This window comes from Streptomyces sp. NPDC053426, from assembly GCF_055585405.1.
In genome coordinates, this window is sequence record NZ_JBVJKE010000014.1 from 170,548 (window position 1) to 228,218 (window position 57,671).

General features: G+C 73.8%; 34 protein-coding genes and 6 pseudogenes (2 of these 40 only partly in view). 23 read left to right on the forward strand and 17 right to left on the reverse strand.

Going from position 1 to position 57,671, the window contains the following annotated elements:
* Positions 1-7,439, forward strand: the 3' portion of a protein-coding gene (locus ACZ62B_RS27295; RefSeq protein WP_469692379.1) for an amino acid adenylation domain-containing protein. 6,703 nt of this gene lie to the left of the window's left edge; only the last 7,439 of its 14,142 coding nucleotides appear in the window; its start codon lies off the left edge, out of view; it ends in the stop codon at positions 7,437-7,439.
* Positions 7,436-7,645 (forward strand): MbtH family protein, encoded by a 210-nt coding sequence (locus ACZ62B_RS27300; RefSeq protein WP_344560203.1) that lies wholly within the window; start codon positions 7,436-7,438, stop codon positions 7,643-7,645. Before ACZ62B_RS27295 ends, ACZ62B_RS27300 begins: the two co-directional genes overlap by 4 nt.
* 216 nt (positions 7,646-7,861) lie before the next feature.
* Here the strand turns inward: ACZ62B_RS27300 and ACZ62B_RS27305 are convergent, their stop codons facing one another.
* Together ACZ62B_RS27305 and ACZ62B_RS27310 are read right to left on the reverse strand one after the other, a co-directional pair.
* Complete coding sequence (locus tag ACZ62B_RS27305; protein ID WP_469692381.1) at positions 7,862-9,727, reverse strand: ABC transporter ATP-binding protein; 1,866 nt, start codon at positions 9,725-9,727, stop codon at positions 7,862-7,864.
* Entirely contained in the window at positions 9,724-11,418 is a 1,695-nt protein-coding gene (locus ACZ62B_RS27310) for an ABC transporter ATP-binding protein (RefSeq protein WP_469692382.1), read from the reverse strand. Before ACZ62B_RS27310 ends, ACZ62B_RS27305 begins: the two co-directional genes overlap by 4 nt.
* A gap of 237 nt (positions 11,419-11,655) precedes the next feature.
* Between ACZ62B_RS27310 and ACZ62B_RS27315 the strand changes: the two genes are divergently transcribed.
* Genes ACZ62B_RS27315 through ACZ62B_RS27330 form a run of 4 tightly spaced genes read left to right on the forward strand, consistent with a single transcriptional unit; the run spans position 11,656 to position 15,684 of the window.
* On the forward strand, positions 11,656-12,723 hold the full coding sequence (locus ACZ62B_RS27315; protein ID WP_469692384.1) for a FecCD family ABC transporter permease: 1,068 nt from the start codon (positions 11,656-11,658) through the stop codon (positions 12,721-12,723).
* 41 nt (positions 12,724-12,764) lie between these two features.
* Positions 12,765-13,805 (forward strand): FecCD family ABC transporter permease, encoded by a 1,041-nt coding sequence (locus ACZ62B_RS27320; RefSeq protein ID WP_344560205.1) that lies wholly within the window; start codon positions 12,765-12,767, stop codon positions 13,803-13,805.
* Positions 13,802-14,662 (forward strand): ABC transporter ATP-binding protein, encoded by an 861-nt coding sequence (locus ACZ62B_RS27325; protein WP_344560206.1) that lies wholly within the window; start codon positions 13,802-13,804, stop codon positions 14,660-14,662. Before ACZ62B_RS27320 ends, ACZ62B_RS27325 begins: the two co-directional genes overlap by 4 nt.
* 50 nt (positions 14,663-14,712) lie before the next feature.
* Entirely contained in the window at positions 14,713-15,684 is a 972-nt protein-coding gene (locus ACZ62B_RS27330) for a pirin family protein (protein WP_469692386.1), read from the forward strand.
* A 513-nt stretch (positions 15,685-16,197) separates the two neighbouring features.
* On the opposite strand, the pseudogene ACZ62B_RS27335 reads toward ACZ62B_RS27330, so the two are convergent.
* A pseudogene (locus ACZ62B_RS27335) lies at positions 16,198-16,895 on the reverse strand (transposase).
* Between the two features lie 399 nt (positions 16,896-17,294).
* Complete coding sequence (locus tag ACZ62B_RS27340; RefSeq protein ID WP_469692388.1) at positions 17,295-19,286, reverse strand: SpoIIE family protein phosphatase; 1,992 nt, start codon at positions 19,284-19,286, stop codon at positions 17,295-17,297.
* A 573-nt stretch (positions 19,287-19,859) separates the two neighbouring features.
* On the opposite strand from ACZ62B_RS27340, the pseudogene ACZ62B_RS27345 reads away from it, so the two are divergent.
* Positions 19,860-20,488 (forward strand): annotated as a pseudogene (locus tag ACZ62B_RS27345) (IS6 family transposase); the annotation flags it as partial.
* On the opposite strand, the gene ACZ62B_RS27350 reads toward ACZ62B_RS27345, so the two are convergent.
* The 6 genes and pseudogenes from ACZ62B_RS27350 to ACZ62B_RS27375 all read right to left on the reverse strand — a co-directional run bounded on the left by ACZ62B_RS27350 (position 20,464) and on the right by ACZ62B_RS27375 (position 25,228).
* Complete coding sequence (locus ACZ62B_RS27350) at positions 20,464-20,838, reverse strand: ATP-binding protein (protein WP_469692391.1); 375 nt, start codon at positions 20,836-20,838, stop codon at positions 20,464-20,466. The pseudogene ACZ62B_RS27345 and the gene ACZ62B_RS27350 sit on opposite strands and share 25 nt — an antisense overlap.
* A 47-nt stretch (positions 20,839-20,885) precedes the next feature.
* Positions 20,886-21,224 carry an STAS domain-containing protein gene (locus ACZ62B_RS27355; protein ID WP_469692393.1) on the reverse strand — a complete coding sequence of 113 codons (339 nt, stop codon included), beginning with the start codon at positions 21,222-21,224 and terminating at the stop codon, positions 20,886-20,888.
* A complete protein-coding gene (locus ACZ62B_RS27360; RefSeq protein WP_469692395.1) occupies positions 21,221-22,513 on the reverse strand; it encodes a PP2C family protein-serine/threonine phosphatase in 1,293 nt (430 codons plus the stop codon). The genes ACZ62B_RS27355 and ACZ62B_RS27360 overlap by 4 nt, the downstream gene beginning before the upstream one ends.
* Positions 22,513-23,316 carry an alpha/beta fold hydrolase gene (locus ACZ62B_RS27365; protein ID WP_469692397.1) on the reverse strand — a complete coding sequence of 268 codons (804 nt, stop codon included), beginning with the start codon at positions 23,314-23,316 and terminating at the stop codon, positions 22,513-22,515. The genes ACZ62B_RS27360 and ACZ62B_RS27365 overlap by 1 nt, the downstream gene beginning before the upstream one ends.
* Before the next feature lie 319 nt (positions 23,317-23,635).
* A pseudogene (locus ACZ62B_RS27370) lies at positions 23,636-24,347 on the reverse strand (transposase family protein).
* 98 nt (positions 24,348-24,445) lie between these two features.
* Positions 24,446-25,228, reverse strand: coding sequence for a transposase (locus ACZ62B_RS27375; RefSeq protein ID WP_469692399.1), 783 nt, complete (start codon positions 25,226-25,228; stop codon positions 24,446-24,448).
* Positions 25,229-25,639: 411 nt separating this feature from the next.
* Between ACZ62B_RS27375 and ACZ62B_RS27380 the strand changes: the two genes are divergently transcribed.
* Positions 25,640-26,176: a hypothetical protein gene (locus ACZ62B_RS27380; protein WP_468888775.1), complete on the forward strand. Its 537-nt coding sequence runs from the start codon at positions 25,640-25,642 to the stop codon at positions 26,174-26,176.
* 123 nt (positions 26,177-26,299) lie between these two features.
* Here the strand turns inward: ACZ62B_RS27380 and ACZ62B_RS27385 are convergent.
* Positions 26,300-26,701, reverse strand: a pseudogene (locus ACZ62B_RS27385) (transposase family protein); the annotation flags it as partial.
* Here ACZ62B_RS27385 and ACZ62B_RS27390 point away from each other — a divergent pair.
* Both ACZ62B_RS27390 and ACZ62B_RS27395 read left to right on the forward strand, forming a co-directional pair.
* Positions 26,673-27,254 (forward strand): annotated as a pseudogene (locus ACZ62B_RS27390) (transposase); the annotation flags it as partial. The pseudogenes ACZ62B_RS27385 and ACZ62B_RS27390 overlap by 29 nt on opposite strands.
* A 33-nt stretch (positions 27,255-27,287) precedes the next feature.
* Positions 27,288-27,458 (forward strand): annotated as a pseudogene (locus ACZ62B_RS27395) (pirin family protein); the annotation flags it as partial.
* A 547-nt stretch (positions 27,459-28,005) separates the two neighbouring features.
* Here ACZ62B_RS27395 and ACZ62B_RS27400 read toward each other — a convergent pair.
* Complete coding sequence (locus tag ACZ62B_RS27400; RefSeq protein ID WP_425578061.1) at positions 28,006-29,700, reverse strand: BCCT family transporter; 1,695 nt, start codon at positions 29,698-29,700, stop codon at positions 28,006-28,008.
* Between the two features lie 388 nt (positions 29,701-30,088).
* Here ACZ62B_RS27400 and ACZ62B_RS27405 point away from each other — a divergent pair, with 388 nt between their 5' ends.
* From ACZ62B_RS27405 to ACZ62B_RS27450, 10 genes are all read left to right on the forward strand, one after another.
* Positions 30,089-30,832 (forward strand): class I SAM-dependent methyltransferase, encoded by a 744-nt coding sequence (locus ACZ62B_RS27405; protein ID WP_469692402.1) that lies wholly within the window; start codon positions 30,089-30,091, stop codon positions 30,830-30,832.
* Between the two features lie 107 nt (positions 30,833-30,939).
* Positions 30,940-34,968 (forward strand): non-ribosomal peptide synthetase, encoded by a 4,029-nt coding sequence (locus ACZ62B_RS27410; protein WP_469692404.1) that lies wholly within the window; start codon positions 30,940-30,942, stop codon positions 34,966-34,968.
* The gene (locus ACZ62B_RS27415; RefSeq protein ID WP_469692406.1) at positions 34,965-41,732 is read left to right on the forward strand and encodes an SDR family NAD(P)-dependent oxidoreductase; all 6,768 of its coding nucleotides are present in this window, start codon (positions 34,965-34,967) and stop codon (positions 41,730-41,732) included. Before ACZ62B_RS27410 ends, ACZ62B_RS27415 begins: the two co-directional genes overlap by 4 nt.
* Before the next feature lie 46 nt (positions 41,733-41,778).
* The gene (locus tag ACZ62B_RS27420; RefSeq protein ID WP_344560217.1) at positions 41,779-43,344 is read left to right on the forward strand and encodes an ABC transporter substrate-binding protein; all 1,566 of its coding nucleotides are present in this window, start codon (positions 41,779-41,781) and stop codon (positions 43,342-43,344) included.
* Positions 43,341-44,312 (forward strand): ABC transporter permease, encoded by a 972-nt coding sequence (locus ACZ62B_RS27425; RefSeq protein WP_344560218.1) that lies wholly within the window; start codon positions 43,341-43,343, stop codon positions 44,310-44,312. Before ACZ62B_RS27420 ends, ACZ62B_RS27425 begins: the two co-directional genes overlap by 4 nt.
* Complete coding sequence (locus tag ACZ62B_RS27430; protein ID WP_468726981.1) at positions 44,309-45,130, forward strand: ABC transporter permease; 822 nt, start codon at positions 44,309-44,311, stop codon at positions 45,128-45,130. The genes ACZ62B_RS27425 and ACZ62B_RS27430 overlap by 4 nt, the downstream gene beginning before the upstream one ends.
* Positions 45,127-46,743 (forward strand): ABC transporter ATP-binding protein, encoded by a 1,617-nt coding sequence (locus ACZ62B_RS27435; RefSeq protein WP_468888763.1) that lies wholly within the window; start codon positions 45,127-45,129, stop codon positions 46,741-46,743. The genes ACZ62B_RS27430 and ACZ62B_RS27435 overlap by 4 nt, the downstream gene beginning before the upstream one ends.
* Positions 46,721-48,103, forward strand: a complete 1,383-nt coding sequence (locus ACZ62B_RS27440; protein WP_469692410.1) for a class I SAM-dependent methyltransferase — start codon at positions 46,721-46,723, stop codon at positions 48,101-48,103. The genes ACZ62B_RS27435 and ACZ62B_RS27440 overlap by 23 nt, the downstream gene beginning before the upstream one ends.
* On the forward strand, positions 48,100-49,521 hold the full coding sequence (locus tag ACZ62B_RS27445; protein WP_469692412.1) for a class I SAM-dependent methyltransferase: 1,422 nt from the start codon (positions 48,100-48,102) through the stop codon (positions 49,519-49,521). The genes ACZ62B_RS27440 and ACZ62B_RS27445 overlap by 4 nt, the downstream gene beginning before the upstream one ends.
* Positions 49,518-51,533, forward strand: coding sequence for a condensation domain-containing protein (locus ACZ62B_RS27450; RefSeq protein ID WP_344560223.1), 2,016 nt, complete (start codon positions 49,518-49,520; stop codon positions 51,531-51,533). The genes ACZ62B_RS27445 and ACZ62B_RS27450 overlap by 4 nt, the downstream gene beginning before the upstream one ends.
* 44 nt (positions 51,534-51,577) lie before the next feature.
* On the opposite strand, the gene ACZ62B_RS27455 is transcribed toward ACZ62B_RS27450, so the two are convergent.
* A complete protein-coding gene (locus ACZ62B_RS27455) occupies positions 51,578-52,501 on the reverse strand; it encodes an NAD(P)/FAD-dependent oxidoreductase (RefSeq protein WP_469692414.1) in 924 nt (307 codons plus the stop codon).
* 93 nt (positions 52,502-52,594) lie between these two features.
* Between ACZ62B_RS27455 and ACZ62B_RS27460 the strand changes: the two genes are divergently transcribed.
* Positions 52,595-53,683 (forward strand): saccharopine dehydrogenase NADP-binding domain-containing protein, encoded by a 1,089-nt coding sequence (locus tag ACZ62B_RS27460; protein WP_469692416.1) that lies wholly within the window; start codon positions 52,595-52,597, stop codon positions 53,681-53,683.
* Positions 53,684-53,778: 95 nt separating this feature from the next.
* On the opposite strand, the gene ACZ62B_RS27465 is transcribed toward ACZ62B_RS27460, so the two are convergent.
* Complete coding sequence (locus ACZ62B_RS27465) at positions 53,779-54,210, reverse strand: Fur family transcriptional regulator (RefSeq protein WP_468728043.1); 432 nt, start codon at positions 54,208-54,210, stop codon at positions 53,779-53,781.
* 231 nt (positions 54,211-54,441) lie between these two features.
* A complete protein-coding gene (gene rpmF / locus ACZ62B_RS27470; protein WP_073935406.1) occupies positions 54,442-54,612 on the reverse strand; it encodes a 50S ribosomal protein L32 in 171 nt (56 codons plus the stop codon).
* A 430-nt stretch (positions 54,613-55,042) separates the two neighbouring features.
* On the opposite strand from rpmF, the gene ACZ62B_RS27475 reads away from it, so the two are divergent.
* Both ACZ62B_RS27475 and ACZ62B_RS27480 read left to right on the forward strand, forming a co-directional pair.
* Positions 55,043-55,579 (forward strand): Dps family protein, encoded by a 537-nt coding sequence (locus tag ACZ62B_RS27475; protein ID WP_425578062.1) that lies wholly within the window; start codon positions 55,043-55,045, stop codon positions 55,577-55,579.
* A gap of 58 nt (positions 55,580-55,637) precedes the next feature.
* On the forward strand, positions 55,638-56,636 hold the full coding sequence (locus tag ACZ62B_RS27480) for a MerR family transcriptional regulator (protein WP_469692419.1): 999 nt from the start codon (positions 55,638-55,640) through the stop codon (positions 56,634-56,636).
* Positions 56,637-56,776: 140 nt separating this feature from the next.
* Here the strand turns inward: ACZ62B_RS27480 and ACZ62B_RS27485 are convergent, their stop codons facing one another.
* Complete coding sequence (locus ACZ62B_RS27485) at positions 56,777-57,439, reverse strand: response regulator transcription factor (RefSeq protein ID WP_344560230.1); 663 nt, start codon at positions 57,437-57,439, stop codon at positions 56,777-56,779.
* Positions 57,436-57,671, reverse strand: the end of a protein-coding gene (locus tag ACZ62B_RS27490) for a sensor histidine kinase (RefSeq protein ID WP_469692421.1). 892 nt of this gene lie beyond the right edge of the window; the window shows 236 of its 1,128 coding nt (coding positions 893-1,128); the start codon falls outside the window, past its right edge; its stop codon occupies positions 57,436-57,438. Before ACZ62B_RS27490 ends, ACZ62B_RS27485 begins: the two co-directional genes overlap by 4 nt.

Below are 57,671 nucleotides of genomic sequence, written 5' to 3' on the forward strand. Positions count from 1 at the left end.
CACTGCCGGCCGGCGAGCAGCGGGCCCGCACGGACGAACTCCTCGCGGCCGACCGCCGCCGCCGCTTCGACCTGACCGCCCCGCCCCTCGCCCGCCTGCTGCTGCTCCACCTCGGCGACGGCCGGGACCGGCTGGTCGTCACCCACCACCTCATCCTCTGGGACGGCTGGTCCGCCTGGCTGTTCCTGGAGGAACTCCTCGCACTGTACGAACGTGCCGGCGACGCCACCGGACTGCCGGCCCCCGGCTCCTACCGGGACTACCTGGCCTGGCTGGACCGGCAGGACACCGACACCGCGCTGGCCGCGTGGCGCCGGGCGCTCGCCGGGTTCGACGAGCCGACCCTGGTCGCCCCGGCCGGCCGCGACGGCGGCCCGGTGATACCGGCGGACTTCGACGCGACGCTCACCCGAGAGACCAGCGACCGGCTGCGCGCCGCCGCCCGGCGCCACGGCCTCACCCCGAACACCCTGCTGAACACGGCCTGGGCCCTGGTGCTCTCGGCGCTGACCGGCCGCACGGACGTCGCCTTCGGCACGGCGGTGGCCGGACGGCCCGCCGACGTCCCCGACGCCGCCGGCATCATCGGCATGTTCCTCAACACGGTCCCCGCGCGCATCGCGCTCGACCCCGGCGAACCCCTGCTCGACCTGTTGCGCAGGACGCAGTCCGAGCGCGCGGCGGTCATGCCGTACGAGTACGTGGGGCTCGGGACGCTGCAGCGGGAGACCGGTCACCGACGGCTGTTCGACACCCTGTTCGTGCTGCGCTCGGCCGACGGCGAGGAGCGGGCCGCCACGCTCCGGCGGCGGCACGGCATCACCGCCATGTCCAACGTGGACGGCACCCACTTCCCGCTCACCCTGATCGTCACGCCGGAGACCCGGCTGCGGGTGACCCTCGCCGCCCGGCCCGACCTGTTCGACGCGGACACGGCCACGGTGATCCTCGCCCGGTTCACGACCGTACTGGAGCGACTGGCCGACGTCCTCACCGGACCGGAGGCGGGCAGCGCCCGGACCGCCGGCCTCGACCTGCTGCTGCCCGGGGAGCGGACCGCCCCGGCCGCGACCCGCGAACCGGTGCCCGACGACACCGTCGCCGACCTGCTCACCGCCCAGACCGCCCGCACGCCCGACGCGGTGGCCCTGGTCTTCGGCGAACAGTCCCTGACCTACGCCGAACTGGACGCCCGGATCAACCGCCTCGCCCGGCTGCTGCTGGTCCGGGGCGCGGGACCGGAGAAGGCCGTCGCGCTCGCCCTGCCCCGCTCCCTCGACATGGTCACGGCGCTGTTCGCCGTCCTGCGCACCGGGGCCGCCTATCTGCCGCTCGACCTCGACCACCCCGCCGACCGGCTGCGCCTGATGGTGGCGGACACCGGCCCGCTGTGCCTGGTCTCCACCACGGCCGTGGCCCCCGCCCTGCGGGGCGAAGGGGGACCGCTCGCGCCCGAACTGCTCCTGGACACCCCGTCCGTGGCCGCCGAACTCTCCGCCCTCCCGCCCGACGGCATCACCGACGCCGAACGGCCGGCGTTCGCCCGCGGTGTGCCGGACCGGCTGGAGCACCCGGCGTACATCATCTACACCTCCGGCTCCACCGGCCGCCCCAAGGGCGTCGTCACCCCCTACCGGGGGCTGACGAACATGCAGCTCAACCACCAGCGGGAGATCTTCGACCCGGCCATCGCCTCCGCCGGGGGGCGGCGGCTGCGGATCGCGCACACCGTATCCTTCGCCTTCGACATGTCCTGGGAGGAACTGCTGTGGCTCGTCGAGGGCCACGAGGTGCACGTCTGCGACGAGCGACTGCGCCGTGACGCCGAGGCGTTGGTGGCCTACTGCGACCGGCACGCCGTCGACGTCGTCAACGTCACCCCGACCTACGCCCAGTTGCTGATCGAGGAGGGCCTGCTCGAACAGGACCCGGCCGCGGGCCGGCACCGGCCCGCCCTGGTCCTGCTCGGCGGCGAGGCCGTCCCCGACACCGTGTGGACCCGGCTGCGCCGCACGGAGGGCACCTACGGCTACAACCTGTACGGGCCCACCGAGTACACGATCAACACCCTCGGCGGCTCCACCACGGACAGCGCCACCCCGACCGTCGGCCTGCCCATCCGGGGCACCCGCGTCCACGTCCTCGACACCATGCTCCGCCCGGTCCCGCCCGGCTGCCCCGGCGAGCTGTACATCGCCGGCACCGGACTCGCCCGCGGCTACCACGAACGGCCGGGCCTCACGGCGGAGCGCTTCGTCGCCGACCCGTTCGGGGAGCCGGGCGAGCGCATGTACCGCACCGGCGACCTGGTCCGGCAACGCCCGGACGGCCTGCTCGACTTCCTCGGCCGCACCGACGACCAGGTGAAGATCCGCGGCTACCGCATCGAGCCGGCGGAGATCGCCGCCGCCTTGACCGCGCACCCCGAGGTCGCCCGCGCGGCGGTCGTCGTGGTGCCGTCCGCCGGGACGAAGCGCCTGGTCGGCTACGTGGTGCCGGAGAAGGGCGGGCAGCCGGGGGAGGACCTGCCCAAACGGCTCCGCGACCACCTGCGGGCCGGCCTGCCGGACTACATGGTCCCGGCCGCCCTCGTCCCCGTGGACACCCTCCCGCTGACCGTCAACGGCAAGCTCGACGTCAAGGCACTGCCCGCCCTCGACCTCACCGGCACGGGCACCGGCCGGCCGCCCCGCACCCCGCACGAGGAGACGCTGTGCGCGCTCTTCGCCGATGTGCTCGGCCTGCCCGAGGACGGCGTCGGGGCCGACGGCGACTTCTTCGACCTGGGCGGACACTCCCTGCTCGCCACCCGGCTGGTCAGCCGCGCCCGCGCCGCCCTCGGCGTCGAACTCGCCATCCGCGACCTGTTCGAGGCACCCACCGTCGCCGAACTGGCACGGCGCACGGCCCGCTCCGACGCCGCCGCCCGGCCCGCGCTCACGGCCGGGGAGCGCCCCGCCGAGCTGCCGCTGTCCCACGCCCAGCAGCGGCTGTGGATCGTCCAGCAGATCGAGTGCGCCTCCGCCGCGTACAACTTCCCGCTGGTGCTGCGGGTGCGCGGACCGCTCGACCGTACGGCGTGGAGCGCGGCCCTCGCCGATGTGACGGCCCGCCACGAGGCGCTGCGCACCCTCTTCGCCGAACGGGACGGCCGGGTGTTCCAGCACGTGCTGCCCGCCGACGAGGCCCGCCCGGAGGTGGAGCACGTCCGGGCCGCCGAGGCCGAGGTGCCCGCCGTCGTGGCCGCCGCGGTGCGCCGGCCGTTCGACCTCGCCCGCGAACTTCCCCTGCGCGCCACCCTCGTGGAGATCGCCCCCGAGGACCACGTCGTCGTGCTGCTGCTGCACCACATCACCACCGACGAATGGTCGGACCGCCCCTTCCTGCGCGACCTGGCCACCGCCTACCGCGCCCGCCTCACGGGCACCGCCCCCGGGTGGCGGCCGCTGCCCGTCCAGTACGCCGACTACGCCCTCTGGCAGCAGCGGCTGCTCGGCGACCCGTCCGACCCCGACAGCCAGGCCGCCCGTCAACTGGCCTACTGGCGTACGGCGCTGGCGGGAGCCCCCGAGGAACTCGACCTGCCCGCCGACCGGCCCCGGCCCGCGCGTCCCGCCTTCTCGGGGGCCGCACTCGACATCGAGTTCGACACCGCCGTCCACGAAGGGCTCGGCCGGCTCGCCCGGTCCACCGGCACCAGCATGTTCATGGTCGTCCACGCGGCCGTCGCCACCCTGCTCCACCGCATGGGCGCCGGAACGGACATCCCGCTCGGCGCGCCCATCGCGGGCCGCGGCGACCAGGCGCTGGACGACCTCGTCGGCTTCTTCGTCAACACCCTCGTCCTGCGGGCCGACCTCGGCGGCGACCCCGGGTTCATCGAACTGCTCGCCCGGATCCGCGCGACCGACCTGGCCGCGTTCTCCCACGCGGACGTGCCGTTCGAGGCGGTGGTGGAGGCGGTCAACCCGGCCCGGTCGCTCGCCCGCAACCCGCTGTTCCAGGTGATGGTCGGCCACCACGTCCGTACCGGCGACGCACTCGAACTGCCCGGCCTGACCGCCGAGTACCTGCCCTTCCCGGTCGAATCGGCCAAGTTCGACCTCGTGTTCAGCTTCACCGAACGGCAACGGACCGACCGCGGACCGGGGTCGCTCCGCTGCCGTCTGGAGTACGCCACCGAACTGTTCGACCACGAGAGCGCCGAGCGGATCGGCGAACGGCTGCGCAGGCTCGTCACCGCCGTCGTCGCCGCGCCTGAACGGCCCGTGTCCCAGGCGGAGATCCTCTCCGACGGGGAACGCCACCAGGTCCTGGAACGCTTCAACGACACCGCACGCGACGTCGAGGAGGCGTCCCTGCCCGCCCTCTTCGCCCGGCGGCTCGCCGAACGGCCCGACGCGGTCGCCGTCGTCGAGCGCTCCCGCCCGGTGACCTACGCCCAGCTCGACGCACGGGCCGACCGCATCGCACGGCTCCTCGCCGCGCACGGCGTCGGCACCGAGAGCGTGGTCGGGGTGGCCGTGCCCCGCTCGGTCGACACGATCGCGACCGTGCTCGCCGCGCTGAGGCTGGGCGCCGCCTTCCTGCCGCTGGACCTGGCACACCCGGGCGACCGCCTCACCTACATGATCGAGGACTCGGGCGCCGCCCTCGTCGTCGGCAGCGAACCGGTGGCCGGCAAGATCCCCGAGGTGCCGGGCGTCCCCGTGGTGCTGCTCGACGCCCCCGCGACCGTCACCGCACTGGACCGCCTGCCGGACACCCCCCTGGACACCCGCCCGGTCGAGCTGGACCGGGCCGCGTACGTCATCTACACCTCCGGTTCGACGGGCCGGCCCAAGGGCGTCGTCGTCTCCCACGAGGGCGTCTCCAGCCTGGTCGCCACCGCCGTCGACCGCATGGACCTGCGCCCCGACAGCAGGGTCCTCCAGTTCGCCTCCATCGGCTTCGACGTGTTCGTCTTCGAACTGGCCATGGCCCTGTGCCACGGCGGCCGGCTGGTACTGATCCCCGACGAGGCACGGGTCGCCGGAGAGGCGCTCACCGACTTCCTCGCGGACCAGCGCGTCACCCACATGATCCTGCCGCCGTCCCTGGTCTCCGCCCTGCCGCCCGGCTGCGCCCTGCCCGAGGGGTCGACCGTCCTGGTCGGCACCGAGACGGTCCCGCCGGACCTGTTCGAACGCTTCGGCGCCACCGCCCACCTGATCTGCGCCTACGGGCTCACCGAGGCGACCGTCAACTCCACCCTGTGGCCCTCCCGCGCACACGGACCGCGCACGCCCGGCCGGGTCCCCATCGGCCGCCCCGACCCCAACACCCGCTGCTACGTCCTGGACGAACACCTCCGCCCGGTCCCGCCGGGCGTGGCGGGGGAGTTGTACGTCGCCGGACGCGGTCTCGCCCGCGGCTACCTCGGCAGGCCCGCGCTCACCTCCGAGCGGTTCGTCGCCGACCCGTTCGGACCGCCCGGCGGCCGCATGTACCGCACGGGCGACCGCGCCCGCTGGCGGGCGGACGGCAACCTCGACTTCCTCGGCCGGGTGGACACCCAGGTGAAGATCCGCGGGTTCCGCATCGAGCTCGGGGAGATCGAGGCGGCCCTCACCGGCCACCCCGCGGTCGGCCAGGCGGCCGTGACCGCCGACCGCGACGGCGACATCGTGCGCCTCGTCGGTTACGCCGTGCCCGACGGCGGCGTGGACCTCGACCCGCGGGCGCTGCGCGCCCATGCCGCCGGGCTGCTGCCCGAGTACATGGTCCCGGCCCTCGTCGTACCGCTGGACGGTCCGCTGCCGCTGACCCCCAACGGCAAGCTGGACCGCAGGGCGCTGCCCGCGCCGGACTGGTCCTCCATGACCGGCGACGCCCACCCCGCCACCCGGACGCAGGCCCGGCTGGCCGGGCTGTTCCGCGAGGTCCTCCGGCTGGACGGCGTCGGCGTCCACGACGACTTCTTCGCGCTGGGCGGCCACTCGATGGCCGCGATGCGGCTGCTGGGCCGGATCCGCACCGAGTTCGGCGTGGAACTGGGCGTCCGGGACGTCTTCGACGCGCTGACCGTCGCCGGCCTCGCCACCGTGCTCGACGGGGCGGCCACCGTCCGTCCCGCGCCGCTCCCGGCCGGGGACGGCGCGGCGGTGGACCCCGGCAGGCCGGTCGCGCCGGTCCAGCGTGCCCAGTGGCACGCCCACCGGCGCGACCCCCGGTTCGACCACGCCCTGGAACTGCGCTCACCGGGCGGGCTGGACGCCGGCGCGCTCACCGCCGCGCTGGCCGATGTGACGGCCCGCCACCAGCCGCTGCGCACGGCGTTCACCGAACGCGACGGCACGGTGTTCCCGCACCCGGTCGAGCCTCCCGCCCTGACCGTCGAGGAGTGCGCCGACCTCGACGGGCGCTTGGTCGAACTCGCGGCGCAGACAACGGACTTGACGGTGGAGGCGCCGCTGCGGGCGCGGCTGCTCACCGCCCCCGACGGCCGCCAGGCGGTCTCGCTGACCGCGCACTACCTCGCCGTGGACGAGTGGTCGGTGGTCCCCCTGCTCCGCGATCTCACCACCGCGTACGCCGCCCGGTCCGAGGGCCGGGAACCCGGCTGGCGGCCGCTGCCGGTGACGTACGCCGACCACACCCGCTGGTCCCAGGAGGCGCTCGGCGACCTCACCGACCCGGACAGCCGGGGCGGGCGCCGGCTCGCCCACTGGCGGCGGACGCTGAAGGACGTACCGTCCGCCCTCGCGCTGCCGGCGGACCGGTCGGGGTCCGCCGCGCCCGGCCGGGTCGTCTTCGTGCTGGACGAGCGGCTGCACGCCGACGTGGACCGGCTGGCCCGGACCACCGGCACCAGCATGTTCATGGTGCTGCACGCGGCCCTGGCGGCCCTGCTCACCGCGCACGGCGCGGGCACCGACCTGCCCATCGGCACCATGGCCGCGGGCCGTGCCGACGACCGGCTCGCCGACCTCGTCGGCTGCTTCCTCAACACGCTCGTCCTGCGCACCGACACGGCGGGCGACCCCGCCTTCGCGGAACTGCTGGCCCGGGTACGGGAGACGACGCTCGGCGCCCTGGACCGGCAGGACGTGCCGTACGACGAGGTGGCCCGCGCGACCGGGCTGCCCCCCGAGGGGCCCCAGGTCATGGTGATCCACCACGAACAGGCCGACCTGGCACGGCTGGAGGGGGGCCTGGGCTCGCTGCGGGCCGCCCCCACCGGCGCGGTGCGGGCCGGGCTGACCCTCGGCTTCCACGAACCGCGCGGCGCCGGCCCGGTGCACTGCGCGCTGACCCACGCGGCCGGCGTACTCGGCACCGCCGCGGCACGCCGGCTCGCCGACGACCTGACCGCCCTGCTGCGCGACGCGGCGGCCGACCCGCGACGACCTCTCTCCGAGCTGATCACCACCCCGTCCACAAGGAGCGACCACGCATGACGACCAACCCGTTCGAGGACCCGCAGGGCCGCTTCCTGGTCCTGGTCAACGACGAGAACCAGCACTCCCTGTGGCCGTCCTTCGCCCAGGTGCCGGCCGGCTGGCGGACCGCCTTCGGCGAGGACACCCGCGAAGCCTGCCTGGCCTACGTGGAGACCCACTGGACCGACCTGCGCCCCGCGAGCCTGACCGCCCACGACCGCTGACCCCGCCTCACACACCCGGCGGCCGCGCCGGCCGCACCGACGAGGCGTCACCGCCGTGCGCGCGGCCCGGTTCCCCGCGCTCACCCGCGGCCGCCACGGCCCCGCGCCGCCGCCCGCCGTCGCCGGGAACCACCCGCCGCGGTGGCGGTTCCCGGCGGCGCGCCGGGTCTTCTCGAAGGGGCGAGGTGAGGCCCGCCCTTCGGCGGGGCGGTGCCGTCAGGCCCCGTCGTCCTCCGCCGGCCGGGTCGTCCCCGGACGGCTGTCGGACCAGGCGGCCCACAGCTCGGCGTACCGGCCGCCGGCCGTGAGGAGTTCCTCGTGGGTGCCGGTCTCGACGACCCGGCCCTCGTCGAGGACGACGATCCGGTCGGCGGTCGCGGCCTGCGGCAGACGGTGCGCCACCATCAGGCCCGTGCGCCCCTCCAGGGCCTTCAGCGCGGCCGCCTCCAGGACCCGCGCCCCCGCGCTGCCCGCGTCGGCGGTCGCCTCGTCCAGGATGGCGATCGGCGGGTCGGCGAGGACCAGCCGGGCCAGCGCCAGATGCTGGGCCTGGGTCACCGTCAGCCGGTGCCCGCCCTCCCCGACCACCGTGTCCAGCCCGTCGGGCAGCGCCTCGGCCCACTCCAGGGCGCCCACCGCCGCCAGGGCCGCCCGCAGGTCGTCGTCGCCGGCGTCCGGCCGGGCCAGCCGCAGGTCCTCGGCGAGCGGACCGGCGAAGACGTGCACCTCCTGGCTGATGAGCGTCACCGCGCGGCGGACCCCCGCGGGACCCAGCTCGCCGGCGTCGGCCCCGCCCAGCGTGACCGACCCCCGGGCCGGCCGGTGCACGCCCGCGATCAGCTTGGCCAGCGTCGTCTTGCCGGCCCCGCTCGAACCGACCAGCGCGACCCGCTCCCCGCCGCTCACCTCCAGATCGACGTCCCGCAGCACCGGGTGGCCGGGCACGTAGGCGTGGTCGAGCGAGGAGACCTTGACCGAGCCGTCCACCGGCACGGCCCGCCGGCCCGGCTCCGGCTCCGGCGCGACGGCCAGGCCGGACACCCCGACCAGGCGGGCGAGGCTCGCGCCCGCCGACTGCACGTCGTCCAGCAGGAACAGCGCGGCGTTGACCGGGTTGAACAGACTGTGGAAGTACAGCGCGGCCGCGGTCGCCGTGCCGATGCTCACCGACCCGTTGTCCACCAGCACGAAGCCGGTGACCAGGACCGAGGCCAGGCCGATGAACTCGGCCAGGTTGAGCCGGGAGAAGAACCCGGTCACGACGTGGATGCCGCGCAGCGCCAGCCCGAGGGCCGCCCGCGACCGCTGCTCCACGAGGTCCAGGTGCGGCCCGTTCAGCCGGAACGCGCGTACGGTGCGGACGCCCCCGATGCTGTCGAGCAACTGGTGCTGGAGCGCGCCGGTGGCCACCCGGTGCCCGGCGTACACGGGAGCGGCCCGGCGCAGGTACCAGCGCACCGACAGCACCTGCACGGGCACGGCGCACAGCGCGGCGAGCAGGAACCGCCAGTCCAGCACGGCGAGTCCGGCCAGGGTCAGCACGATGGTGAAGGCGGAGCGGGAGAACTCCGGGAGGGCCTGCCGTACCGACTTGGCGACCATGGTGACGTCGTCCGTCACCCGGGAGACCAGGTCGCCCGAGCCGGCCTCCTCGACCCGCTCCAGCGGCAGCCCGAGCGCCCGCTCGACGAACCGCTCGCGCAGGGCGGCGAGCAGGGTCTCGCCCAGCCGGGCGACGAGGGCGCTGCCGAGGGCGGTGGCGGCGCCGCGCGCCACGGCCACCGTGACGAGCAGGACCATGGGCACGGTCAGCGCGTCCGTGCCGCGCCGCTCCACCACCAGGTCGACGACGTGTCCGAGCAGGGGCGCCGTCAGCAGGCCGACGGCCGTTCCGGCGACCAGGACGCCCACCGCCGCCGCCGTCAGCGGACGGTGGCCGCGCAGCATGGAGCGGAGGGCGGCCAGGGTCTCGGCGCCGGTCGCGGTCGGCAGCAGGGCGCGGTCCACGGGGCCGGTGCGGATCGTCGTCTCCTCGGTCCGTACGTCGTCGGTGCGCGGGTCCGTGCCGTTCGCGGCGCTCATGCCAGGACCGCCGCACGGTAGGCGGCGTCGGCGGCGACGAGCTCGGCGTGCCGCCCGTCGGCGGTCACCGTGCCGCCGTCGAGCACCACCACCCGGTCGGTGACCGCCAGCAGCGCGGGGCTGGTGGTGACCAGGACCGTGGTGCGGTCCCGTCGTGTCTCCCGCAGCCGGGCGGCGATCCGCGACTCGGTGACCGTGTCCACCGCGGTGGTCGGGTCGTGCAGGACCAGCACCGGCCGGCCGGCGGCCAGCGCCCGGGCCAGCGCGACCCGCTGGCGCTGACCGCCGGAGAGGGAACGGCCGCGTTCGGCGAGGACGGTGTCCGCGCCGTCGGGCAGCAGCCGGGCGACGTCGTCGGCCGCCGAGGCGGTGAGCGCCGCCTCCACCACGGCCGTGTCCGCGTCCGCCCCGCCGCGCACGTTGTCCAGCAGACTCGTCTCGAACAGATCCGCGTCATGGGGCGCCACCAGGACGGCCCGGCGTACGTCGTCGGGGTCCAGGCCGGTCAGCGGCACGCCGTCGAGCTCGACCACACCCCCGGCGGGGTCCGACTCCCGGGCCAGACAGCGCAGCAGGTCCCGCGCCGCCGCCGGGTCCCCGGTCACCACACCGGTGAGTCCAGGGCCGAGGTCGAGGTCGACGCCCCGCAGCGCGCCGAGCGTGACACCGCGCAGCCGGATCCGCCCGGCGACGGCCCCGGGCAGCGCGGCCCCGCCCGGCTCCACCGCGGCGGGCGCCGCCAGCACCTCGGCGATCCGGCGGGCCGAGGCACGGCCCTGAGCGAACTCGGCGTTGACGAAGGTGAGCAGCTGGAACGGCCCGAGCAGGAACTGCGCCAGCCCCACCGCCGCCACGAGCTCACCGACACTGATGCTGCCGCGCATCGCCAGGTACGCGCCCACCAGGGCGATGACCGCGATGAAGACGCCGGTCAGCGCGAGCACCGCCCCTTCGTGCCCGGCCCGGCTGCGGGCGGCACGCAGCGCGGCGGCCAGCGAGTCCTGACTGGTCCGCCGGTAGCGGGCCACGGCCGCCGGCTCGGCCCCCATCCCCTTGAGCACCCGCAGGCCCATGACCAGGTCGGCGGCGACCCCCGAAGCGTGGGCGGCGCGCTCCTGCTCGGTCTCGCTGCGCCGCTCCAGCGGCCCGCTGATGCGATGGCCCAGCCACAACAGGGGCGGAATGCCGAGCAGGACGAGCAGGCCGAGCGGCACCGAGATCCGCAGCAGGGCCACCGCGCTGACCGCGAGGGCGGCGAGCGCCGAGGCGCCGTACGACAGGACGGTCACCGCCGCGCCCACGCGCCGGGCGTCGTTGGTGGCGATGCTGGTCAGCGCGCCCGGGAGCCGGTCGGCGTCGGCGCCGCCGCGCGGGTCGAGCACCCGGGCGGCGAGGTCCAGGCGCAGCCGGTGCGTGGCCCGTTCACCCGCGGCCTCCGTGATGCGGGCGCCCACGCGGTAACACGTCGACAGGACGACGAAGACGACGGCGAGCAGCGCCAGCAGCCGCAGCAGCGTGCCGGACGAGCCCTTGGCCACCGCCTCGTCGATGATCACGCCCACGAGTACGGGGACCAGGGCCTCGCACGTCTGGTGGCCCATGCCGAGGAGTGATGCCGCGACGACGCCGCGGCGCCGGCCCCTGATCGCTTGCCGGAGGACATGCCCCCCGGTCGGTCCTCCAGCCGGCATGTGCCGTACCTCCGCGATGGTCAGATGGTTAGGTAAGGCTACTCTGAACACGACGGTCCAGGTACCGCGCGCCGAGCACGCCGACGTGCGGTGCTTCCCGCCCAACGCCCTTGGGGAGAGGCGTCGTTGACCACTCGCTTCACCTTCGGTTAGCCTCGCCTAAGCTGAACTCGCCGTCGTGTCCTGCCTTCCCGCACCCGTGCGAGCCCCGCGAACCACCGCCAGGGGGAGTTGTCGTTGACGGTCGAAACCCGGGCGGTGTCCACCGAGCGGCCCCCCGCCCCGGTCGTGCCCGGAGCGCGGCGCGGGACCACCGCGCTCCGCGCGTTCGGGCTCCTCCTCGCGCTCGGCGCGCTCGTCCTCGTCGGACTCCTCAGCGTGTGGGTGGGGACCCGGGGCATCCCGTTCACCTCGACCTGGACCCTGCTGTGGCGGCCCGACGGTTCCGAGGCCGCGGTCATCATCCACGACTACCGCATCCCCCGTACGCTCCTCGGGCTCGCCGTCGGCACGGCCCTCGGGCTGTCCGGCGCGCTGATGCAGGCGATGACGCGCAACCCGCTCGCCGACCCGGGACTGCTCGGCGTGAACCTGGGCGCCTCCACCGGGGTGGTCGTGTGCATCGCGTTCCTCGGGGTGGGATCCGTCCTGGGCCAGGTGTGGTTCGCGCTCCTCGGCGCGGTCGTGGCGACCCTGGTGGTCTACCTGCTCGGCTCCGCCGGACGGACGGTCGCCACACCCGACCGCCTCGTCGTCGCCGGCGCGGCCGTCACGGCGGTGCTGTACGCCTTCAACTCGACGGTGCTGCTGCTGCGTCCGCGCGCCTTCGACCAGTTCCGCTTCTGGACCGCCGGCTCGCTCGCCGGACGCACCTACGACGTCCTCCAGGCCGTCCTGCCGTTCGTCACCGTCGGCACGGCGCTCGCCCTGCTGCTCGCCCCCGCGCTCAACGCCCTCGCCATGGGCGACCAGTTGGGGCGGGCCCTCGGCGTCCACGTGGTGCGCACGCGGGTGCTGGCGGCCGTCGCGGTCATGCTGCTGTGCGGTGCCGCGACCGCCGCCGCCGGACCGATCGGCTTCGTCGGCCTCGCCGTCCCGCACGTGGCCCGGTTCGTCGCCGGTCCCGACCAGCGGTGGGTGATGGCGTACTCGATGCTGCTCGCTCCCGTCCTGCTGATCGGCGCCGACGTGCTGGGCCGGGTGATCGGCGCGCCGGGCGAGGTCCAGGTCGGCATCGTCACCGCGTTCCTCGGCGCCCCGCTGTTCATCGCGCTGTGCCGTCGCCGGAAGCTGGTCATGCTGTGAACCCCGTACACCCGACGAAAGCCCCCGCCGAAGCCGCACCCGTGATCAGCGGGACGGTCGTGCGCGCCCGGGGAGGCCGGGTCTCGCTGCGGATCCCGGGCCGGTCCGTGGCCGTGGGCGTCGTCCTGCTCGCCGTGCTCGTCGTGGTCATGGGCGTCAGCCTGACCACCGGGGACTTCGAGCTCTCCGTCACCGAGGTCGTCGAAGCCCTGACCGGCAACGGATCGCCGGGCGCCGACTTCATCGTCAACACCCTGCGCCTGCCCCGCCTGCTCACCGCGGTGTGCGTCGGCGCCGCCCTCGCCGTGAGCGGCGGCATCCTGCAGAGCCTCACCGGCAACGCGCTCGGCAGCCCCGACGTCATCGGCTTCACCAACGGGGCGGCCGTCGGCGCCCTGACCGTCATCATCGTGCTGCACGGCAGCATGACCCAGATCGCGCTCGGCGCGCTGATCGGCGGCCTCGCGACCGCCGCCGCCGTCACCCTCCTCATCGCCGGCCGGGGGCTGCAGGGGTTCCGGCTCGTCGTCATCGGCATCGGGGTGAGCGCGCTGCTGCTGGCCGTCAACTCGTACCTGATCACCAGGGCCACCTTCCAGGAGGCGCTGGAGGCGCAGGCGTGGCTCCTCGGCAGCCTCAACAACCGCGGCTGGACCCAGGCCGGCGCCATCGGACTCGCGGTCCTCGTGCTCCTCCCGGTCGCCTTCGTGCACGCCCGCCGGCTGTCGATGGTGGAGATGGGCGACGTGACGGCGACGGCGCTCGGTGTCGACGTGGCCCGCACCCGCACCGTACTGCTCGTCGTCTGTGTCGCCCTGGCCGCGTTCGCCACCGCGGTCGCCGGACCCATCTGGTTCGTCGCCCTGGCCGCCCCCCAGGTGGCCCGGCGCCTGACCCGGTCCTCCGCCCCCGCCCTGGTGCCCACCGCCCTCATGGGCGCCGTACTGCTCGCCGCGAGCGATCTCGCCGTGCAGCGCCTGTTCACCGACACCCTCCTGCCGGTGGGCGCGGCGACCGGCACCATCGGCGGGCTGTACCTCATCTGGCTGCTGGTCACCGAGTCGCGAAAGAGCCGCGCATGACAGGAACACACCCGTCGGAACCCCGGCTCCGGGCCGAGAACCTGACCCTCTCCTACGACCGGCGGACCGTGGCCACCGGCCTCGGCGTCGACATCCCCGACCACTCCTTCACGGTGATCGTCGGACCGAACGCCTGCGGCAAGTCCACCCTGCTCAAGGCACTGGCCCGGATGCTCAGGCCCAAGGCGGGCGAGGTCTACCTGGACGGCGCCGCCATCGCCTCGTACCGCACCCGCGAGGTCGCCCGCCGGCTCGGGCTGCTGCCGCAGTCGTCGACCGCGCCCGGCGGCATCACGGTGGGCGACCTGGTGGCCCGCGGCCGCTACCCGCACCAGCGGCTGCTGAAGCAGTGGTCCGCCGAGGACGAGACCGCCGTGACCGGGGCGATGCGCCGCACCGGAGTGCTCGACCTCGCCGGCCGGCCCGTCGACGACCTGTCCGGCGGGCAGCGCCAGCGGGTCTGGCTGGCCATGGTGCTCGCCCAGCAGACCCCCGTGCTGCTGCTCGACGAACCCACCACCTTCCTGGACATCGCGCACCAGGTCGAGGTGCTCGACCTCTGCGCCGAACTGCACGCGGCCCAGGGGCACACCGTCGTCGCGGTCCTGCACGACCTCAACCAGGCCTGCCGCTACGCCACCCACCTCGTGGTGATGCGGGCCGGCGGCACCGTCGCGGCCGAGGGGGACCCGTCGGCCGTGATGACCGCCGAACTGGTGGAGGACGTGTTCGGCCTGCCCTGCCGCATCATCGACGACCCGGAGACCGGCACTCCCCTGATGGTGCCCGCCGCCCCGCGGCGCGCCGCCGGCGACTCACGGCGTCCGGCGCGCGATCCTGGCACAGCCGTCCTATGATCGACCCAGTAAAGTTGAATTTCGAACTTTCTGTGGTGGAGGGCCGGCGCATGAGCAACACGGAAACGCACCCGACGGAGACGGTCTGCGGCGCGGACGTCGACGGACCGCCCCCGCCGGGCATCGAGATCCTCACCCCGAGGGACGTACCCCTCGGCGGCCCCCGCGCCATGCGGGTACGGCGGACCCTGCCCCAGCGGGCGCGCACCCTCATCGGAGCCTGGTGCTTCGCCGACCACTACGGCCCCGACGACATCACCGAGTCCGGAGGCATGCGCGTACCCCCGCACCCGCACACCGGCCTGCAGACGGTGAGCTGGCTGTTCAGCGGCGAGATCGAACACCGCGACAGCCTCGGCAGCCACGCCTACGTCCGGCCCGGCGAACTCAACCTCATGACGGGCGGCCACGGCATCAGCCACTCCGAGGTCTCCACCCGGAGCACCCGGATCCTGCACGGCGCGCAACTGTGGGTGGCACTGCCCGGGGAGCACCGTGACGCGGCCCGCGACTTCCAGCACCACGTCCCCGCCCCGGTCGCGCTGGACGGCGGCGAGGCCCGCGTCTTCCTGGGCACGCTCGCCGGCGACACCTCACCGGTGCGCACCTTCACCCCGCTGCTCGGCGCCGAGATCACCCTGGACCCGGGCGCCCGCGTGACCCTCGACGTGGACCCCGGCTTCGAACACGGAGTCCTCGTCGACAGCGGCGACGTCCTCCTCGCCGACACGCCCCTGAAGCCGGCCGAACTGGGCTACGCGCCCCCCGGCCGCACCGCCCTCACCCTCTCCAACCAGGCGCCCGACCCGGCCCGCCTGCTGCTCCTGGGCGGACCGCCCTTCGAGGAGGAGATCGTCATGTGGTGGAACTTCATCGGACGGTCGCACGACGACATCGTGCGGGCCCGCGAGGACTGGATGAAGGGTGACCGCTTCGGCGAGGTGCATGGTTACGACGGGGCTCCACTGCCCGCGCCGGAACTGCCGAACGCACCCTTGAAGCCGCGAGGAAGGGTGCGCTGACCTGCGGATACGGCGCTCCGTACGCCAACAGGACAGGATCGCTGCTGCGCCTGTCCGGCAACGCGCGAATCCCGCGGCGCCCGCGTCGGCTCCAGCCGCATACGTGCCTCTGAAGCTGCCTGCGGCTCCCCGTGCACGGGCGTCTGTGGGCAGCTCTGGCCGGACACTTGCTGACCTTTTGCTGACTTTAGACGATGTCTTGATTGGCGGCTTCCGTAGGCTGTGTCCATGGCGAGCAGGGCTGGGACCGTGTGCCGGATCTGCGGGCTGGATGCTGGTGAGGTGCGGTTCGACGAGTACGGCTCACCGTTGTTCGTCATCTGCGTGTGCTGCGGCTGCGAGTCTGGGGTCGAAGACGGCAACGTGGCTGCCGTCCGCCGGAAACGCGGATCCTGGATCGACGATGAGGCTCCGTGGTTCAAGGCAAAGGCCAGGCCGACCGACTGGGATCTGCCGCGGCGGTTGTCCAGCATTCCGTCACAATGGCGTTGGTCTCTGTCGCGGGATGCTGGGCTACCCGGCGATCCGGCGGTAGCAGATGAGGGCTGCAGCGATGCCGACGAAGGCGAGGAAGTGCTCAGCGCTGCGTTCATAGCGGCGGTGCAGGCGTCGGCAGCCGGACGGTCAGGACACGGTCCGCTCCACGATCCAGCGGTGCCGGTCCAAACGCCGGGATGACTCGATGCCCTTACGGGCGAAGCGGTGCCGGATGCCGCGGACCAGCGGGATGAGGGCCTGACTGTCGTGGAGGTCGGCGGCGGAGATGCTGATCGGCAGGGGCAGGCCGCGACGGTCGACGATGAGGTGGATCTTCGATCCCTTCTTGCCGCGGTCGGTCGGATTCGCTCCCGTCAGCTGCCCCCTTTGAGGGCCCGGATGCTGACGGAGTCGATCACGCGCCGCGACCAGTCCAGCTCGCCCCGGGCACCGAGTTCGTCCAAGGCCAGGCGGTAGGGCTTGGCCCACACCCGAACCTCGGTTCACTCGGTGAACCGCCGGAAGGCCGTCACCCCCGACAGCCCGAAACCCGGTGGCAGTTGGTTTCAGGCGCGGCCCGAGGCGGCCATGAAGATGATCGCGGCTGGTATCTCATAGTCCCCTCGCCGGCGGTGCCCTCCGCCCTGCGGGCGAACCGGCGCCGGCGGCACCACCCGTTGGAACAGGGTCCGCAGGTCTTCCGGCGCCGTCCGTTCGACAAGCACAGCAGTCATCACCCCAGGCTGCCGCAAGATCCACTCGAAAGGATCAGACGGCCGCCGACCGGGGAGGAGCGTGATGGGGCCGGCGGACTTGGGAGACGTGCCGATGTGGACCGGCGGAGCGGGTGCGCTCGTGGCGGGCTGGTTTGCCTACCGAACGACCAAGGGCCAGCGGCAGAACCTCGAGCTGGAGCGCGCCGAACTGCAGGCCCACACAGAGGCAGAGGAACAGCGCGAAGGCCGTGGTCGTGAGTCCGACGCATGGCGTCCTGGGGGATGGGATCGCGGAAGTGTCACGCTTTCGGACGGAGTCGTACACGTGTTTGACCGCTCGGTGCGGCGCGCTGTTGTACAAGGCCTTCGGCCCACTGCCGGATGGGTGACTGGGGCGCGAAGCGGGTCCCTGGCTCCTCAGTCAGGCGGATCGGCACGGAAGGCGATCAGAGCGATGTCGTCGCGGTTGTCGGAGAGGCTGTTCTGCAGGAAACCGAGAAGTTCGGACAGGGGCATGCCACGTTGGTGCGCGGCCACGGTCAGAAGCCGGTGCTGGCCTTCGCCGAGGGATGCGGCGGGGGTCTCGATGAGGCCGTCGGTGTAGAGCAGGAGGGTGTCCCCGGGGGCGATGGTGCAGGTGTGGCTGGTACGGGGAAGGTCGGGGGCGACGCACAGCGGGGGGTCCTCGTCGGTGCCGGTGAGGAAGCGGGGCTCAGCCTGGGCGGGAATGAGCAGGGGCGGCGGGTGTCCGGCGTTGGACCAGACCATGTGCCAGGCGCCGTCGGGGCGCCGTCGCAGGCGGGCGTGGATTGCGGTGGTGAAGGAGGCGATGTTCAGCCCTTCGGCGGCGTTCTCGAGCATGGTCAGGACGGTGGAGGGCATGCACTCTGGGCCGTTGTTCCAGGCAAGGCCTCGAAGCATACTGCGCAGCTGTCCCATGACGGTGGCTGCGGTGAGGTCGTGCCCGGCGACGTCTCCGACGTCGAGAACGAGGGTGCCGTCGGCGTAGACGACGGCGTCGTACCAGTCGCCACCGATCTCGTTCGCGGAGCTGGCGGGCTCGTAGCAGGCGGCCAGGCTCGCGCCGGGCACGGTCGGTGGGCTGGTGAGATGAGCGTGCTGGAGGCGCAGAGCGGTGCGGCGTGCTCGCTGCAGGTCAAGAGCCTTGCGGATGGGTCGTTCCGCGAAATGGAAAATTCTTTGCAGCAGCTCGGTGTCGGCGGGGCCGGGAGAGGGGGCGTCCTTGTTGGCGCTGGTGGCGGCGTAGCCGAGGACGATGTCCTCGGCTACCAGCGGGTACAGGGTCACGCTGGTGGTGTCCGCGCGCGTGAGCCATTGCTCGGTGACCGCCGGGACGATGCCTGGCGGCACTCTTTCGCCCGCTGACAGATGGAAGGTGCAGGGGGTGTGTCTCTCCAGCATGTCCCGGACCGTGTCGCTGATGACGACCGTCTGATCCCGCAGCGGAGGTCGTGCCGGCAGGCCGTGGCGAGCGGAGGAGGCGGCCCGTCTGGCTGTGACAGGCGCGTGCTCGGGCAGGGGCCACTCCTCGTGGGCCAGCAGCATGATCACGCAGGCGTCGGCGAGCTCCGGAACGATCTCCTTCACCACTGCGGCGAAGGCCTCGTCCAGACCCCCTCCGGACGCTTGTGCGATCTGCGCGAGAAGGCGTTCACGCAGCGTGGCACTCCATGTGTCTTCGATGTCGTCGGTCGCGGCGATCCATTCTTCGGCGCGGCCGTTGCGGAGGATGGGCACGCACCGGGTCGACACATGACGGTACGAGCCGTCGGCGGCCCGCACCCGGAACGTGGTCTCGAACACGCCCGGGGGTTCCTGAACGAGGGCGGCACGCCAGCCCTGCCGAAGCCTGGCCCTGTCACGGGGATGGATATACGCATCCCACCGCTCGTCCATCCGGTCGTGCCACGGGCTTCCGGTCAGCTTCTGCCAGCCGGCGACGAGCTCCTCCGCGGATCCGTCCGCACGCAGCACCCACACCATCTGCGAGACGGCCGACACCACCGCCTCGTACCGCTCGAGTGCGATGGTCTCTGCCGTGGTGTCCAGCGCGACGACCATCGCGCCGCGACCTTCGGCCGTGGTGACGGGCGTGCAGGAGTACACGAAGTACCGGGCCTGTTCCGGGGCGCCGGGGTCGGGCTCGCGCGTTTCGGGGAGACGACGGGGCCGCCCGGTGGCGACCACCTCGTCCAGCACGGTCAGGAACTCCTCCGCGTCCGGTTCGGGGAACGCCTCCCTCGCAGGCAGTCCGACGGGCCGGGCTCCGAGCAGCCTGGCACACGCATCGTTCTGGTAGACCAACCGGTGCTCAGAGCCCGCGAACAACGCGATCGCCGCCACAGTCTCGTCGAAGAGCCTTACGTCGAGAGCTCTCACCGAGCTCATCACCGGCCACCCGCGCCTTGCGCCCGCCCGAATCGCGGTGGGCCAGGAGTCCGCCGGAGCAGTGTCATCACCTCGTCCTCCCTTTCCACGGCCGGACGTCGGGGCCACCGCCCGGCACGCCTGCACTCTGGCGGCCGGTCCCGCGCAAGGGCCACGCCGTCATCCGGATCCAGCCCGCCCGCTCGGCGCCCCTGAGCTCCTCCGCGGCCATGAGGACCATCCAATGACGAACACACCGGTCACGCGCGCGGCCGTACGCCAAACGGGGCCGCCGCCTCAACATCCTGCGGAGGGCGGGCAACAGGAAACCACAGACCCGCCCCGTCGGTTCCGCGTGACTTCAGGCCCGTCCAACCGGAATTGCTTTGCCATGCGGCCGTTGGAACGCCTGTCGGCAGTACACCGTACGGGGATGGGGTGGGCCGCCCGGCCCGGGCACGAAATGCCAGGACGAGGCCAGCAGAAGCCGTCGGATCTCGCCCGGGAGTGAATCTGAGCGTGATTCCCGGCGCTGTCAGGTTGGCTGACCGGGTGGAACGGTCTTCGGGTGGATCAGGCCGGGAGAGGGTGTCCGTGGACAGCTCGCCGCCGTCTTGCACAGGGCACCGGTACCCGGTCGAGGTGATCTCCCACTGCGTGTGGCTGTACTTCCGCTTTCCGCTGAGCTTCCGCGAAATCGGGGAACTCATGATCGAGCGCGGAGTGACCGTCCCCCGTGAGACGGTCCGACGGTGGTGCGCCAAGTTCGAGTAGGCCGCCACCGGCGGCCCCGGCCGGGAGACAAGTGACACCTGGACAAGGTTTTCATCAAGATCAACGGCGAGTTGAAGTACCTGTGGCGGGCCGTCGGCCAGGACGGGATGGTGCTGGACATCCTCGTGCAGGACCGGCGGTTCTTCCGCCGGCTGTTGAGGAAGACCCGTACGGTGCCGCGGGTGGTGGTCACGGACAAGCTGTGCTCCTACGGTGCGGCCGACCGCGAGGTGACGCCCTCCGCCGGGCACCGCTGTCACAAGGGCTTGAACAACCGGGCGGAGAACAGTCACCAGCCCACGCGGCAGCGGGAAAGGGCGACGAAGGACTTCCGATCGGTAGGCGCCGCGCAGCGGTTCCTGTCCGCGTTCAGCGGCATCTCACCTCATTTCCGGCCCCACCGCCACCTGATGACCGCCCACGGCTACCGAGCCGAGATGACCATCAGGGCCAAGCAGCTGCCAGGTTCGGTGCGGGGTGCCGGAGGGAAGCGCAGGGCAACGGTGCCCGCGGACGGCACAGGCAGGTGGGCGGTGATCAGCTTTCCTGTCGCGCGCAGGGCGACGACGACTCTCTCGCTGACGGTTTGGACCAGATACAGTCCGTGGCCGCCGATGCGACGCGGGTCTGCCTTCTTCGGTGTCGGTTGCTTGGCGGAGCTGTCCCAGACTGTGATCGTCAGTTTGTCCTGGCTCAGTTGCAGGGTCATCCCGCAGGCTCCCGGAGCGTGCTGGAGGGCGTTGGTCACCAACTCGCCGGCGGCCAGTTCGGCGTCCGAGGCCAGAGCGGGCGGCACCACGGTGTGGCCGGTTCGGGGGCGTGGGCGTGCCCGCCGCTCCTCGCGGGTCAAGGCCGTGTGGCGGCTTCGCTGTCGGGATGGAGAGCCAGGATCTGGTCGAGCCCGACCAGTCGTAGCACGCGCAAGGTGTGGTCGGGGACGGCGGCGAGTGCGATGTCGGCGTTGGCGGCGTGGACGTGGTTGTGAGCGACGATCAGGGCGGTGATGCCGCTGGAGTCGCAGAACTTCAGACCGGTCAGATCCAGGACGAGGCGCTGGCCGGGCTGGAGGGGCAGCGCGGTGATCAGCGCGCGGAGTTCGTCGGCGCTGGTGTGGTCGAGGTCGCCGTTGATCTCCAGGACGGGTCCGGTTGGAGCGTGGCGGATGGTGGTCTGCAGCGGGTTCATGCGGTGGCTTCGGTCCGGGGGATGAGGGCGGGGGCGCCGAGGGCGAGCAGGGCTGTGTCGTCGTCGAGGCCGTCACCGAGGTCGTCCAGTAGGCCGGTGAGGGCCTGAATCACGTCCTGGGCCGAGCTGCCGGCATGGTCGGCGGCGAAGTCGAGCAATGCCTCTTCTCCGTAGAGGGCGGTGCGGTCGTCACCCGTACGGGCCTCGGTCAGGCCGTCGGTGTAGAGCACCAGCGTGTCCCCGGGTTCCAGCACGGTCGTGGCGGCGGTGAAGGTTGCGGCGGGCAGGACGCCGACGAGGAGGCCTCCGGGAGTGGGGAGGTATTCGGTCTTCCCACTGCCACGCAGGATGAGTGCCGGAGGGTGGCCGCCCGCAGCAAGATGGACGGTGACCCGCCCCGTGGCGGGGTCGGGGGCCAGGGTGCCGAAGATCGTGGTGCAGTAGCGCGGGTCACCGCCGGTGTAACGCTCATGGAGCACTTGGTTGAGAGTCGTCAGGGCGGAAACGGGGTCGGGGTCGTGCACGGCGGCGGCACGCAGGGTGTAGCGGGTCAGTGAGGTGACCGCGGCGGCTTGAGGACCCTTGCCGCACACATCACCGAGGAAGAAGGCGAAGCGATCGGTGTCGATGGGGAAGAGGTCGTAGAAGTCGCCGCCGAGCCGGTCCGGGGAAGCGGTGCGGTAGTGGGCGGCCGCATCCAGTCCCGGTATCGAGGGCAGGGTGTCCGGCAGCAGCGACTGCTGCAGCACGGCCAGGGCGTCCTGCAGCCGGGCGCGGTCCGCCTCCGCCTCCTTGCGCGCCTGTTCGGCCGCCTTGCGGGCTCGCAGGAGTTCTTGCTCGTAGGCGCGGCGGTCGCGGGCGTCGAAGACAGTGGTTCGGATCAGCTGGGGTTCTCCGCTGCTACCGTGTTTGACGACGGAGGAGACCAGGACCGGTATGCGTCCGCCGGCCTCCTTGATCTCCAGGGCGATGCCGCTGATCTCGCCCTGCATCCGCAGCAGGGGCGCGAAGTGGGTCTCGTGGTAGAGCTTGCCGCCCACGGTCAGCAGGTCGGTGAACCGCATCCGGCCCACCACAGCCTCCCGCTCCTGGCCGAGCCAGCCCAGCAACGTGGCGTTGATCTTGGCGATGGTGCCGTCCATCAGCGTGGACAGGTATCCGCAGGGCGCGTTCTCGTAGAGTTCCTCGACGCTGTCCTCCAGCAGTGCGGCGAACGCCGCAGTCGGTCCTTCTTCGTTGTTCTCGTTGTCTGCGTCGTGTGGGCCGGACTCCTGGCCGGTGCGGCACATCACCGCAGGCGCGCCAGGAAGTCGGTGATCGCTTCGTTGGTGGCCTCGGGCGCGGAGAGGTGCGGGCAGTGCCCGGTCGCGTCGAGCGTCACCAGTTTCGAGCCGGGGATCGCCTGGTGGACGAAGGCGCCGACCTCCCGTGGGGCGATGACGTCCTGAGTGCAGTCCAGGATCAGCGTCGGCGCCGTCACCGCCTTGAGGTCGTCCCGCGAGTCCGACAGGAACGTAGTCCGGGCGAAGACACGGGCCACGTCCGGGTCGGTGGCGCAGAAGCTGTTCCTCAGTTCCTCACCGAGTTCGGGCCTGTCCGCGTTGCCCATGATCACCGGTGCCATCGCTGCCGACCATCCCAGGTAGTTCGACTCCAACGAGGTCAGGAGTTCGGCGATGTCCTCGGCGCTGAATCCGCCCCGGTAGCCGTCGTCGTCGATGTACCGCGGGGACGGAGCGACCATCACCAGCGCCCCGAGACGCCCCGGCGCCGTACCAACCGCCAGCACGCCGATCATCGCGCTGACCGAGTGCCCCACGAACACCGCATCCCGCAGATCGAGCGCCTCACAGACCTCGACCACATCCTTCGCGTAACCGTCCAACGAGGCATAACGGTCCTCCGAGAACGCGGACAGGTCCGAGCGGCCCGCGCCGACGTAGTCGAACAGCACCACCCGGTGGTCATCGGCCAGAGCGGGCACGGTCAGACGCCACATGTTCTGGTCACAGCCGAATCCGTGCGCCAGCACCACCGCCCGCCCAGACGGGTTACCGGTGACCGTGACGTTGTTCCTGCGCTCTACATCCATCCTCCCACTCTCTCAGGCTCTGTCCACTTCCCGGCACGGTCGCGGACGCCCCCATGCCCGGCCAGCGGGTCTCACTGCGCGCGGTCACTACGTCACGGAACAGGGTTGCCATTCGGACCTCTTCGGCGTGGGTCGCGCAGACGGCACCCACGGTGCGGCCGAGCGCCCCGAGCGCCCCGAGCGCCCCGAGCGCCCCGAGCTCGCCGGGCATAGGGGCGACGGCGTCCAGTGGGCTCTGCACCCTGCGGTGCCGCTGAAGCGTGTTGCACAAGGAAGGCTGCGTTCGGGCAGGTCAGGGCGGGTGGAGGCAGTCCTCTGGTCATGATGCGAGGGCGAGGTTGTGCATGTGGGCAACGGCCTGGACGGCGTGGTGGAGGCCGTCGCCGTGTTGCCGACAGTCGCGGAGGATCTTGTAGTTCTTCATCCGGCCGATCACATGCTCCACCCTTGCACGGACCTTGCGGTGCGGGGTGACCATGCCGCAGTTGAGGTGGGCGCCGTCCGCCAGGACGGTCACGCCCTGGCAGTGCCCGGCCGGGCCGGAGGCACGCCAGGCATGCGTCCGCGGTGGTGCCCGGCACCGGTCGAGCCGCCGCGATCACCAGGCGGGTGTCGGCGTCCACGATGACCTGCACGTTCGCCGAGAACCGGCAGTTGCGTGACGAGGAGCCGACGTTCCGGTCGCGGACCGGGATGAGGGTGCCGTCCACGATCCACAACCGGTCGGCCGCATCGCCTGGCCGGGAGACGGGCTCCAGTGCGAGCAGCGGACCGAGCCGCTGGATCACCCGGCACACCGTCGAGGACGAGGTCCCGAACAGCGGCCCGAGCTGCCGCATGGTCAGGTTCGTGCGGTGGTACACGGCCACCGCCAAGACCCGTTCGGCCGGCGGAAGACACCACGGCCGACCCTGCAGAGTCCCGTTGCCACCGCGGTCACGGACCGCCTTCAGCAGCCGCTCGAACTGCTCCAACCGCAGCCCCGTGAACGTCTCCACCCACACGCGTTCAGCCCTCAACACCCCAGCCACACACCAGAGATGACCAGATCACGGCCTTGTGCAACACGCTTTACGAGCTCGTGCACGGTAGGCGGTGAGGCGTCGAGAATCGCGGCGGGGCTCGGCGTTCACATCGGTCGTGCTGATGTCAGGTCCGCGGTCTGCTGGTGGGACAGCAGACCGGCGACGGCCTGGACGGTGTGGCTCAGGTGTTCGCGGCGGCCGAGGCGGCGGGTCAGGGCACGCCAGTTCTTCAGGTGGGTGATGCCGTGCTCGACCCGGATCCGCCTCGAGGAGTGTGCTTTGCGCTGGCGCTCGTACATCTCCTCGTACCGGTCGGGGGCGTTCTTCTTGAACGTGCGGTGGGGTGGTGTGATCACCCGGCCGCCGGTCTGCGCGCCCAGGCCCTGGTAGCCGGCGTCGGCGAGGATCTCGACCGCGGGTCCGTCGGCCAGGAGCTTGACCAGCCCGAGCTGGCGGGCGTGGGTGATGTCCGCGCAGCTGCCGGGTCTGGCCGGGCTGCAGAAGAGCACGCGGCCGTCGCCGTCCGTGACGACCATGGTCTTGACCGCGTTCTGCTTGTTCTTGCCGGAGATGAACGCCTCCCGGTTCTTGCGCCCGGCTGCCGGCCGTCGGGCCCGGATCTTGCTGCCGTCGATGATCCCGGTCTTTCCGCTGGCACCGAGGTGATCAATGACCTCGGCCAGAGTCCGTGGTCGAAGGCCAGGGCTCACCGTGCATCCTCGCTCGGCGAGCAGCGGTCGCACCTCACCGATGGCGCGGGTGATGGTGGAGCGGTCCACATCGAACCAGCAGGCGAGCACGTCGTGCGTGGTCGCGTGTCGGAGGTGCACGAGGGTGGCCAGGAGCCGGTCGACGAACACCAGCCGGTGCTTCGCACCCGCGCCCACAGCCCGCTTCCGCAGCCGGGACGCAAGTCCGGCCTGGTGCCGTTCATGCCACAACGGACCCGGCTCAGCCACGAGTTCAGCGACCACGTCGGCTGACAGGCCGGTGATCCTCCGGTCGCTGATGATCGCTGCACGAGACGCGTTCCCCACCACATGACCATGATCGATGGTCAGGAACTCAACGCCTCACCGCCTATCGTGCACGAGCTCGTTAGTTCGTGATCGCTCGATCGTGGTACTGATCGCCGCCCGGGTCGTCTGCCGCTGACCGCCTGCGGGCAGGCGCTCAGCGGCCCTGGCCACGCCTCCTGTAAGCCGCCTCCGGCCTGGCGTTTTCCCGGGACAACGGCGGGAGGGAGGCACTGGCGGAGGCGGAGCAACAGTTCATAGAACACGTGATTCAATGACCGCATGATGGAGGACCGTACTTTTCTAGGGCCGCTGGAGCTGACCAACGGCCGTTGGGGAGTCGGGGACGCCACACGACCTGACGCCCACTGGGTGGAGTTCCGTCCGGACGGGCTCTACCAGCACGAGCCGGACTCCGAAGGACAGTTGATCCCGTGGTCCAGGATCATGAATGGCATCTGGATCACCTGGGGCAAGCACTCCTGGAACACGAACAGCAGAGGCCTGTACACGCTGAGGGGAATGGTCGCCACGCGTAACGGCGGCTGGATGCACACGACACTGCGCCACCCGTACGAGGACCACCAGCTGCGCTTCGACCAGCACACGCGCCCGTACCGGGCGGTGGACGCCCTCCGGCTGGAGTCCCTGCTGCGGCAGCTCACCACTGAGGGAAAGCTGCATCTCCTCGGCGACCCGGAATGGGTGGGTCGTGCCGCGGCGTACCTGGCCGGCGGGAAGAACCGCTGGATCACCAGCCGTGCACTGCGGCAGGTGGCGGCGGAGGCCCTGGCGGCAGCCGGCCCTGGCAGCCCTTGACAGCCGCCATCGCCATCGGCGCCGTGGGCGGACAACAGACATCAAGATTGCCACTGCGGACTGGGCACGGCCCTCACCTCGCCATCGCCGGAGAGCACCCTATCTGCGTCATGTGCAAGGTCATCAAGTCCGTTTCCGGTAGCGGCCTCGTTCGGGTTGGGTGAGGAAACCTTGCCGGGTGAGGCGGCGGGTCATGTTCGCGGTGGAGGCCCAGTAGACGCGTGAGGCGGAGGTGCCGGGCAGGTGGTCGTACTCCCGGGCCGGACGCCGGTGCAGCAGCAATGTGCCGTCCGTCTGCTCGACCACCCACCGCTTCGGCTGCGGAACGGAGCCTTTGCCCTGGTCGGCCCGGTTGTGGCGGACGACCTCGGCAGTGATGTCCAGCAACGCGCCGTGGATGACGACTTCGTCCTTGAAGCCCTGGTCCACCAGGGCCTTCTCCAGACGTATCCCGCACCGCCCGGCGGCCTGGTCGAGCAGGGTGGCGCCGGCGGCATTGTCGTGGGCGGAAGCGGCCAGCACGACTGTCCGTGTCCGGGATGACGGCCGGACCGTGGTCTTTCAGGCCGATTCGGTTCTGCTGGTCGATATTTTCCGCAAGACCGGCCTTGACCCGGCCGTATCCGCAGCCCGGGCTCCAGGACGAAGACCTCGGGTCATCCACGACCCCGGCAAGATATTCGTGGACCTTGCCCTGGCGATCGCGCTCGGCAGGGACTGCCTCGCCGACATCGTGGCATTGCGGGCCGAGCCGGACGTGTCCGGACCGGTCGCCTTCGACCCCACGGTCTCCCGGCTGATCGATACCCTTGCCGCCTCGGGCGAGAAGGCACTGACCGCCATCCACACCGCATGTTCTGAAGTCCGCCAACATGTGTGGGTGTTGGCCGACGGCCGGGCTCCGGACGCCGGCTGACAGGTGACCGTGGACCTGGAGGGAGTTCTGGTCGTCGCGCGCTCGGACAGGCAGGAGGCGGCTGCGACCTGGAAGAAGCCCTACGGCCATCATCCGCTCATGGGGTTCGCCGACCGGCCGACTCCCGCGACTGATGCTGACAGTTTGCTGACCGCCAGGCCTGCGGAACGCCGCTGACGTGCGGAAACGTTGATGGAGTTCGCTCTGTGGTGGAACTTCATCGGACGGTCGCACGACGACATCGTGCGGGTCCGCGAGGACTGGACGAAGGGGACCCGTTTCGGTGAGGTACAGGGGTACGACGGGGCCCCACTGCCCGCGCCCGAACTGCCGAACGCGCCCTTGAAGCCGCGGGGAAGGGTGCGCTGGCCTGCGGAAACGTGGGTCCTGAACCAAGGAGGTCAAGATCGCTGCGGTGCTTGCCCGGCGACGTGGCCCTCCCCTGGCGCGGGCCTCCGATTCCTGCCTCCCGGGCATTTCCGAAGCTGTCCGCGGTTCTCAAGGAGCGGGCATCTGCGGGCGGCTTCGGTCGAACCGATGCTGACCTTTCGCCGACTTTCCTGATGGATCGTCGGGTAGGCGGAGGGGCGGTGCCCTATCCGCTCGCCCCTTCATGAGGCGCCCTCGGCGCTACGGCGCTTCGCCGATGCCGGCTCCGGAGCCGACGGGTTCGTCCCGTGGCGGCCGCTCAGGCATGGCGATGTGTGCTGCTTGTGGGAATCCGGCGAGCGGTGCACTTGGGGGGCGGGTACCCGGACCGCGACCACGCCGCCACCCGGCGCGACGTACGGGGCGTCACCCGCCGGTGCGACCGCGCCGGTCACCTCGGGGACGACGTGTCGTCACCCTTCCGAACCGCCCCGGCGGGCCGGGCCCGGTGCCGTGTGGCCGTTCCGGGTGGCGCGAGGGCGCGTCACGACCCGTCGTCGGACTCCGTGCGGGCCTTCGCCGCCCGCCGCAGCCGGTGGTGGCGTGCCCGGTCCCGCTCCGCGACGACGTCGCCGACCATCGTCCGCACGACGTCCTGCAGCCCGTGCAGCGCGTGGTGGCGGGAAGGCCCCGCGGCAGGGTCCTGCCGCAGTTCCCGCAGAAGCGCCCAGCAGAGCAGCAGCATGACGACCACGAACGGCAGCGCCACCAGGATCGTCGCCGTCTGCAGCGAGTCCAGCCCGCCCACCACCAGCAGCACCGCCGCCACCGCCGCCATCAGCACGCCCCACGCCACGACCAGCCACGACGGCGGGTGCAGCGCCCCACGGCTGGTCAGGGAGCCCATCACCAGCGACGCCGAGTCGGCGCTGGTGATGAAGTAGGTCATGACCAGGATCATCGCGATGAACGACGTGACCGTGCCGATCGGCAGCGCGTCCAGCATCGCGAACAGCGACGCCTCCGCGCCGTCCTCCATCGCGCCCGCGAGGTCCGCCTGCCCGGTCGACTCGAGCCGGAGCGCCGAACCGCCCATCACGCAGAACCAGACGACGGTCGCCCCGCTCGGCACCAGCAGCACACCGATGAGGAATTCGCGGATGGTCCGGCCGTGCGAGATGCGGGCGATGAACGTCCCCACGAACGGCGCCCACGACAGCCACCAGGCCCAGTAGAAGATCGTCCAGGCGCCCAGCCAGGCGTGGTCGGAGAAGGCGCCGGTCCGCGTGGCCATGGGCAGCAGGTTCTGCAGGTAGCCGCCGACGGACGCCGGGATCGTGTCCAGGACGTAGACGGTCGGGCCGAACAGGAAGACGAACACCATCACCGCCGCCACGAGCACGATGTTCAACGTCGACAGCCACTTGATGCCCCGGTGCAGACCGGAGAAGGCCGAGGCGACGAACGCCGCCGACAGGGCCGCGATGATGACCAGCTCCGTGGTCCGGGAGACGCTCACCCCCACCGTGAGGTCGAGGCCCTCGGCCACCTGCAGCGCGCCCAGACCCAGGCTCGTCGCCGTACCGAACACGGTGGCGAAGACGGCGAGGAGATCGATCGTCCTGCCCTGCCATGACACGGCCCGCCGGGCCCCGATGAGCGGTACGAACGCGGCGCTGAGCCGATTGCCGCGGCCCTTGCGGAACACGGCGTACGCCAGGGCGAGCCCCACGATCCCGTAGATCGCCCACGGGGTGAGCGTCCAGTGGAAGAACGAGTACTCCAGGGCCGTGCGCGCCGCCGCGCCGGACTCGGGGCGCACGCCGCTCGCCGGGGGCGGCGCCAGATAGTGCGTGAGCGGCTCGCCGACGCCGTAGAACATCAGGCCGATGCCCATGCCGGCGCTGAACATCATCGCGATCCAGGCGAGGTTCCCGAACTCCGGAGCGGAGTCGTCCTCGCCCAGTCTGATGCGGCCGAACCGGCTGAAGGCGATCACCAGGCACAGGACCAGGAACACGTCCGCGGCGACCACGAACAGCCAGCCGAAGTTGTCCAGGACCCACGCCAGACTCGTGGAGGAGGCGCTGTCGAAGGACTCCTCGCCGAGCCAGGCCCACAGAACCACGACGGCGACGACGGCCATTCCGACACCGACGAGGACGCGGTCGGGCGCGCCGGTGGCGTGAGCGGCGGGCGCGGGCCCGGAGTGAGGCCGGTCGATCGGTTCCATGCTCATGAAGCTCCACTATGAGACGCGTGCCGTCACGGCATCGGGCGGCACGCCGCTCGGCGGCCGAGAAGTGTGCCCGGCGCACCGTCCGCACGGCGGCGCCGGCCGCCGGCGTTCCCGTCGGCGCCTTCGGAGATTTCTTCAGGCGACCTGCGAACGAGGTCGGCCCGATCCGGAAGAGGCATCGCCGGGCCCGCCCCGCCTGTCGGCGTGCTTCTGACCGCTCACGCCACTCGCTTCGCCGTACGGCACCGCTGTCGGTCCCCAGGGCATCGGGGGCCTCGCCGGACCCGGCTGACGCCGCGTCGACACCTCGGACATCTTTCTAGTAATGAAATTCATTTCTGATTACTGTGTGGGGCGAACCATGAGGCACCGAGTCTTTGGAGCAGCGATGAGCGACCCCTATGAGCGGTCCGCCGAGTACCTCGACATCCTGATCGCCGAGTCGTGGGAGCCGCTGGCTCCGGCGCTGGCGGACGTCCTGTCGCACGTCCGCGCCGGAACCGGGTCCGTGGTGGACCTCGGGGCCGGGTCCGGCCGGGGCGTGCGCGTCATCCGCGACGCGCTGCCGCGGGTTCCGGTGCTCGCCGTCGAACCGTCCGCCGCGATGCGCGCCGTCCTGCTCGCCCGGGTCCACGAGGACGACGAACTGCGCGAGCGCGTCACGGTGGTTCCCGGTGACTGTGCGAGCGCCGACTGGCCCGACGGTGTGCGGGCCGTGGTGGCCCTGAACATGATCGGCCACCTGCCGCCCGGGCAGCGGCGTGCGCTGTGGAGCCGTGCCGCCCGGCAGCTCGCCCCGGGCGGGGCGCTGGTGTTCAACCTCGCTCCGCCGTTCGCCCCGGTGGAGGTGGAGCGGGTGTGCATGGCCCGGGTCGTGGTCGGCGAACTGGAGTACGAGGGCTGGGCGAGCGCGCGCCCCACGGGAGCGGACGAGATCACCTGGCGCATGGACTACGGCGTCCTGCGTCAGGGCCGGCCGCTGACCGGGACGTCGGTCGAGTACCGCTGGTGGGTCGCGACGGAGGACGCGTTGGCGGCCGAAGTCGCCGAGGCGGGGCTGGTGTTGCGCCGGGCCGGTGACTCCGGCCTGGGGCTGTGCGTTCTCGAGCGCGCGAGTGATCCGACATCGTAAGTTGGTTGATCTGATAATCATTTTCAACTAGGTTCGTCGGTGTTCCGCCTCCCCCGGATCTCTCTGCGGGGGAGGCGTCGCCCTGCCCGCCTTTCGACGGAGACCGGATGGACCACCCTGTGCCGAGCGACGACCTCCTTGCCCGCGTCATCGACTGCATCGCCGAAGTCCTCGGCACACCACCCCACGAGGTCCCGCGGACGACTCCGCTCGCGGCCCTGGGGCTCGAATCGTTCACCGCGGTGCGGCTGAGGCGGAGGATCCGCGAACGCACCGGCCGGGACCTGCCGTTGACCGCCCTCCTGGGTGACGGAGCGACGGCCCGCGCGGTGGCGGACCGCCTGCTCGCCGGTCACGCGCCGGAGAAGGCCACCGATCCCGAGCCCCTCGACGCCGAGGAGGCGGAGGAGGAGCACTTCCCCCTGACGCCCATTCAGGCCTCGTATCTGGCCGGGCGGGCCGAGGGCATGCCGCTGGGCGGAGTGGCCACCTTCTACTACCACGAGTACGACCGCACGCCCGGCGGCACGGACCCGCTCGTGGACGTGGCCCGGCTGGAAGCCGCCTGGAACCGACTGGTCGATCACCACCCGATGCTGCGCATGACGGTGGACGACCGAGGCCGCCAGCGCATCGCGGCCGCTCCCGGCCCCTACCGGATCGGCGTCACCGATCTGCGGGGCGGGTCCGCCGAGCAGGTGAGGGAAACGTTGTCCGCCCAGCGGCGGGAGCGTTCCCACCAGAACCGGCCCACGGAGTCGTGGCCGTTGTTCGACCTCCACGCCACACTCCTGCCCGACGGGCGGACCCGGCTGCACGTCGGCGTGGACGTGCTCCTGACCGACCTCACCGGCTGGATGCTGCTGATGCGCCAGTGGGGCCGCCTCGTCGCGGACCCCGGCCACCGGCTCCCCGAGCCGGCTGCCCGGTTCGCCGACCTCCAGCGCGCCCGCGCGAGGGACCCGGAGTGGGCGGCCCGGCGCGCCCGCGACCACGCCTACTGGACCGAACGGGCCCCCGGGCTGCCGCCGTCGCCGCGGCTGCCCCTGCTGCGCGAACCAGCCGACACCACCCCGCCCCGCTTCGTCCGCTCCGCCGCCGAACTCGACGCCGACACCTGGACCCGGCTGCGAGCCCGGTGCGCCGAGCACGCGGTCACGCCGACCGCGGCCCTGCTCGCGGCCTTCGCCGTCGTCCTCGGCCGGTGGGGAGCCGGGGAGCGGATCTGCCTCAACACCACCCTGTTCGACCGCCCGGAGGACGAGAGCGGGGCCGAGGGGGTGGTCGGCGACTTCACCACCACCGCCCTGGTCGGCACGCCGCGCTTCGACCCCGCCGACTGGAAGGGCTTCGCCGACTACGCCACCGCCGTCAACCACCGCTTCTGGGAGGACCTGGACCACCGGTCCGTGTCCGGTGTCGAGGTGCTCAGGGAACTGCGGGGGCGGAACTCGCCGCCGGCGGGAGCCCCCAGCCACCCGGTGGTGTTCACCAGCGGGGTGGGTCTCGCGGGCGCCGGGGAGCCTCCGGCGTCCTGGATCGGACAGGAGGTGTACGGCATCTCCCAGACCCCGCAGGTCCTGCTCGACCACATCGTGTGGGACGAGGGCGGACGCCTCCGCCTGGCCTGGGACGCCGTCGAGGGGGCGTTCCCCGACGGCTGGGTACCGGCCCTGCTCGACGCCTTCGTACGCCTGCTCCACACCCTGACGGACCCCGACGCCTGGCACGACACCACCCTGGGCTGGGACCCGTCCTTCCACCCCGAGGAGCCCCTGGACGCCACTCCCTTCCCGGCCGCGGGTCCGCTGCTGCACGATCCGGTCACCGACGCGGCCCGGCGGCATCCGCGACGGCCCGCCCTGCGCACCTCCTCCACCACCGTCACCCACGCCCGCCTCGCGGACAACGCCGCCGCCACCGCGGCACTGCTGGCCGCACACGGGGTGGGGCCCGGCGACATGGTCGCCGTCGCCTGCGAGAAGGGCACCGCGCAGATCACCGCCGTACTCGGCGTCAGTCTGAGCGGGGCGGGCTACCTGCCGGTCGAACCCTCCTGGCCGGCCGCGCGGATCGCCGCCGTCTGCGAACGGGCCGGGGTCCGGCACGCACTGACCGGCCGCGGCGTGCGGACCGGCTGGCCCGACGGCGTCACCGTTCACCGCCTGACCGCCGCGGGGCGCCCCGCCCGCACCGCCGCGGGCTCCACCGACCCCGCGGCACCGCTCACGGCCCCACGTCCCGAGGACGTCGCCTACACCATCTTCACCTCGGGTTCCACCGGCAGCCCCAAGGGCGTGGAGATCGAGCACCGGGCCGCGCGCACGACCGTCGACGACATCGTCGACCGGTTCGCCATCGGCCCCGACGACCGGGTGCTGGCGCTGTCGGCGCTCAGCTTCGACCTGTCCGTGTTCGACGTCTACGGCGTCCTCGGCGCCGGCGGCTGTCTGGTGCTGCCCGACCCCGCCCGGCAGCGCGACCCGCAGCACTGGCTCGAACAGGCCGGCCGGCACGGCGTCACCGTGTGGAACACCGCGCCCGCCCTGCTCGAAATGCTCGTCGAGTACGCGGAGATGGAACCGGAGGAGGCCGACGAGGCGCTGCGCACCCTGCGCCTGGTGATGCTCTCCGGCGACTGGATCCCCCTGACCCTGCCCGACCGGCTGCGCCGGCTCGCCCCGCAGGCGGAGGTGATGAGCCTGGGCGGGGCCACCGAGGCGTCCATCTGGTCCATCACGTATCCGGTGGGACACATCGATCCGGGGTGGCGCAGCATCCCCTACGGCCGGGCACTGCGCGGCCAGAGCTTCTTCGTCCTCGACGAGGACGGCGCGCCCTGCCCGGTGGGCGAGGCGGGGGAGCTGTTCATCGGCGGCGACGGGCTGGCCCGCGGCTACACCGCCGATCCGGTCCAGACCGCCGAGAGGTTCGCCGTCCATCCCGTACTGGGCCGACGGCTGTACCGCACCGGGGACCTCGGCCGGTGGACCGCCGGGGGCACCATCGAGTTCCTCGGGCGCGTCGACCGGCAGGTGAAGATCCGCGGGCACCGCATCGAACTGGGCGAGGTGGAGGCGGTGCTGGCCCGCCATCCGGCGGTCCGCCAGTGCGTGGTGTCGTCGGTGCGCGGCCCCGACGGACGGCCGCGACTGGTGGCGCACCTGGCGCACCGGGGCGCGAGCGAACCGCCGACCGCCCAGGAGCTGGCGGACGTCCTGCGCGAACGGCTGCCCGACTACATGGTGCCCGGCCGGTTCGTGATCCTGGACCGGCTGCCGGTGACGGCCAACGGCAAGATCGACCACGCGGCGCTGACCGCCGCACCCACCGATGACCGGCCCGCCGGTGCCGACGGGCCGGCCCCGGCCACCGCGGCGGAGGACGGGCCCACCGCGACACCGCGCGCGGTCCCGGCCGGCTCCGCCGCCGAACCGGCACCGGACGGGGACTGGGTCGCCGCCGCGCTGGCCGAGGCGACCGCCCTGGGCCTGGAGGCCGCCGTCGTGGTCCGGCCCGGACGGCTCCGGCCGGACCAGGCGCTGGAGGCGTCGGCCCGATGGCTCCGGCACGTGGCGCGAACCACCGACGGCGAGGCCGCGGTGCCGCTCCTGGGCCCCGCGGGACTGGCGGAGGTGGTCTGCCGCCCCCGGGCAGGGGACTCCCCGGCGCCCTCCCCGTCCACCGGTCCGGCGCCCGGCGCCCCGGCCCCGGAACGGTACGGCACCGAACCGGGCCGGGGGCCCCGGCACCGCGGGCCGGGCCCGGCGGCGCCCGTGGCACCGGCCGTACTGGAGGCCCTGACCGGCATCCTGGCCGACTTCACGGACGTGCCGGTGACGCCCGACAGCACCTTCGAGGAGCTGGGGGCCACCTCCCTCACCCTGGTCCTCACCCACCGCAGGCTCCGGGAGGGCATCGCGCCCCGGCTTGCACTGGCGGACATGTTCGAGCACCCCACCGTCGCGGCCCTGGCCGCCCGCATCACCGCCCAAAGCGCACCGGACACCGACCGGGCCACCACCGCCGCCGGCACCGACGCCGTCGGGTCCCCCGCGTCCCGGCGGTCCGAACGGCCCACGCGCAGAACGTCCCGCGTCGCCGCACGCGCCCTGGCCGAGGAGACCACACGATGACCGAACCGACGCCCTCCCGGGGAGACCTGCCGGACACGCCCCGGCCCGGCGACGAGGCCGGTGACGACCTGATCGCGGTCACCGCCCTGGACTGCCGGTTCCCCGGAGCCCCCGGCACGGCGGCCTACTGGGACCTGCTCGTGGCCGGCCGCAGCGGACTGACCCGGCACGGCGAACGGGAACTGGCCGAACGCGGCGTCCCGGCGGGACTGCTGGCCAACCCCGCTCACATACCCGTCAGTGGGGTCATCGACGGACAGGACCTGTTCGATCCCGAGCCGTTCGGCCTGACCGACGCCGAAGCGGCCGTGATGGACCCCCAGCAGAGGCTCTTCCTCGAAGCGTGCCTGCGCGCCCTGGAGAGCGCCGGACACGGCGGCGGTGCCGGCGCGGGCGCCGTGGGCGTCTTCGCCGGCGCCGCCCACAGCGACTACCTCACCCGCAACCTCGCCGACCGGTACGCCGCCTCCGCCACCGATCCCGTCGGCAGCCTCCAGGCGGCCCTCGCGGGCGTGGCCGACTACCTCCCCCTGCACGTCGCGCACCGCCTCGCGCTCACCGGACCCGCCGTCGCGGTCGGCACCGCGTGTTCGACCTCGCTGGTGGCGGTGCACCTGGCGGCCCAGTCCCTGCTGGCGGGGGAGTGCGACACCGCCCTCGCCGGCGGCGCCTCCCTGATCGTCCCGCAGGGCAGGGGCTACCTCCACGTCCCCGACGGGATCTTCTCCGCCGACGGGCACGTCCGCACCTTCTCCGCCGAGGGCACCGGCATCGTGCACACCCAGGGCGTCGGTGTGGCCGTCCTGCGGCGGCTGCGCGACGCCCTCGCCGACGGCGACCCGGTGCTGGCCGTCCTGCACGGCTCCGCCGTCAACAACGACGGCGGCGACCGCACCGGCTTCACCGCCCCCTCGCCGCGCGGACAGGCCCGTGCGGTCTCCGAGGCGCTCGCCGTGGCCGGTCTCACGCCCGGGGACATCACCTACGTCGAGGCCCACGGCACCGCCACCCGCCTCGGCGACGTCGTCGAGGTCGCCGCGTTGCGCCGCGTCTTCGGCGACACCGGCCCCGCCTGGTGCGCCCTGGGCTCGGTCAAGAGCAACATCGGGCACGCCAACTCGGCCGCCGGCATCGCCGGTTTCGCCAAGACCGTCCTCGCCCTGCACCACGGCGTACTGCCGCCCACCCTGGACGCCCTGCCCCTCAACCCCGACCTCCGGCTGGACGACTCGCCCTTCACCGTCGTCCACGAGGCCACCGACTGGACCGGGCCCCGGTACGCGGGCGTCAGCTCCTTCGGCATCGGCGGCACCAACTGCCACGTCGTCCTGGGCAGCGCCCCCGTCCGGCCGGAACCCCCCGCCGATCCGCGCCCGCAGCTCGCCCTGCTCAGCGCGCACCGCGACGACGCCCTCGCCCGCCTCGCCGAGGCCACCGCGACCACCCTGCGCACCACCCCGGCCGACCCCGCCGACGCGGCCCACACCCTGCACACCGGCCGCGCGACGCTGCCGTACCGCGCCGCCGCCGTGATCACCGGAGCGGCGGAGACCGACGGCCGCGCCCTGCGCGCCGCCCCGCGGCGCCGTCCCGGCCCCACCCCGCCCCGGATCGTGCTGGCCTTCCCCGGCGGGGGAGCGCAGTACGCGGGCATGGGGCGCGAACTGTGCGCAGAGGAAGAGGAGTTCGACCGCACCGTGCGCGAGTGCGCCGGCCTCTTCGACGACGGGACCGGCACCGGCCTCAGCGCGCTGATCACCGCCGACCCGTCCGACGAGCACGCGCGCCGGCTGCTGCGCGACCCCGCCCACGGACTGCCCGCCCTGTTCACCGTCTCCCTGGCCGCCGCGCGCACGCTGCGCTCCTGGGGCGTGGAACCGGACGCGGTGGTCGGCCACAGCCTCGGCGAGTACGTGGCCGCCGTGCTGTCCGGCGCCCTGTCCCTGCCCGACGCCGCGACGCTGGTGGCGGTCCGCTCGCGCGGCATGTCCCGTGCGGCCGGCGGCGGGGTGATGCTGACGGTCCCGCTGACCGAGCGGCAGACCCTCGACCTGCTGGCCGGACATCCCGGACTGGATCTGGCCGCCGTCAACGGCCCGCGGTCCTGTGTGGTGTCCGGACCCTCGCCGGCCGTGGCCGAAGTGGAGCGGGCCCTGACCGCACGCGGCGAGCGCACCGTGCGGCTCTCCCTCGACGCGGCTGCCCACTCGCGCCTGGTCGACCCGGTCCTGCCCGAACTGCGCGCGGCCGCCCGGGCCGTCCGGGCGCGTGTTCCCGGCATCCCGCTCGCCACCACCCTCACCGGGAAACTGCTGGACACCGCTCCGGGCGCCGACCACTGGGTGGCGCACCTGCGCTCCACCGTGCGCTTCTCCGACGCCCTGGCCACCGCCCTGGGCGACGGGCCGGCCGTCCTCGTCCAGGCGGGACCGGGCGGCGCACTGCTCCAACTGGCCCGACAGCAGGGCCACCGGCGGCTCCTGGCCACCCTGGCCGCCTTCCCCGACCGCGAGCAGCCCGGCGGAGGACGTGCCGCACTGCTGGCGGCCGCCGGAGAGCTGTGGACGCACGGGGTCCCCCTGGACGCCGCGGCCCTGCACCGCCCGGGGCGACGCCGTGTCGTCCTGCCGGGCCTGCCCATGGAGCGCCGCAGGCTGTGGATCGATCCGCCGGCCGCCACGCAGCCCGGCACCGTGGCCGGCCCCGGTCACGGTGCCGGGCAGGCCGCCCCGGACGAGTCCGAGCCCTTCCAACTGCCCGTCTGGCGGCGCACGCCCCCCGTCGAGGCGGAACGGCTGGCACTGCGGGGCCGCTGGCTCGTGGCCGGCCCTCCCGGCTCGCCCTCGGCCGAGCGGGTGCGCGCCGCGCTCGCCGCCGCCGGGGCCGGCACCGTCACCCTCGACGAGGCGGTCCGGGACCCCGGCACCCCGTGCGAGGGCATCGTCGTGATCGGCCCGTACGGTGACACCGGCGACGACCCGGCCGAAACCGTCAGCGCGTCGGTCCTGCACTACGCGGAGGTGGCGCGGGCCGCCGCCTCCTGGGCGCACCGCACCTGCCTGCTGCACCTGAGCCACAACGCCCAGCAGGTGGAGAGCACCGACCGGCCCACCGCCCACGCCGCCGCCGGCCTCGCCGTGCCCCGCGTCCTCGCCCAGGAGTTCCCGGGCCTGCGCTGGCGCTCGGTGGACCTGCCGGCCGGCCCGCCGCACGCCGACGACGTACGGACCGTGCCGGCGGAGGCCGCCGACCTGCTGGCGGGAGGCCCGAACGGCGTCGAGTGCGCCCTGCGCGGCGGACACCGCTGGACGCGCGGCGTCACCCCCTGGCGGCCGTCCGCACCCGCGCCGGACACGGACGGCCAGGCCGTCACCGACGGCGGGACGGGCACGGCGGTGGTCCTCGGCGGACTCGGGGACGTGGGCCTGGCCCTGGCCGGGCACCTGGCCCGCTCCGGACGGCGGGTCGTGGTGACCGGCCGCACCGGGCTCCCCGCGGACCCCGCCCCCGGCAGCACCGAGGCCGAACGGGCGGAGACGATCCGTGACCTGCGGGACTCCGGCGCCGACATCGAGGTCCGTGCCGCGGACGCCGCGGACACCGCCGCCACGACGGAACTGCTGCGGGAACTGACCGACCGCGACGGCCCGCTGGACCTGGTCGTGCACGCCGCGGGCGTGGTCGCCTCCGCCGCCGTCGCGCCCCTGCGGGCCACCGAGGAACAGGCCGTGCGCGCGCACGCGCACGCCAAGGTCACCGCGGCCCTCGCGCTGCGCGACGCCGTGCACGGACTCCCGCCCGGCCACCGCCCGGCCACCGTCCTGCTGATGTCCTCCGCCACGGCGTTCGTCGGAGGTCTCGGCCTCGCCCCGTACGCCGCCGTCAACCGCTACCTGGACGCCCTCGCCGAACACGAGCACCACGCGGACCCGGACGCACCCCGCTGGATCAGCGTGGCCTGGGACGGCTGGCGCGTCGGGCCCGGCCGGAGCGAGCGCACCGTCGCCTCCCGGCACTCGATCGGCCTGGCGGACGGCATGCGCACCGTGGACCGGCTGCTGGCGCTCGCGGCCGGCGGCCGTGCCCCGGCCTCCGTCGCCGTCTCGCCGGCCGACCTCGCGCCCCGCACCGCGGGCACGCCCGCCGCCGTACCCGCCCTCGCCGCACCGGCTCCCGGCGCGCCCACGGCGGAGCCGTGGGCCGGTGGGGGATTCACCACCGGTGCGGAGAGGCTCCTGGCGGGGGTCTGGTCGGACCTGCTGGGCTTCCCCGTCACCGACCGCGACGCCGACTTCTTCGCCCTCGGCGGGCACTCCCTGCTGGCCACCCGGATGCTCGCCCGGCTGCGCGACGACCACGGCGCCGACCTGCGGCTGCAGGACCTGCTCGCCCGGCCCAGCGTCGCGGCCCTGGCCCCGATGCTGCCCGGCGGGGAGTCCCAGCGGGCTCCCGCCGCGCCCCGGACCGCGGGCGGTCCGTCCCCGCGACCCGGGGACGGGCCCCGGGAGTTCCCCCTCACCCGGGTGCAGCACGCCTACTGGGTCGGCGGATCGGGCGGTTACCGCCTCGGCGACGTCCCGTGCTCCTTCCACCTGGAGTACGACTGTCCCGGCCTGGACACCGACCGCTACGAGACGGCGTGGAACGCGGTCGTCGCCCGCCACCCGATGCTGCGCGCGGTCGTCTCACCGGAAGGCCGCAACCGGGTGCTCGACAAGGTGCCCCCCTACCGGATCCGGGTGCAGGACCTGACGGAGGACGACGACGCCGAGCGCGCCCGGAAGCTGGAGCGCGTGCGCACCCGCATGGTGCGCCGCGAACCCCGCCCGGGCCGCTGGCCCCTGGTCGACATCAGGGCCGCCCGGCTGCCCGGCGACGTCGTCCGGCTGTTCGTCAACGTGGACGTGCTGGTGTGCGACACCGCCAGCTACCTGATCTGGGACCGCGAACTGCGCACCCTCTACGACGACCCCGACGCCCGGCTGCCGTCGCTGGAGACCACCTTCGCGGACTGCGTGGCCGCGCTCGAGCGCCGCGCCGAGGGCCCGGAGCACGCGCGGGCCGCCGCCTACTGGCGGGCCAGGCTGGACGACCTGCCCGGCGCGCCCGCGCTGCCCGTCCGGGCCGGGAGCCCCGGGGACCGGCCCCGCTTCGCACGGCGCACCGCCCGTCTGGAGCCGGACCGCTGGAACGCCCTCAAGGCCGAGGCCGCCCGGCGCGGGCTGACCCCCACGGCCGTCCTGCTGGCGGCCTACGGCGAGGCCCTCGCCGACTGGTCGGGGCAGGACCGCTTCGCCGTCACCCTCACCCTCTTCGACCGGCCCGCGCACCTTCCCGGGGCGGACGCCGTGGTCGGTGACTTCACCTCGCTGATGCTGCACGAGGTGGACCGCTCGGACACCCGCCGCTTCGCCGACGCCGCCGTACGGGCCCAGCGCACCCTCTTCGAGGACCTGGACCACCGGGAGTTCTCCGCGCTCGACCTGCTGGCCGAGAAGTCCTCCCGCACCGGCCGCACCGAGTCCGTTCCCGTGGTCTTCACCAGCGCCCTGGGCCTGTCCGGGCCGCTCGGCGGCGGACACGACCTGGACTGGGCGGGCACACCGGTGTACGGCGTGAGCAGCACCCCGCAGACCTGGCTGGACCACCAGGTGATCGAGCAGCACGGGGCGCTCCTGCTCCAGTGGGACGTCCTGGAGAACGCCCTGCCCGCCGACGAGGCGGACGCGGCGTTCGCCGCCTACACCGAGCGGGTGCGCCGGCTGGCCGACGCGCCGCGGGCGTGGGACACCGAGGAGCCCCGCACCGCGCCCGCCGCCCCGGCCCGTGCGCCGCGGCGGCCGGCACCCACCGCGGGGAAGCGGACCGTTCCCGGCCCGGCCCCCGACACCGACGCGGCCATGCTGCTGCGCGACGGCAACGGCGACCGCCCCCTGTTCCTGATGCACCCCTCCGGCGGGGACGTACTGTGCTACGGCGAACTCGCCCGGCTCCTCACCGACGGCCGGCCCGTCGTGGCCCTCACCGACCCCGCCCTGACCGGCGGCACCGGGCCGCGGACCATCGCCGAGACGACCGACCGCTACCTCGCGGCGCTGCGCGTCCACCAGCCGCAGGGCCCCTACCTGCTGGGCGGCTGGTCGATGGGCGGCACGGTCGCCCACCAGATGGCCGTGGAACTCCGGCGCCGCGGTGAGCGGACCGACCTCCTCGTCCTGATCGACTCCAACACCCCCGACCGCATCCGGGCGCTGGGCGGCACCGACCGCGCCCAGGACACCGCCTTCGCGGCCGTCCGCTACCTGCGCTCGCTGGAGGCGTTCCTCGACCTCGACCTGGACCTCGGCCCGGACGCGGAGACCATCCGTACCGCCCCGGACCCGGCGGCGGTACGCCGGACGGTCACCGAACGGCTACGAGCGGCCGGTCTGCTCGGGCCGCGGGACACCGCCGACACCCGCCTCGAGGTCTTCGAACGTCACCTGCGGGCCCTGGCGGACCACCGGGCCGGACACCTCACCGACCCGGCCACCCGCCTGCTGCTCATCGCCGCGTCCCGTCCCGCGCCGCACAACGCCGGCGTCGGCATGGGCGTCGACGACGCCGCGGACCTGCCGGCCCTGGGCTGGCTGCCGCACGTCAGCGGCCCCGTCGACGCCCACACCGTCGAAGGCCACCACTACTCCCTGCTGCACGACCCCGCGGTCCGGCGGACCGCCGCCCTGATCGACCGGGCGCTGGCCGCCGTACACACCGGCCGGTGAGCCCGGCGGCCACTCCTGCCCCCCGAACCCCTCGCGGAAAGCAACCATGCACCAGCACCCGTCATCCCGCAGCCCCCTGTCCCGCAGATCCGCCCTCACCGCCCTCGGAGCGGTCGGCGCCCTGCTGCTGAGCGCCTGCTCCGGCACACCCGCCGCCGACACCCCGGCCTCCCGCACCGGCGCGCCCGTCGACGGCGGCACCCTGCGGTACGCCGTCGCGGGGTCACCCGCCACCGCCAGTGACGACCCGCACGGCGGCCTCGGCAACGAGTCCGACGTCCTGCGCTTCGCCCTGACGTACGACGTCCTGACCGTCCCCGGCGAGGACGGGGAGACCCGGCCGCGGCTCGCCACGTCGTGGAAGCCCAACGACGCCATGGACCGCTGGACCCTCACCCTGCGCGAGGACGCCCGCTTCACCGACGGCGAGCCGGTGCGCGCCGCCGACGTGCTGTACTCCCTGCGGCGCATCGGCGGCAAGGCCGCCGAGAACTACGGCCGGCTCGCCGACTTCGACATGGCGAAGTCCACCGCCCCCGACGAGCACACCGTCGTCCTGGCCACCCGCGCCCCGATGGCCGACGCGCCCCGGGCCCTGGAGTCCGTCACCTTCGTGGTCCCGGAGGGCACCGAGGACTTCTCCCGTCCGGTCACCGGCTCGGGTCCGTACCGGGTGGAGCGGACCGGCGCCCAGACCACCGTCCTGACCCGCAACGACACCTGGTGGGGAGAGCGCCCGCACCTGGACAGGATCGAGATCCAGGCCGTCGCCGACCCGCAGGCACGGGCCAGTGCCGTCGTCTCCGGGCAGGCCGACGTCGCCGGCAGCGTCAGCCCCGCCGCGGTCAGGAGCGCCGGATCCCCGGCGAAGACCCAGGTCGTCCGGCGCGACGGAGTCACCGAGTACCCGTTCGTCATGCGCCTGGACACCGAGCCGTTCGACGACCCCAGGGTCCGTGAGGCGTTCCGCCTCGCCGCCGACCGCGAGGCCCTGGTCGACACCGTGTTCCTCGGCTACGGCAAGGTCGCCAACGACCTCCCCACCCCCTACGACCCCTCGGCCCCCGAGGACCTGCCGCAGCGCACCCGCGACGTGAGGAAGGCCAGGAAGCTGCTGGCCGAGGCGGGCCACGCCGACGGGCTGTCCGTCACCCTGCACACCACCACGTCCTACCCCGGCATGGACACCGCGGCCACCCTCTACGCCCAGCAGCTCTCCGACATCGGCGTCGACGCCGAGGTGAAGGTCGAGCCCGCGGACACCTACTGGACCGCCGTCTACGCCAAGAAGGCGTTCTACACCGGCTACTACGGCGGCATCTCCTTCCCCGACCTCGTCCGCGTCGGACTGCTGTCCGACTCACCGACCAACGAGACCGCCTGGCGCAGCGAGACCTTCGACGGCGGCTTCGCCAGGGCCATGTCGACCGCCGACGAGGCGCGGCGCGAGGAACTGCTCTCCGGCATCCAGCGCGAGCTGTGGGAGGACGGCGGCTACGTCGTCTGGGGCACCGGGGACGGCCTGGACCTCGCCGCGCCGGGCGTGCGCGGGCTGCCCGACGGGCCCGGGTTCCAGCGCATGTTCATCGACCAGGTGTGGATGGCCGAGTGACCCCGCGCGCTGCCGGCCGCGCCCTGCGCCCGGCCGGCCGGGCCGCCGCCCTGGCCGTCGCCGCCACGGCCGTGGTCTTCACGGCCACCGAACTGCTCCCCGGTGACGCCGGGGAGCTGAGGACGACGGGCCGGGCCACCGAAGAGGACGTCGCGGCGGAGCGGGAACGCCTCGGACTGGACCGGCCGGCCGCGGTGCGCTACCTCGACTGGCTGTACGGCCTGGCCCGGGGGGACCTGGGACACTCGCTGGCGGGCGGCAAGCCGGTGGCGACGCTGTTCGCCGAGCGGCTGCCCGCCACCGCCGTCCTGGTCGCGGCGGCGCTCGCGGTCACCGTGCTGCTGACCGCGACGGCCCTGACCGTGGCGTACCTGCGCGGCGGCCGGGGCGGCACGGCCGCCACCGGACTGGCCGCCGTGCCGCAGCCGGTCCACGCGGCGGTGCTCGGCGCGGTCCTGGCCGGGCCGCTGGGCTGGCTGCCCCCCGTCTCCCTGCTGCCGCCCGGCGGCTCCCCCCTGGCGGACCCCCGGCTCCTGGTGCTGCCCGCGCTCACCCTGGCGCTGCCCTCGGCCGCGTTCGCCACCGTCCTGCTGCGCGGGGCGCTGGGCGACGTCCTGCGCCGGCCCCACGTGGCCGACGCACGGCTGCGCGGCCTGCCCGCCCCGCTCGTGCTGCACCGGCACGTCCTGCCCTTCCTGTACGCGCCGGCGCTCCAGGTGACGGCCCTGCTGGCCGGCGGTCTCGTGGCGGGAACCGCCCTGGTGGAGACCCTGTTCGGCTATCCGGGCACCGGGCAGCTGCTGGTGTCCGCCGTCGCGGTGCGGGACGTCCCCGTCATCCAGGCCGCGGCCCTCCTCCCGGCCGCCGTCCTGCTGCTGGGCATGCTCCTGGCCGACCTGGCCGCCCGTCGCACCACGGTGCCGGGGGACCCCGGCCCGTCGGTGGCGGCGGCGGGGAGGACCGTATGACCGCAGCGCCTCCGCCGTTCTTCCCCGAGGCCGCCCGCCCTTCGGTGTCCGTGACCGCGGCCCTCACACTGCTGCTGTGCGTGCCGCTCGGCCGGTACGCCGCCCCGCACCCACCGGAGCGGACGGTCGCCGCCCCCTGGGCGCCGCCCGGCGGACGGCATCCGCTGGGCACCGACGCCCTGGGACGCGACGTGCTGTCCCGGGTCCTGGCCGGAGGCACCCAGCTCCTGACCGTGTCCCTGCTCGCCGCGCTCGCCGCCGTCGTCTGCGGCACGGGCCTCGGCCTGGCCGCGGGCTGGTCGGGCGTCCGCACCGCCCGCACCGTACGGGCCCTGTGCGACCTGCTGCTGGCCGTCCCCGCCCTGGTCCTGGCGCTGGTGCTGGCCACCGCGCTGCCGGGGGCGACGGCGGTCGTCGTGGCGTCGGTGCTCGCGGGAGCCCCGCTGACCGCGCGGGTCGTCGCCACGCAGTGCGCGCAACTGCGCGACAGCGGGCACGTGCACGCCGCCGTCGAACGCGGCGAGCGCACACCCGCCGTGCTGCTCCACGAGGTGCTGCCCGCCCTGCGCCGCCTGGTCGCCGCCGACGCCGGGCTCCGGCTCGTCACGGCACTGCAGATCGCCGCGGCCCTCGCCGTGCTCGGCCTGGGACCCCAGCCCCCGGACCCGGACTGGGCCCTGATGCTCAGTGAGAACCTGCCCGGCGCCGCGCTCAACCCCTGGGCTCTGCTGGCGCCGGCGATCCCCCTGGCGGGCTGCGCCTGGGTGTTCGCCGCGGCGGCCCGGACGGCCGCCCGCGCTCAGGGGGAGGCGGCATGACGGCCCGTGCCCACGAGGGGCCCGTTCCCGCCGGCGCCCCGCTGCTGGCGGCCGACGGCCTGAGCGTTCGCCGTGCCCTCGACGGCGCCACCGTGCTGCCACCGGTCGACGTCCGCGTCGGCCCGGGGCAGGTGCTGGCCGTCACCGGCCCGTCCGGCGCCGGCAAGTCCACGCTGCTGCGCGCCCTGCTCGACGTCCTCCCGGACGGACTGCACCGCGCGGCGGGCACCGTGCGCTGGCGCGGTACGACGGTGCCGCGGGGCCGGGAGGCCAGGAGGTGGCGGCGCGCCCGGTGCGGCTGGCTGGCGCAGGACCCCGGCGCGGCCCTCCATCCGCTGTGGCGCGTGGACCGGCTGATCGGCGAGGAGTTCACCGGTGACGCCACCGCCCGCGCCCGGCGGGTCGAGGCTTTGATGCGCCGACTGGGACTTCCGCCCGGGCTCGCCTCCCGGCGGGCGGGGGAACTCTCCGGCGGACAGGCCCAACGGGTCGCCCTGGCCCGGGCCCTGTGCGCCGATCCGGAGCTGCTCGTCCTGGACGAGCCGACCTCGGCACTGGACCGCGCGACGGCCGACCTGGTGGCCGAAGAGGTGCGCTCCCGCCGCGGGACCCCCGGCCGGTGCGTCGTCCTGGTCACGCACGACGCCCGGCTGGCCGCGGAACTGGCCGACCGGACCCTGGTGCTCGCCGCCGGCGCGCGCCCGGCCCCCGGTACGGACGCCGCCGCGCGGCACACGGCACGGACGACCGCCGCCGTGCGTGGACGGACGACGCGCGCCCCGTGGAAGGAGCCGCTCCGCCCGGCCGCCGGTCCCGCGCCGTCACAGGCCGGGCGTCCGCCCCGCACGGCGGCGGGCCCCGTCCCGTCCCCGGCGCCCGTGCTGTCGGCGCGGGGCCTGACCCTGCGCACCCCGGACGGCACACCGCTGCTCGCCGCCGGCGACCTGGACCTGCCGGCGGGCGGCTGGCTGGCCGTCACGGGACGGTCGGGCAGCGGGAAGACGACCCTGCTGCACGCCCTCGCGGGCCGCCGCCCGCCGGCCGCCGGACAACTCCTGCTGCACGGGCGCCCGCTGCCCCCCGGGACCCGCTCGCGTGACCGGCGGATGCTGCGCGCCGTCCAACTGGCCGGACAGGACACGGTGGCGGAACTCAACCCGGCGCACACCGTCGGCCGAGCGGTGGCCCGGCCGCTGAAGGTGTTCCACGGCACGACCGCGGCGGCCGGGCGGGAACGCGTACGGGAACTCCTCGAAACCGTGGGACTCCCTGCCGAGCTGGCCGGCCGCAGACCCGCGGCGCTCTCCGGCGGCCAGCGCCGCCGGGTGGTCCTCGCCAGGGCGCTCGCCGCAGGCCCCGACGCGCTGCTGCTGGACGAGCCCACCGCGGGTCTGGACCCGGACTCGGCACGGCTCGTCCTCGACCTGCTGGACCGGCTGCGGGAGGACGGCCTCGCCGTGCTGACCGTCACGCACGACGCCGGCACGGCCGCCCGGGCCGACCACGTCCTCCACCTGACCGGGCGCCGCCTGACCCCACGGCCGCACCCGGCCCCCGACCACCCCCTCGACGAGAGAACGGAGCACTCAGGTGTCCGACCACACGACGGCTGAGCACACCGGCCGGATCGCGGACCTGCTGGCCGCCCACCCCTGGGTGGCCCGGGCCCACCCCGCCCCCGACGGCGGCGTCCGGGTCGTCCCGCACCCGGACGCCGTGACCGCCGCCCCCGAGCCGGGCCCCCTGATGCGCGAGCACCTCGAGCAGTGGGCCGAGGTCTACGAGTGGACGTACGAGACGGCCGAGGGCCGGCACGCCGACGACCTCGACCTGTCCGGGTGGCGGGCCTCCGACACCGGAGCACCGCTGCCCGAAGCCCACATGCGGGACTGGGTGGAGCGCACCGTGGACCTCGTCCTGGCCCGGCGTCCGAGGCGGGTCCTGGAACTCGGCTGCGGCACCGGCCTGCTCGCCCACCGCCTGCACCCGCACCTGGACGGGTACGCCGGCACCGACGTCGCCCAGGTCGCGGTGGACCGCCTCACTGCCGCCGGCCTGCCCCGCACCGCGTTCGTCCGGGCCGCCGCCCACGAGACGGCCGCGCCCCGGGTGCGGGACGCCATGGACACCGCCTTCGGCCCCGGCGTACGCCCCGACTGCGTGCTGCTCAACTCGGTCACCCAGTGCTTCCCCGACCTGGCCTACCTGACCACCGTCCTGCACGGGGCGCTGTCGGCGGTCGAGGACGGCGGCACCGTGATCGTGGGGGACATCCGGCACTCCGGTCTGCTGCTCGACCACTTCGAACGGCTGGAACGGACCCGCGACCCCGAGGCGGACGGCACGACGGTCGCCGCGAGGGCCGCGGCCGCCGCCGAGGCGGACGAGGAACTGTCCTTCGCCCCGGCGGCCGTCGCCGCCGCGATCGCGGGCGGGCCCCGCCCGGTCCGCATGAGCGTGCACGCCCGCACCATGGCCGAGGACACCGAACTCACCCGCTACCGCTACGACGTCGTCCTGCGCGTCGGCCCGCCCGCCGACGGGCCGGGCACCCGGCACGTGCGCCGGACGCCCTGGGACGGACTCCGGGGGAGCGGTGTCCGGCAAGCGCTGCGCGACGCGCTCGCCGGCGCTCCCGTCGTCGTCCACGGCATTCCCAACGCCCTGCTCCACGACGCCCCCGGGGCGGTGACCCCGTACGCCCTGCGCGAGGCACTGCGGGGAGCGGACGCCGCCGTACTGCTCGACGCCGCCGACCCGCGCGCGCTGGCCGTGGCGGCCCCCGCCGACCGCGCGCCCGCCGCGGCCGAGGACTTCCCGGCGCCCTCCGGTCCGGTCGCCCACGAGCCGTTCCCCCTGTTCGTCCGGCGCCGTCTGCCCGAGGTGCTGCGCGACCACCTGCGCCGGGCCGAACCGGACACGGCCCCACCGGCGATCACCGTGGTGGACGTCATCGAGGACGGCCACGCGTGAACGGCGCACTCACCGACGAGACCCTCACCGGGCTGCCCGGCGTGACGGACTGGCAGCTGGTGCACGGCGGCGGGCGGGACACCCTGCTGGTGGCGGGGCCGCCTCCGGCGGCGCGGGCGTCCTCCGGCCCCGGCCGGGACGACGCCCGCGCCGCCGACCGGGCCGCGGACACCGGTGACACCGCCGTCCGCGGTACCGATCCGGCCGTTCTCCCGGCACTGATGCGGCAGCTCGACGAGACCGCGCTGCTGACGACGGCCCGGGTGCTGGACCGTACCCGGCTGTTCCGCGGCGGCGGACGGCCCCGTACCGACGAGATCCTCGAAACCCTGGCGGTCGCACCCCGGCACGCGTGGATCGTGCGGCGCTGGCTGCGCACCCTGGCCGCGGAGGGCCGGCTCCACCTGGACGCGGCGACGGGCCGCCACCACTCCCTCGCGGTGCCGGACCGCCGCGACCACGCCCGGGCGCTGCGCGAGCTGGACGGCGCCTGCGCGGGCCTGGGCTACCCGGCGTCCATGACCCGCTTCTTCCGGGCCGCGGCCGAACGGCTCCCGCTGCTGCTCCAGGACCGCGCGTCCCTGCAGGAGGTCCTCTTCCCCGACGGGGAGACGGACACCGCGCAGGGCAACTACCGCGACAGCGTCCCCAGCCGCTGGGCCAACCACGCCGCCGCGTCCCTGGTCGCCGGCGAGTCCCGCCGCCGGACGGCGGCGGCCCCCCTGCGCGTCCTCGAAGCGGGCGCCGGCGTGGGCGGCACCACGGGAACCGTCCTGGAGGCACTCGGCGACACGCCCGTCGACTACCTGTTCACGGACGTCTCGCCGTTCTTCCTGCGGACGGCCAGGGACGTCTTCGGCGACCACCCCGGCCTGCGGCACGCCCTGTTCGACATCCAGGCCGACCCGTTCGAGCAGGGCCTGGAGCCGGAATCCCGGGACGTCGTCCTGGCGGCGAACGTCCTGCACAACGCGCGACACGTCGGACGCTGTCTGGCGGCCCTGCGGGAACTGCTGGCGCCCGGCGGGCTGCTGGTCCTGGTCGAGTCGTGCCGGGAGCACTACCAGGCGCTCACCTCCATGTACCTGCTGATGTCGCCCGCGCCCGGCGAACAGGAGTGGTTCACGGATCTGCGGGCCGGCCAGGACCGGGTCTTCCTCACCGCCGGGGAATGGGCACGGCAACTGGACGCGGCGGGCTTCGACCCGCTGCCCGTGCTGCCGCACGAGGAGCATCCCCTCGCCTCGATGGGCCAGCGCGTCATCGCCGGCCGCGCCAAGCCGCACGGCGCCCGCCCGGATCCCGGCCGCGTCCGTGCCGCGCTCGCCGGCCGTCTGCCCCCTGCCCTGCCCCTCCCACGGATTCACGCCGTGGACGACGTCATCCGCCCCGCCGACCCGACTGGAGCCCCCTGTTGACCCCCGCATCCGCACCCGAGCACACCGCCGAGCAGACCTCGGCCGACCTGGTCGACGCCGTCCGCGCGGTGTGGGCCGACGTCCTGGAGACCGACCTGGCCGGCGTACCGGCGGACGCCAGTTTCCTGAGCCTGGGCGGCGACTCCGTCCTGGCCGTCCGCATGGCCGCCGTGCTCCGCAAACGGCTGGGCACCCCGCTGGCGCTGGCGGACGTCCGCGTCGAACAGAGCGCCGCGCAGCTCGCCGCCCTCGTCCACGAACGCAGTACCGGATCGGGCACGGGTGCCCTGCGCCCGCTGCCCCTGGACCTGCGACGACGCGAGGACCCGGACGCGCCGTTCCCGCTCCTGCCGCTCCAGCAGGGCTACTTCGTGGGCCAGCAGGACGCCTGGGAGCTGTCCTACCGCTCCGCACACCACTACGTGGACATCGGGCTGGAGGACATCGACGCCGACGAAGCCCCCGAGGCGCTGCAGGACGCCCTGGAACGCCTGGCCGAGCACCAGGCCGTCCTGCGGGCCCGCATCCTGCCCGACGGCCGGCAACGCATCCTGCCCCTGGACGATCCGGAGGCGGTACCGCGGCTTCGGGTCACCGACCTGCGCGACGCCGACGAGGAGACGGCCGCCGCCCGGCTCGCGGAGACACGCCACGAGATGAGCACCGAGGGCCCCGACCCGTCCCGGGGCTGCGGTCTGGACATGCGCCTGACGCTGATGCCCGGGGACCGCGCCCGGCTGCACTCCTCGACCAGCCTGCTGATCATCGACGGATGGTCCTCGGGCGTCTTCTACCGCGACCTGTTCGCCCTGGTCTCCGACTACAACGCCGTCCTCGCGCCCCTGGACATCGACTACGGCGACTACGTGACGACCCTGCGGGACCTGCCCGGCACCGAGGCGTGGCAGCAGGACCGCGACTGGTGGTGGGAGCGCCTCGACGACTTCCCGCTGCCGCCGGCCCTGCCGCTGGTGGCCGACCCCGCCGAGGTGCGCCCCACCCTGATGGGCACCCGGCAGGCGGTGCTCGACCCGGAGCGCTGGTCGGAGCTGCGCCGGCTGTGCACCGACCACGGGGTGACCCCGTCCGCGGCGATGTTCGCCGCCTTCGCCGCCGCCGTCGCCCGGGCCTGCGGCCACCGCCGCTTCCTGCTCAACACCCTCCAGCTGAACCGCCTCCCGCTCCATCCCGACGTGTCCCGCCTGGTGGGAGCCTTCTCCTCCACCATGCTCCTGCCGGTCGACCTGCCGGCGGCCCCCGTCTTCGCCGACCTCGCCGGCCGCGCCCAGCAGGACATCGGCGACGCGCTCGCCCACAACCTGATCACCGGCGTGGAGGTCTCCCGCGAACTGGGCCGCCGTCGGGGCACCCACCGCCCGGTGGCACCCGTCGTCTTCCAGTCCACCCTGGGCGTGGACGCGGCGCTGGGCAGCGAGGTGCCCCAGGAGGCCGGACCGCTGGGCGCGATCGACCTGCTGAGCCACCACCAGCAACTGCGCACGCCCCAGGTGGCCCTGGAGGTGCGGCTGTTCGAGCTGCGCGGCGAACTGGTGGTCGTCTTCTCGCTGGTGGAGGAGCTGTTCGCGGGAGCGGATGTCGACCGGATGTTCGCCGACCTCGTGGCGACCGTGGAATCGCTGGTCGAACCGGCCGGCTGGGCCGCCGTGGTCGAACTGCCCGACGCGGTCGACGGTGAGCGGGCCGGGCCGGACCGGCAGGCGCCCGGCCGGCGCCTGTCCGTACCCGCGGCGGCGGCCGGCGGAGCGGAGCCGGGACCGCCCAGGGACGACGTGGAGCGGGCCGTCGCCGCGCACTGGCGGAAGCTGCTGGACTGCCCGGTGGAGGAGCGCACCGCCGACTTCTTCGCGCTCGGCGGTGACTCGCTGCTCGCGGTGCGGATGCTCGGGTCGCTCGCGCGGGAGGGGCTGGGGCGGGCGACGCCCCGCCGCTTCCTCCGGCAGCCCACGGTGGCCGGACTCGCCGCCGCTCTCCGCGAACCGGACGACCGGTGAGAAGGGTGCGGCGGGGGCGGGACGGCCCCCGCCGCACCCCGGTCTCAGCCGCCCAGGCCGGCGTCCTCGCGGAAGAGTTCCTGGTCGAGCCAGACCGCGGCACGGGCGCCGTCGGCGGCACCGGTGATCACGAAGGTGAGAGCGTCCGGCAGGGCCTCCAGCCGGGCGGTGTCCCCGGCCGCGTACACACCGGGCACGGACGTGCGCTGGAACTCGTCCACCCGCACACAGCCGTCCGGGAGGACCGCGCATCCCAACTCCTCGGCCAGCGGGGAGTGCTGACGGGTGGGCGCCCGGTGGTAGACGCCCTGCCGCTCGAGCAACCGTCCGTCGGCGAGGACCAGGCGGACGGCCCCTTCCTCCCCCTCGACGCGGGTCACGGCCGTCTCCTCCACGGCGATCCCGGCCTCGGCGAGACGGCCCGCGGCCTGCTCGGGCACCGGGTGGCCGTCGGTGCACACGATCACGTCCTCGCTGAACCGGTCGGCCACGTACAAGGCCTGCATGACCTGCGGCAGTTCGTGCCCCAGGACGGCCAGGCTCATCCCGCTGGTCTCCCAGCCGTGGCAGAACGGGCAGTGGTACACCCCCCGGCCGAACAACGCGGACAGGCCCTCCACCCGCTCGTCGAGCACGTCGACCTGCCCCGTGGCGAGGACCAGTTTCCGGGTCCGCTCCACGGTGCCGTCGGCCAGCGTCAGGGCGAACCCTCGGGGCTCGGGCGCGGCGGCGGTGACGGTCGCCTCGCGTACGGCCACGTTCGGGTAGGCGGTGAGCTGTTCCCGGCCTATGCGGCGCAGTTCGGCGGGCGGGAAGCCGTCCCGGCTGAGGAACATGTGCATATGAGCCGCGGGCGCGTTGCGCGGGCGGCCCGAGTCCAGCAGGAGGACCCGCCTGCGCTGACGCCCGGACACCAGCGCCGCGTTGAGGCCGGCGGGCCCTCCGCCCACCACGATCACGTCGTACATCGTCGTCACTTCTTCCTCGGTCCGTCGAATAATGACTACGATAATAATTATCATTTTCATCAACTGGATCAGTGGGAAACAGGAGGAACACCGGTGCGACACCAGGCGGCCATCGGAGTCATAGGCGGTTACGGAGCGGTCGGCGGCGCGGTCGTACGGCGGCTCCACCGGGCGGGTGTCCACCCGCTGCTGGTGGCCGGCCGCGATCGGGGCCGGGCGGAAGCGCTGATCGCGGGCCTCTCGGAGGGCGGCCCGGACGTGGGCGCCCTGACGGTGGACCTGACCGACCCCGGCTCGCTGGATCGCTTCACGGCGGGTTGCCGGCTCGTCGTCAACTGCGCGGGGCCTTCGTACCGCGTCCTCGACACGGTCGCCCGGGCCGTGCTGCGAGGCGGCGCGGACTACGTCGACGCGGCCGGTGACGACCCGGTCCACAACCTGCTGTCCGCCGACGGGGCCGCCGGGCGATGGGGGGCGGCCGGACGCGCGGCCGTGCTGTCCGCCGGCGCGCTTCCGGGCCTGTCCTCGCTGCTGCCCCGCGCGCTGGCCGCCCGCGCCACCGGTCCCGTCGCACTGGACGCCTACGTCGGCGGTGTCGCGCCGCTCACCCCGGCCGCCGCCGGTGACGTGCTGCTCGGCCGCGGACCGGAGCACGGTACGCCGGCGGCCGCCTGGCACGAGGGCCGGATGCGGGAGCGCGCGCTGGCCCCCCGCCGGGGGGTGCGGCTCGACGCCTTTCCCGCACCCGTCGACGCCTTCCCCTTCCTGTCCACCGAGGCCGTCCGGCTGGCCCGGGCCACGGGCATCGGCCGGGTGCGCTGGTACACCGTCTTCGGCGGCGGACGCCTGGCCGAGGAACTGGCCATGGCATGGGCACTGGACGCCACGGACACCGCCGACCTGGTCGCGGCGGCCGACGAGGACGTGCGGCGCCACGGGGCCTGGTACGGACAGGAGTTCCACCTCTGGGACGGGGCGACGGACGGCCCGCCCACCGCGAGGCTCGTCCTGCGCGCCCCGGACTCCTACGAGCTGAGCGGGTTCCTCGCCGCCGCCACCGCTCTCCGGGTGCTCGACGGGTCGGTCGCTCCCGGTGTGCACTTCGCCGCGGACGTGCTCGACCCCGCGCGGGTCACCGAGGAGCTGGCGGCCGATGGCGCGGCGGAGCTCAAGACGCTGTGAGTGTCCGCCGGGGCGCTCCCGACCGGTGGGCAGGGCCGGGGGAGCGCCCCGAGGGACAGGCGGCCGAGCAGGTCGTCGGTGCGCTCGGCGGCCGGTCAGGGGGAGGTTCGGCGGTCGACCGCCCCTGGGCGGCAGCCGGCGCACACGCCCGTGAGTTCGACGGTGTGGTCCACCGCGTGGAACCCGATGTCGCGCGCGGTCCTCGCCACCCACTGTTCGACCTCGTCGGAGTCCACCGCCAGGCTGAGCCCGCACTCCCGGCAGACGAGGTAGTGACGGTGGCCGTCGTCCGGCCTGGGCCGGTAGAGGCGTTCACCGTCACTGTCCCGCATCACGTCGACGTGCCCGGCCGCCTCCAGTAACCGGAGCGTGCGGTAGACGGTGGTCAGCCCCACCGCCACGCCGTCCCCGACCAGAGCGGCGTGCAGGGTCTGCGCCGAGACGAAACCGTCGCAGGCGTGCAGGGCCCCGAGGACCGCGGCTCGCCGCGGGGTCGTGCGCCACTCGCCGTGGGCCGTTCCGTACATGAGTGTGCCTCCCGTCGCATCCGGACGCCTTCGTGATCCGGTCGGGCGACCGCCGTCGGACTCCGGTGGCCGTGCTCGGGATCGCAGTCCTCCCCGGTGTCCCACGCGGGGAGGGGATCGTCCGCCGGACTCGATGAGCGGGTGTCCGAAGCGGCCGTCCCGGGTGAGCCGGCCGGCCTCCTCCGGCAGGTCGTCCCGCAGCGTGCGGCAGACGCTGCGAGGACACCGGCGTCAGTCCTCCGGGCGCAGCAGACCGCGTCGGTAGGCGGGCACGAGGTGCTGCGGAACCCGGTGGGTCACACCGTCCACCGTGACCGGCACCAGGTTCGGCGTCGCCGCCTTCCACTGGGCCCGGCGGTGACGGGTGTTGCTGCGCGACATCTTGCGCTTGGGCACGGCCATGGGACGTTCCTCTCGGTCGGGACGGTCGTCCGGTGCGGACCGCGCCGGGCAGACGCCGACAGTATACGACAATGATTTTCATATGCGACAACTGCACGGTCCGACGAGCCGAAACGATCCTGGCGAGGGGCGTCGGCGCTCGGTCCGGGAGCCCGCGGTCCCGCGACCGATGGTGTCCGTCGCCGTCATGACTTCCCGTCACCACCGGATGTGAGGCGGAGTCATGTCCCGGGAGCCGGGCAGGGCACCCGGACCCGCCCCCCCCGCGTTCGTCCGCGGTGCTCCGAACCGGTGAGAAAGGAAGGGCGGGGACGTGGTGGTGCGACGAAGCCGGAGAACCGGTGATTGTCTTCTTGTCCCGTTGCCCACTCACACGAGGAGTGTCGTCGTGCCTTCGGACCATGCGGACATCTCGTACACGATCCCCGGAATGAGCAAGCAGGACAGTCAGAACATCATCGAGTTGCTGCAGATGCGTCTGCATTCCCTGAACGACCTCCACCTGACGCTCAAGCACGTCCACTGGAACGTGGTGGGGCCTCACTTCATCGCTGTGCACGAGATGATCGATCCGCAGGTCGACGAGGTCCGCTCGATGACCGACGATCTCGCTGAGCGGATCTCGACGCTCGGCGGCGAGCCGAACGGTACCCCCGGTGCGCTGGTGGAGCGGCGCACCTGGGACGACTACTCGATCGGGCGCGCCGAAGCCATCGAGCACCTCGGGGCGCTCGACCTCGTGTACACCTCGGTGATCAAGGACCATCGCGAGGCCATGCGGTCCACCGAGACCTCCGACCCGGTCACGCAGGACATGCTCATCGAGCAACTGCGCGGACTGGAGCTCTTCCAGTGGTTCGTTCGCGCGCACCTGGAGTCCAGCGGCGGCAGGCTCAGCACCCGTGGCGCCACCACGGAGACCGGCGCCGCAGGACAGGCGGCCGACCAGGCACGCAACCAGCCGTGATCGCCACAAGGAAGCGACGCGGACAACATGCGTCGTTTGTGCGTCGTAACGTGGGGGAGTGGACATCGGCGACGGCGATGGTGACGAGGCGGAAGTGCGACGCGGTGGCGGGCTGACCACCGGTGAGGTGGCGCGACGTCTGGGGGTGGCGCCGACGACGGTCCGTTCCTGGGACCGCCGCTACGGACTCGGCCCCGCCGCGCACACCGGTGGCCGGCACCGGCGCTGGACCGCCGGGGACCTCGCCCGGCTGGAGCGGATGTGCGCTCTGACGGCCACGGGACTGCCACCGGCCGAAGCCGCCCGCCTGGCCCTCGACGGGACGGGCGCGGGCACGCCCCCGTGCGAAGAGGGCGAGCCTCCTGCCCCGCGGCCGGTGGCCCGCGCGCGCAGCCGGGCCGGAACGGGTCTGCGACTCGGCGACGTGCGCCAGGAGTGCAAGGGGGTCGCCCGCGCGGCCCTGCGTCTCGACGCCGCCGCCCTCGACGAACTGCTGAGGGACGCGATCGAGGAACACGGCCTGGTCGCGGCCTGGACGGAGGTGATCGTGCCGACGCTCCAGGCGGTCGGCCGTAAGTGGGAGAGTTCGGGAGAGCGGTACGTCGAGGTCGAGCACTTCCTGTCCTGGCACGTCTCCGGCGCGCTGCGGCGCCACGCGCCACCCGTGCCGGCCGGTCGCCCCGGTGCCACCACGGTGCTCGCCTGCGTGCCCGCGGAGAACCACACACTGCCGCTCGAGGTGCTGGCCGCCGCGCTGACCGAACGGGGTCTGCCCATACGCATGTTCGGCGGCTCGCTGCCCGTCGGGTCCCTCGTCGCCGCGGTACGCAGGACCGGACCGGCCGCGGTGGCCCTGTGGGCGCAGTCCCGCACCACGGCCAGCCGGCCACTGGCCCAGCACATCGCGGCGCTCGAGTGGGGCGTGCGCGGCGCCCGCAGGAAACCGGTCGTCCTCACGCTCGGCCCCGGCTGGGCCGGGCAGACCACCCCGGGGTTGCCGCACCCTCCCGGGCTGGCGGAGGCCGTCGCGGCGGTCGAGTCCGCCGTCGTCAGGTGAGGTGACGCCTGTCGGGTACGCGCGTGCGGTGGTGCCGTTCTCGAAGGCCGGCCCCGGCACGCTGTTATCCGACGCCGCACCGGCTGGAGACGGAGGAGACGGGGCGTCGTGGCGCACCGGCCCGGTCGACGGCGCGGGGGTCAGAAAGCGCGCGGGGTCACCAGGCCGGATTCGTAGGCGAGGACCACGAGCTGGGCGCGGTCGCGGGCGTGGAGCTTGGCCATGGCCCGGTTGATGTGGGTCTTGGCGGTCGACGGGCTGATGACCAGGCGGTCGGCGATCTCGTCGTTGGACAGGCCCTGTGCGGCCAGGGCGACCGCCTCGCGTTCGCGGCCGGTCAGTTCCTCCAGCCCGTCGCCGACGCGGGCGGGCGTCGGCCGGGCGACGTACCGGTCGATGAGTTTGCGGGTGATGGCGGGCGCGAGCAGGGCGTCGCCGCGGGCGGCGACGCGTACGGCGTGCAGGAAGTCCTCCGGCAGGATGTCCTTGACGAGGAAGCCGGCGGCGCCGGCGCGCAGCGCGTCGAAGACGTACTCGTCCATGCCGTAGTTGGTCAGCACGACGACGTGCACGCCGGCCAGGGCCGGGTCCGCGGCGATGCGCCGGGTCGCCTCGATGCCGTCCATGACGGGCATCTGGATGTCGACGAGAGCGACGTCGGGCAGCCGCTCCCTGGCGAGCACCAGGGCCTCTTGGCCGTCGGCGGCCTCGGCCACCACCTCGATGTCGTCCTCGAGGTCGAGCAGCGCGCGGAAGCCGCTGCGGATGAGCGGCTGGTCGTCGACCAGCAGGACCCGGATCACGAGGCTCCGTTCGTGGGAAGTTCGGCCCGGACGGTGAAGCCGCCCGTGCCGCGTGGCCCGGTGCGCAGCCGGCCGCCCAGGGCCGTGACGCGTTCGCGCATGCCGAGCAGCCCGAGGCCGGGCGTCGGTGCCGGGTGCGAGGGGGCCTTTCCGTCGTCGTCGACGCGGATGGCGAGGGCGTCCGGCCGGTAGTCGATGAGCACCGAGGCGGTGGTGGCGGAGGCGTGCCGGG

Excerpts from the sequence above, each read along its gene's own strand:
- ACZ62B_RS27300 (WP_344560203.1), top strand. The coding sequence starts at position 7,436 with ATGACGACCAACCCGTTCGAGGACCCGCAGGGCCGCTTCCTGGTCCTG.
- ACZ62B_RS27305 (WP_469692381.1), bottom strand. The coding sequence starts at position 9,727 with ATGAGCGCCGCGAACGGCACGGACCCGCGCACCGACGACGTACGGACC.
- ACZ62B_RS27310 (WP_469692382.1), bottom strand. The coding sequence starts at position 11,418 with ATGCCGGCTGGAGGACCGACCGGGGGGCATGTCCTCCGGCAAGCGATC.
- ACZ62B_RS27325 (WP_344560206.1), top strand. The coding sequence starts at position 13,802 with ATGACAGGAACACACCCGTCGGAACCCCGGCTCCGGGCCGAGAACCTG.
- ACZ62B_RS27330 (WP_469692386.1), top strand. The coding sequence starts at position 14,713 with ATGAGCAACACGGAAACGCACCCGACGGAGACGGTCTGCGGCGCGGAC.
- ACZ62B_RS27340 (WP_469692388.1), bottom strand. The coding sequence starts at position 19,286 with ATGAGCTCGGTGAGAGCTCTCGACGTAAGGCTCTTCGACGAGACTGTG.
- ACZ62B_RS27355 (WP_469692393.1), bottom strand. The coding sequence starts at position 21,224 with ATGAACCCGCTGCAGACCACCATCCGCCACGCTCCAACCGGACCCGTC.
- ACZ62B_RS27360 (WP_469692395.1), bottom strand. The coding sequence starts at position 22,513 with ATGTGCCGCACCGGCCAGGAGTCCGGCCCACACGACGCAGACAACGAG.
- ACZ62B_RS27365 (WP_469692397.1), bottom strand. The coding sequence starts at position 23,316 with ATGGATGTAGAGCGCAGGAACAACGTCACGGTCACCGGTAACCCGTCT.
- ACZ62B_RS27380 (WP_468888775.1), top strand. The coding sequence starts at position 25,640 with ATGATGGAGGACCGTACTTTTCTAGGGCCGCTGGAGCTGACCAACGGC.
- ACZ62B_RS27400 (WP_425578061.1), bottom strand. The coding sequence starts at position 29,700 with ATGAGCATGGAACCGATCGACCGGCCTCACTCCGGGCCCGCGCCCGCC.
- ACZ62B_RS27405 (WP_469692402.1), top strand. The coding sequence starts at position 30,089 with ATGAGCGACCCCTATGAGCGGTCCGCCGAGTACCTCGACATCCTGATC.
- ACZ62B_RS27410 (WP_469692404.1), top strand. The coding sequence starts at position 30,940 with ATGGACCACCCTGTGCCGAGCGACGACCTCCTTGCCCGCGTCATCGAC.
- ACZ62B_RS27415 (WP_469692406.1), top strand. The coding sequence starts at position 34,965 with ATGACCGAACCGACGCCCTCCCGGGGAGACCTGCCGGACACGCCCCGG.
- ACZ62B_RS27420 (WP_344560217.1), top strand. The coding sequence starts at position 41,779 with ATGCACCAGCACCCGTCATCCCGCAGCCCCCTGTCCCGCAGATCCGCC.
- ACZ62B_RS27430 (WP_468726981.1), top strand. The coding sequence starts at position 44,309 with ATGACCGCAGCGCCTCCGCCGTTCTTCCCCGAGGCCGCCCGCCCTTCG.
- ACZ62B_RS27435 (WP_468888763.1), top strand. The coding sequence starts at position 45,127 with ATGACGGCCCGTGCCCACGAGGGGCCCGTTCCCGCCGGCGCCCCGCTG.
- ACZ62B_RS27455 (WP_469692414.1), bottom strand. The coding sequence starts at position 52,501 with ATGTACGACGTGATCGTGGTGGGCGGAGGGCCCGCCGGCCTCAACGCG.
- ACZ62B_RS27465 (WP_468728043.1), bottom strand. The coding sequence starts at position 54,210 with ATGTACGGAACGGCCCACGGCGAGTGGCGCACGACCCCGCGGCGAGCC.
- rpmF (WP_073935406.1), bottom strand. The coding sequence starts at position 54,612 with ATGGCCGTGCCCAAGCGCAAGATGTCGCGCAGCAACACCCGTCACCGC.
- ACZ62B_RS27475 (WP_425578062.1), top strand. The coding sequence starts at position 55,043 with ATGAGCAAGCAGGACAGTCAGAACATCATCGAGTTGCTGCAGATGCGT.